A 56,550-nucleotide genomic window follows, 5' to 3' on the forward strand; every position below is an offset into this window, starting at 1 on the left:
CGTTGCGCTTGGTCGACAGGGCGCCCATGGCATCGAACAGGAACGACTGGCTCCAGTGCTCTTCTTCACCGCCACCGGCGAAGACGATGTCCTGCTTGCCCCACTGGATCTGCTCCAGGGCGGTACCGATGCAGTGTGCCGAGGTGGCGCAAGCCGACGAGATCGAGTAGTTGATGCCCTTGATCTTGAACGGGGTGGCCAGGCATGCCGAAACGGTGCTGCCCATGGTGCGGGTAACGCGGTATGGGCCGACGCGTTTGACGCCTTTCTCGCGCAGGGTGTCCAGCGCTTCCATCTGGTTCAGGGTCGAGGCGCCGCCGGAGCCAGCCACCAGGCCGGTACGCGGGCTGGAAACCTGCTCTTCGGTCAGGCCGGCGTCCTTGATCGCGTCCTGCATTGCCAGGTAGGCGTAGGCAGCGGCATGGCCGACGAAGCGGTAGACCTTGCGGTCGATCAGTTCTTCGAGGTTGAGGTCGATCGACCCGGAAACCTGGCTACGCAGCCCCATTTCCTTGTAATCCGGGTTGAAACGGATACCCGGACGGCTGTTGCGCAGGTTTTCGGTGACGGTAGCTTTGTCATTGCCCAGGCACGATACGATGCCCAGACCAGTGATAACGACGCGGCGCATGCGAATAACCCTTAGAAATTGTCAGTGGAAGTGAACACGCCGACCCGCAGGCCTTCGGCAGTGTAGATCTCACGGCCGTCGACGCTGACCGAGCCATCGGCGATGGCCATGTTCAGCTTGCCCTTCAGGACACGCTTGATCTGAATGTTGTAGGTGACTTTCTTGGCTTCGGGCAGTACCTGACCGAAGAACTTCACCTCGCCCGAGCCCAGGGCGCGGCCGCGGCCCGGCAGGCCTTGCCAACCGAGGAAGAAGCCAACCAGCTGCCACATGGCGTCGAGGCCCAGGCAGCCCGGCATGACCGGATCGCCTTCGAAGTGGCAGGCGAAGAACCACAGGTCCGGGGTGATATCCAGCTCGGCGACCAATTCACCTTTGCCGTACTTGCCGCCTTCTTCGCTGATATGGGTGATGCGATCGACCATCAGCATGTTCGGCGCGGGCAGTTGCGCATTACCTGGGCCGAACAGCTCACCGCGACTGCAGCGCAGCAGGTCTTCCCGAGTAAAGGCGTGTTGTTTGGTCATGCGAGCTCCTCAATAACCCCCTGTGGCAGGGGATGAATCTTCCCGGCCGGCCCGAAAACCAACGGCTTCGAGACGGCAGCCTACAGGTAGACTATTGCGTTGTGGTGAAAGTCACAGCGCACCTGCCGAAAGAAGTACAGGTGTGCACTGAAACGTCTATTTTCAGGTCCGATGAAGGTCCTGTCCAGTGTTTAAGACTGCCGCACTTTAGCATTTATCGCCAGTCGCGGTTGTCTGACCGGGCAACCAGCGTTGCAGCACCCGCTGCAGTTCGGTGCGACGCAAGGGTTTGCTCAGGTAGTCGTCCATGCCGGCGGCCATGCAACGCTCGCGGTCGCCCTGCAAGGCATTGGCGGTCAAGGCGATGATCGGTAGGCCGGCGCCGTTGGGCAGCTGGCGTATGCGCCGGGTAGCTTCGTAGCCATCCAGGTGCGGCAGGCGGCAGTCCATCAGCACAGCGGCAAAGCGCTGCCGGCCAACCAGGTCGACCGCCTCCAGGCCGTCTTCGGCCGTGCATACCGCCAGGCCCAGACTGCGCAGCATGGCTTCGATGACACTTTGGTTGACCGGATTGTCCTCTACCAGCAGTACCTGATCGTTGTCAGACACCGTGGTTGGCGCAGCTGCTGGCGTCGTCAGCGCGACGGGGGCAGGGCTGGCGAGGGCCAGCGGCATCTCCAGGGTAAAGGTGGAACCCAGGCCTTCACGGCTTTCACCGCGCAGCTTGCCGCCCATGCGCTCGGCAAGGGTGCGGGCGATGGACAGCCCTAGCCCGGTACCGCCATACCGGCGGGAAATCGAGCTGTCAGCCTGCTGGAACGCAACGAACATCATCTCCAGGCGGGCGCTGTCAATGCCGATACCGGTGTCGCGCACGCTGCAGGTCAGCCAGATCAGCTGCCGGTCGAGTACCTGCCAGCGCGCCTCCACCTGCACTTGCCCGCGTTCGGTGAATTTCAGGGCGTTGCCGATCAGGTTCAGCAGGATCTGGCGGATGCGCGTGGGGTCGCCGTTCACCTGCAGTTGCCCGATACCGGGCGGCAGTTGCAGGTGCAGGCCCAGGCCGCGCTGCTGGGCGCTGTGCTGGAACGACTGGACGCTGCTGGTGATCAGCTCGGCGAGGTTGAAGTCGATGTGTTCCAGTTGCAGCGCGGCGCGCTCGATGCGCGAGAAGTCGAGGATGTCATTGATGACTTTCAGCAAATGCCCGGTGGATTCGCTGGCCACTGCGGTGTAGTCGGCCTGTTCGTTGCTCAGTGGCGTGGTTTCCAGCAATTGCAGCATGCCCAGCACGCCATTCATCGGGGTGCGCAGCTCATGGCTCATCATCGCCAGGAAGTCCGATTTGGCACGGTTGGCCTGTTCGGCCTCCTCACGGGCCTGGATCAGCTCGGCAATGGCCTGCTTCTGTTCGTCACTGGCCTGCTCCAAGGCGCTGGCCAGGTTGTTGATGTGGCGCGCCAGGTGGCCCAGTTCGCTGTCGTCGACCACTGGCAAGGGGGTGTTGTACTCGCCTTGCTGGATTGCCTTGACCGCATGCCCCATGTCGCTGATCGGCTTGGCCAGGCTCAAGGCCAGGCGACGCGCCAATATAAAGGTGAACAGCAGGGCGAACAGCGCCAGGATGCCGGCCTTGATCACGATTTCCTGTTGGCGTTGGCTGAAGGCGTCATCAGACATGCCGACGATCACCCGGCCCAGATAATCATCGCCAATGGCGGGTGAGGCGGCCTTGCCCTGCTGCAGGAAGTCGCTGTCCAGGCGGATTTGCTGCAGGCGTATGGGCGCCTGGAACACCTCGACACGTTGCGCGCGGTTAGCGCTCTCGTCGGACTGCTCGACGTACACAAGGATGTGGTTGCGGCTGTCCTGCACCTCGAGAAAGCGCACGTGCGGGATACTGAGGGTGGCACGCATCAGGCCTTCGAGCACTTCGTTGTTGCCTGAGATCACCCCGTACTCCGAGGCTGGGGCCAGCTGGTTGGCGATCAGTTGCCCGGTGTGGTTAAGCTCCTGGCGCAGGTCCTGGATCCGCACGAAGGTGAAGAAGCTGATCAGCAGCAAGGTCAGCAGCAGGGCAGGGCCCAGGCTGATGATTTGCGTGCGGGTGTGGATGTCCCAGCTCAGGCCTTTGCTCATGGGGTGGGCTCTCCTTCTGCCAGGGCCTTGGCGGCGGCGTTCGGATCGATCGGTTGCAGGCCCAGGGCGCGCGCCACCTGCTGGTTGCCGCTGACGCCGAAGCGTGCCGGGTACAGGCTGCGCGGCCAGCGCCCTGGCGGCTGGTCGAGCAACTGGTCAAGTACTGCCAGCCAGTCCTCCTGGTCGCTGTAGGTGCTGGCCAAGGCGCCGGCGCGAACAAAGCCGGCGTTCGGGCCGATCAGCGCCATCTGACGGCCATAACTGCTCAACAGCAGGTTCTTTGCAGTCTTGGAGTTGTACAGGTCCGGGTCATCCAGGCCCAGCAATACATCACTGTTACCCAGCAGGTGCTGCAGGGGGCGGCTGTCACGCAGGTCGGGCCAGGCCTGGGCAATGATCTCCAGGCCTAACGGTCGAGCCGCATGGCGCAGCTCTTCAAGCAGGAACCCACTGTGCTCGCCGTACAGCACTCCAATGCGCTGTGCCTGCGGCAGCAGGTAGCGCGCAAGGCGCAGTTGCCGGCCCAACGGCGGGTCACTCCACAGCAGGGTGAGGAACGCTGGGCGCGACTTTCCCAGGCGCTGCTCAGCCTGTACCCGGCTTATGCGCATGGCCAGCGCTGGCGGGCCGGCGTTTTCACCCAGCCGCCATTCCAGGGCGGCATTGTCCATCAGAATCAGGCGCTGGCCAGTTTTGAGCTTGCCAGGGCTTGGCAGGTCGGCTGTGGTCTGGAAATGCACATGATCGCCCGGCCGACGGCTTTCGAGTGCGGCGACGAAACTGCGGATGCCAGGCTGATCTTGCGCGCCTACCAGCAGAATTTCGCTGGCGGACAACGGCCCCAAGGGCCACAGGCACAGCAGCAACAGGCGCAGCACCAAGGCCATCAGAACGCCAGCTCCGCGCTGAAGCTGAGGCGGTGGCGGCTGTCGTAGCGGTTCTGCACGGTCGTGGTCGGTTCGTCGTCCAGGCGCTGCTGCCATAGCGCCGCCAGTTCCAGGTTGCTGCCCTGCACCCGAAAGCGTTTGGCCACGCGCAGGTCCAGGCGCTCGTAGCGGTACTGGTTGAGCGCATCGTCACCGTAGTAGAACAGCGCACTCGACCAGCCATCGCCCCATTCGCGCATCCAGCCGACCGAGCCGCTGTTGCGGGCGGTGAGGCGGCGGTCGTCGGGGTTGCTGGCCCAGGCATCGACATAGGCATAGGTCAGGCGCAGGCGGTCACGCAGGGTGGGGCGCCAGTCCAGTTGCGTCTCGCTGCCGCTGAACCGGGCCTTGTTGGCGTTGCTGGCGATGTACTGGTTGTTCTTCAGGGGCTCGCTGATCATGCCGGTGATCTCGTCATAGAACAGCTTCACATCCATGCTCAGGTCGATGTCGCTGAAGTAGCCGTTGTAGCCCAGTTCGCGCGAGCGCATGCGCTCCTGGTCGAGGTCGCCCGGGCCGCGGGTCTTGACGAAATACTCGCCGTGCTGCTGGCCGAACACGTCGCGGCTGAGGTTTTTGACCGTGTAGCTCCAGTTGATGTTGTTCTCGAACATGTCGGGCGAGCGCACCGCCTCGGAATACACTGCGCGCAGGCCGTGGCGCGGGGTGATCAGGTAGTTGACCGCTACGCGCGGCGTCAGCGAACTGCCCGACAGACGCGAATCTTCGAGCATGGCCCCGCCCTGCAAGATCCAGTGCTCGTCGGCGCGCCATTCCAGCTGGCCGAACAGGCGCCAGGTCTGGTCATCGATGCTGCCGTTGAAGTAAGTCTGCGAGTCGGCACGATCATAGCGGTAATTCACCCCACTGAGCAGGCGCAGGCTGTCGGTGAGGCTGAGGGTGTCCTGGATTTCCAGGTCATAGCGGGTTTCGCGCGTGCTCTGGTCGACATCGCCGCACACCGCACTGCTGCCGCCCTGGTTGTTCCACTGATCCTTGATGGCATCGACCAGCGCTTGTTCAGCAGGGTTGTTGCTGGGCGGCGGGTTGTTGGCACCGCGTGCCACCAGCTCGGCGTAGTTGGGGTTCATCTGCCACAGCCGGGTCAGTTCGGGGCTGAACGACAACGCGGCATCACAGGCCCGCCAGACCTGTTGGCGGTCAAAGTGTTGGGCAGAACCCTGCACATACAGGCTGTGATCGGGGTTGAAATCGATGTTCCAGCGTACCGACCCTGCGTAGTCCTTGGCATTGACGTCGGCATTGTCGCCGCGCTGGGTGACGTAGGGGAAGACAGGTTGGTAGGTGTAAGGCCGCTGGTTGCTGCCTTCTTTTGCCGCCAGTTGCCATTCCAGGGTCTGGTTCAGCGACAGATTGTGGCTGGCACTGAGGTTGAAACGGGTCAGCCGGCGGCTGTCCCGGTAATCCTGGCCGAACGGGTCGTGGTCGAAACCGTCGTCCTGCTGGCCCGACAGTGACAGGCGCATGTCGCCGCCCTCCCAGCCGAAGCCGTGGCTGGCATAGAAGTCATTGATGCCGTCCTCACCTCGGGTCACCTTCAGCCGTGTGCCGTGGCTGTCGGCAGGGTTGCGGGTGAGAATGTTGACCACCGCCATCAGCGCGTTGGCGCCGTAGCTGACCGTGTTGGGGCCGCGGAACACCTCGATGCGCTCGATGTCTTCCATGGCCAGGGGGATGTCGCTCCAGTCCACCGTGGCCAGGCCTGCACGGTACACCGAGCGGCCATCGATCAGCACCTGCATGCGCCGTGCTTCGCTGGCGTTGCTGCCGTGGTAGTTGACCGTCGGCTGGTTGCCGGCACCGTAGCCGATCATCATGCCCGGTACCAGGCGCAGCAGTTCGGGGATGTCACGTGCGCCGCTGGCGCGGATCAGTTCGCTGTCGAGCACGGTCATGCTGCCCGGGACTGCCGCCGGGGATTGTTTCAGGCGCGTGGCGGTCAGAACCTGCGGCAGGTCACTGTTGTCGATGAACAGGTCGTCGCCCATGGCCGGGCCACCGAGCAAGGCAGTCAGTATCAGCAGGCGCGGGAACGGGGGCGTGCCAGGGAACACGGGGGGGCCTTGTATCAGGAATGGAACAGGCATGGTAACTGACCTTGGCGTATTTTCCAGTGATCTGCGGCGGTTTTGCAGCGTGTCTGTCCTGACGCTTTTATGGGGGCGAAAATCGAGCGCCGCCCGGGCGGCGCATCGTGAGCCAGCTCGCGCCTACAGGGGTTGCAACGTGGCCATGACAGTGTCATCTGCGTTGCTGGCCTTGGCGCAAGGCAGGCGAGCCGTATAATGACGGGGTCGCCACTTAACTTTTGGCTTTAACGGATTGGATATGACTGAACAGCAACCTGTTGCAGTTCTGGGAGGCGGCAGCTTCGGCACCGCCGTGGCGAACCTGCTGGCGCAAAACGGTGTGCCGGTGCGCCAATGGATGCGCGACCCGGCGCAGGCCGAGGCCATGCGCGTCAACCGCGAAAACCCGCGCTACCTCAAGGGCATCCGCCTGCATGATGGCGTGGAGCCGGTCAACGACCTGCTGGGCACCTTGCAGGCCAGCGCGTTGATTTTTGTCGCCCTGCCATCCAGCGCCTTGCGCAGTGTGCTGGCGCCCCACGCCGAGCTGTTGCGGGGCAAGGGCCTGGTCAGCCTGACCAAGGGGATCGAGGCGCAAAGCTTCAAACTGATGAGCCAGATCCTTGAAGAGATCGCCCCCGATGCCCGCATCGGCGTGCTGTCGGGCCCCAACCTGGCCCGCGAGATCGCCGAACATGCGCTGACTGCCACGGTGGTCGCCAGTGAGGACGAACAGCTCTGCCAGCAAGTGCAGGCCGTACTGCATGGGCGCACCTTCCGTGTCTACGCCAGCGCCGACCGCTTCGGCGTCGAGCTGGGCGGGGCGCTGAAAAACGTCTATGCCATTATCGCGGGCATGGCCGTGGCCTTGGGCATGGGCGAGAACACCAAGAGCATGCTGATTACCCGGGCCTTGGCCGAGATGACCCGCTTTGCCGTCAGCCAGGGTGCCAACCCCATGACCTTCCTTGGCCTGGCCGGTGTGGGTGACCTGATCGTCACCTGCTCCTCGCCCAAGAGCCGCAACTACCAGGTGGGCCATGCGCTGGGTCAGGGCCTGAGCCTGGAGCAGGCGGTCAACCGCCTGGGCGAAGTGGCCGAAGGCGTCAACACCCTCAAGGTGCTCAAGGCCAAGGCGCAGGAGGTGCAGGTGTACATGCCGCTGGTGGCCGGCCTGCATGCCATCCTGTTCGAAGGCCGCACGTTGAACCAGGTGATCGAGCACCTGATGCGCGCCGAGCCCAAGACCGATGTCGATTTCATTTCCATCAGCGGTTTCAACTGAGCCCTTGGCGGCTCTGACACGAGCAAGGAGCAACACATGAACGATACGCCCGAACGCGCCCAGCGTGAGTCGATCATCCTGCGGGTCCTGTGGATGCTGGTGTTCCTGGTAGTCTGGCAACTGGCCGAATTGCTGCTCGGCGGCCTGGTGCTGGTGCAACTGATCTACCGCCTGGTGTATGGCGCGCCCAGCGCCAGCCTGATGAACTTCGGCGACAGCCTGAGCCAATACCTGGCGCAGATCGGCCGCTATGGCAGCTTCCACACTGAGCAGAAGCCCTGGCCGTTTGCCGACTGGCCAGCACCGCGTGCTCCGGAAGGCGAGGCGCCGCATGCCGTGGCCCCGGCCCCGCACCCGGTGCGGGACGAGGAACCCAAGCTGTGAAGCTGTGGGTGCTGCGCCACGGTGAGGCAGAGCCGCGGGCCAATACCGATGCCGAGCGCCGCCTGACCGCCCATGGCCGCGAGCAGGTGCTGCACAGCGCTGCTCGCCTGTTGGGGCAGCCGTTGCAGGCGATCATCGCCAGCCCCTACGTGCGCGCCCAGCAAACGGCCGCGCTGGTGCATGACACGCTGGGTTTCAGGGAGCCGGTGCGCACCGTGCCCTGGCTGACGCCAGAGCATGATGTGCAGCAGGTGATCGGCGAAATCGAACGGCTGGGCCTGGAGCATGTACTGCTGGTCAGCCACCAGCCGCTGGTAGGCACCTTGGTTGGCGCGCTGGAGCATGGTCATCAGCAGCAACCGGCGGCCATGAGCACTGCCAGCCTGGCGGAGCTGGAAGGGGATTGGCCACTGGCCGGGCTGATGACCCTCCGGGCGATCAACCCACCGGTGTGATGCCCCCGCAGATCGACAAGGCAACTGGCATTTTTGTCAGTTGTCGCACTTGATGGCCTCTTGCTAGCGTTGCCTCAAAGCAATCAGGCAGGGAGCAACGGATGAGCGGTGACATGCGGGAGCTGTTGAGTTCCCTTGACCTGCAACCCACCGTAGACAAAGTGGGGCAAGGTATTGCGCTGGACTTTGCCCAGTACAGCCTGCTGCGCGATTCGGCCGACGCCAAGCTCTACCAACTGCTGCACAAGGTCAACGGCAACGGCAAGCTGGAACCTGCTACCAGGCAGCAAAGCGAGCAAGACCTGCGCACGCTTCAGGACGCCTGCCTGCGAGTCTCCCACCTGCTGCAAACCAGTTGTCTGGCGTTGCGCCGCCTGCAGCTGGACTTTCAGGACCAGCGCCTGGCCCGTGAGGCGTTGGAAAGCCAGTTGGCCTACATGCAGGCCTGCTTGCGCCGGTCTCTGGCCAGCTTTGACCGCTCGGCGTGACCTGATAGCCCTCGTCGATGACCTTTCCGGATGTTGCTCAATGGCGTCCCGATGCCGACAATGAGCCATCATCTTCCGTCTGGACCAGGCGCCATGTCGCAGCAGATCTTCTTCGCTCATGCCAACGGTTTCCCTTCGGCCACGTATGGCAAGCTGTTCGCTGCCCTGGCGCCGGACTACCAGGTGCAGCACCTGGCCCAGCATGGGCACGATCCGCGCTTTCCGGTAGACGACAACTGGCAGAGCCTGGTCGATGAACTGCTGCATCACCTGGCACAGCAGGACCAGCCCATCTGGGGGGTCGGGCACTCGCTGGGCGGGGTGTTGCACCTGCACGCTGCATTGCGTCGTCCTGAGTACTACCGCGGGGTGGTAATGCTCGACTCGCCGGTGCTTACCCGTGCTGACCAGTGGCTGCTGCGCACCGCCAAGCGTTTTGGCTTCATTGACCGCATCACGCCCGCCGGGCGCACGCTGGGGCGACGCGAAGTCTTTAGTGACCGCGACAGTGCCCGGGACTACTTTGCCGGCAAATCACTGTTTCGCCATTTTGACCCAGACTGCCTTGAAGCCTATGTCGAACATGGCTTGCAGGCGATGGAGCAGGGACTGCAATTGCGCTTCGATCCCGCCACCGAAATCAGTATCTACCGCAGCATCCCGCACACCAGCCCCGCGCCTGCCCGGCAGTTGCAGGTGCCGCTGGCCATGGTGCGCGGCCAGCGCAGCAACGTCATTCGCCGTCACCACACCCTGGCGGTGCGCGGCATGCCCAAAGGCGAATATCACAGTGTGCCCGGCGGGCACATGTTCCCGTTGGAGCGCCCGACCGACACCGCCAGCCTGATCAAGGGCCTGTTCGACCGCTGGAGCCAGGTATGAGCGCGCAGGTGGAGGAAGTCCGTCTGAGCCTGGGCCATATCGAACTGGCGGCTCACCTGTTCGGCCCCGAAGACGGGCTGCCGGTGATTGCCCTGCATGGCTGGCTGGATAACGCCAATAGCTTCGCCCGCCTGGCGCCGCAACTGAAGGGCCTGCGGATCGTCGCCCTGGACCTGGCCGGGCACGGTTACTCGGAACATCGCCCGCCTGGCGCCGGCTATGCCTTGGCCGACTATGCCCACGACGTGCTGCGGGTTGCCGAGCAGCTGGGTTGGCAGCGTTTCGGCCTGCTAGGCCATTCGCTGGGCGCAATCATTTCGGTACAACTGGCCGGCGCCTTGCCCGACCGGGTCAGCCAGCTGGCGCTGATCGACGGGGTCATCCCGCCAACCGGTGCCGAGCAGGACGCTGGCGAACGGTTAGGGATGGCCCTGCAAGCCCAGCTGCGGCTGGATGGCAAACGCAAGTCGGTGTACGCCACCCTGGAAGAAGGCGTGCATGCCCGGATGAAAGGCATGGTCGCGGTCAGCCGTGAGGCTGCCGAATTGCTGGCGCAACGTGGCCTGATGCCAGTGCCCGGGGGTTACAGCTGGCGCAGTGACAGCCGCCTCACCCTGCCATCGCCGGTGCGCCTGAGTGAAGCCCAGGCCATGGCCCATGTGCGCCGGGTGTGTTGCCCGGCGCTGTTGGTGGTGGCCGCCGAAGGTATGCTGGCGCGCCACGCCGCGTTGCTGGAGCAGCTACCCTTTGAGCAGGCGACGCTGCCCGGTGGCCATCACCTGCACCTGAATGACGAGCAGGGCGCGGCCCTTGTCGCAGACTGTATCAATCGCTTCTTTGGCTTTGCTTGACTTGCACCGGACAAGTGTCGAGGCTTGGCGGGTTGAACAGGGAGACAACCATGCAACTGCCAGACATCCTGGAGCTTCATTTCGGCGCCGCGCGCCGCCTGGTTCGCCAATGAGCGCGCCTGTTGCCATCCGTAATGCTGTCGTCGCCTGCCTGGCGCTTGCCAGCCCGGTATTGTGGGCCGGCAGCCTGCCGGTGCCGGTGGACGCAAAGGTTGTTGACCAGCGCCCGGCCGTGGAGCAGGAACGCGTCTACCCCATGGGCCCGCTGCGCAAGATCAGCGGTCGTCTGCGGGTCGATAACAAAGTCGAGAGCCGGGGGCAGGTCAGCTCGGTCACCTACGAACTGCCGGTCGAACGCACAGCCCGTGAAGCCTTCACCAGTGCCCGCGAAGCACTGCAGCGTGATGGGGGTTACCCATTGTTCTGGTGCCAGGGTCGCGATTGCGGCGAGGCCAGCCTGTGGGGCAACGATGTGTTCGCCAATGCCCGCCTCAACGGTGGTGACGAGCAGCAGGCGTTCATCCTGCTACGCCGCTCGGCAGCCGAGGCCGACACGCTGGTCGCGCTGTACAGCGTTACCCGCGGCAACCGCCGCGCCTACCTGCATGTGGAGGAGTTCGTCGCCGCCAGCCCGCTGGGCGAGCTTCTGCCAACCGCCGCCACGGTGCTGCGCGAAATGCGCGACACCGGCAAACTCGACTACCCTGACCTTGCGGCGCCGCAAGACGCCTGGGTGAACCTGCTGGCCCGCAGCCTGAACCTCGACAGCACCTTGCGCGCCAGCCTCAGCGGCGCCCAGGCTGAAGCCTGGCGTGAGGCGCTGGTCAAGGCAGGCGTACGCAATGGCCGCCTTGAAGTCGGCAGCGCACCCACCGATGGCCTGCACCTTGAATTGATCCGTTGAACGAGCGCCACCATGGTTAACAATGACCGCCTGCTGATCCAGATTCTGCTGCTGGCCTTGCTGGGTGCCGGCCTTTGGGTGATGGCACCGTTCATTTCTGCATTGCTGTGGGGGGCTATCCTGGCTTTTGCCAGCTGGCCGTTGATGCGCTTGCTGACGCGTGTGCTGGGCGGCCGTGAAACCCTGGCGGCCAGCCTGCTGACCACGGCCTGGATACTGATCGTGGCACTGCCGCTGGTGTGGCTGGGGTTCAACCTGGCCGATCATATTCGCGATGCTACGGCGTTTGTGCGTGACGTGCAGGTCGACGGGCTGCCCGATGCGCCGGCCTGGCTGGGTGGCATTCCATTTGTGGGCGAGCGCCTGGTCAACGGGTGGCAATCCCTGGACCAGCAGGGCGCAGCCCTGCTGGCCTCGGCCAAGCCCTACTTCGGGCAAGTGGGCAACTGGTTGCTGGCGCGCAGTGCGCAGATTGGCAGCGGCGTGCTGGAACTGACCCTGAGCCTGGTGTTCGTGTTCTTCTTCTACCGCGACGGGCCGCGCCTGGCAGCATTCGTGCTGCGCTTGCTGCACCGCCTGGTGGGCGAGCGCGCCGAGTATTACCTGGAACTGGTAGCCGGTACCGTTCAGCGGGTGGTCAACGGGGTAATCGGCACGGCGGCTGCGCAGGCCGCGCTGGCGCTGATCGGCTTTCTGATCGCGGGGGTACCCGGCGCGATCGTGCTGGGCCTGGTGACCTTCATGCTCAGCCTGATCCCCATGGGCCCGCCACTGGCCTGGATCCCGGCCACTGCCTGGCTGGTGTGGAAGGGCGAATACGGCATGGCGGTGTTCCTGGGTATCTGGGGCACCTTCGTCATCAGCGGCGTGGACAACGTGCTCAAGCCCTACCTGATCAGCCGTGGCGGCAACCTGCCGCTGGTGATCGTGCTGCTGGGCGTATTCGGAGGCTTGCTTGCCTTTGGTTTCATTGGCCTGTTCATCGGCCCGACCTTGCTGGCGGTAGGTTACAGCCTGCTGCTGGACTGGAGCCGTAACGCGGCGCAACAGCCGCCACAACAGTAAGTCCGCGCCGGCCTCTTTGCGAGCGTGCCCGCGAAGAGGCCGTTACAGGCAGACCCAGCGCTGATCTTTACGCATTCTTTATCCCCACGCCCATCCCCCGATCTCGCCCCTTTACGCCCCTCCCTCGGACAATTTCCCCAAAGCGGCCCAAGCCGTACCACGGGGAGATCCACACATGAACATGCTCGACGGGCTGTCACTGCTGCTGGCAGTGGCCTTGGCGTTTTATCTGCTGGTGGCGCTGCTGCGCGCCGATCGCAGCTAGGGAGCGGCCATGCACAGTTACGATTTCGCCTTGCTCCTGGCGTTCTTTGCCATCGTGCTGCTACCCGCACCCTGGCTTGGGCGGTTCTACTTCAAGGTCATGGAAGGCCAGCGCACCTGGCTGTCGCCGCTACTCGGCCCGGTCGAGCAAGCCTGCTACCGGCTGGCGGGCGTGAACGCCATCCAGGAGCAGAACTGGCGGCAGTACACCCTGGCCCTGCTGGCCTTCAACCTGGTCGGGTTCCTGCTGCTGTTCGCCGTGCTGCTGTTGCAGGGGTACCTGCCGCTCAACCCGCAGCACCTGCCAGGCCAGGAATGGTCGCTGGCGTTCAACACCGCCGTCAGTTTCGTGACCAACACCAACTGGCAGGCCTACAGCGGTGAAGCGTCGGTCAGCTACCTGAGCCAGATGCTCGGCCTGACCGTGCAGAACTTTGTCAGTGCTGCCACCGGCCTGGCCGTGCTGGTGGCGCTGTGCCGTGGCATTGCCCGGCGCAGCGCGTCGACGCTGGGCAACTTCTGGGTCGACATGACCCGTGCCACCCTCTACGGCTTGCTGCCGCTGTGCGTGCTGCTGGCGCTGTTGCTGGTCTGGCAGGGCGTACCGCAGACCTTTGCCGACTATGCCCATGCGCTGACCTTGCAAGGTACTGACCAGACCATTCCACTGGGCCCGGCCGCCAGCCAGATCGCTATCAAGCAATTGGGTACCAATGGCGGCGGCTTCTTCGGCGTCAACTCGGCGCATCCGTTCGAAAACCCTACGGCCTGGAGCAACCTGTTCGAGGTGGCTTCGATCATTCTCATTCCGGTGGCCCTGGTGTTCACCTTCGGCCACTACGTGAAGGACTTGCGCCAGAGCCGCGCCATCCTGGCCTGCATGCTTGCCCTGTTCCTGATCGGTGGCAGCACGGCGTTGTGGTCCGAGCATCAACCCAACCCGGCGCTGCAGAGCCCACAGGTGCAGCAGACTGCACCCCTGGAGGGCAAGGAAAGCCGCTTCGGCACCACCGGTTCGGTGCTGTGGACGGTCACTACCACCGCGGCCTCCAACGGTTCGGTCAATGCCATGCACGACAGCCTGAACCCGCTGACCGGCATGGTGGCGATGGTCAACATGATGGTCGGCGAGGTGATATTCGGCGGCGTCGGCGCGGGTCTCTACGGGATGCTGCTGTTCGTCCTGATCGCGGTATTCCTGGCCGGGCTGATGATTGGCCGCACCCCGGAGTACCTGGGTAAAAAGCTGCAGGCCCGTGAGGTGCAGTTGCTGGTGGCGACCCTGCTGGTGATGCCGGTCGGCGTCCTGATACTCGGCGCCATTGCCGCCAGCCTGCCAGGCCCGGCGGCGGCGGTCAGCAACCCGGGGGCGCACGGTTTCAGCCAACTGCTGTACGCCTACACCTCGGGCACTGCCAACAATGGCTCGGCCTTCGCCGGTTTCGGTGCCAACACGGTGTACCACAACCTGATGATCGGCCTGGCCATGCTCATTGGCCGCTTCGGCTACATCCTGCCAATCCTGGCCCTGGCCGGCAGCCTGGCGGCCAAGAAGAGTGCGCCACAGGGGCAAAACAGCTTCCCCACCCACGGCCCGCTGTTCACCGGCCTGCTGCTGGTGACCATCTTGCTGGTCGGCGGCCTGACCTTCCTGCCGACCCTGGCCCTTGGGCCAATCGCCGAACACCTGAGCCTGGGTTTTTGAGGACCGATCATGAACATGCCCATTCCTGAAGTGAATACCCGGCACACTGCCAAGGACCAGACGCGCTTTGCCGCGCTGTGGCGCCCGGCGCTGGTGCAGGCGTTTGTCAAACTCGACCCGCGCCAGCTCAAGCGCTCGCCGGTGATGCTGGTGGTGGCCCTGACCGCAGTGCTCACCACCGTACTGTGCTTCGCCCCTGGCAATGGCGTGAGCACGGGTGTTGCCGTGCAGATCGCACTGTGGCTGTGGTTTACCGTGCTGTTCGCCAACTTCGCCGAGGCCCTGGCCGAAGGCCGTGGCAAGGCCCGCGCCGACAGCCTCAAGGCCGGTAGCCAAGGCCTGACTGCCCAGCGTCGCCAGCGGGATGGCAGTTACGAGACGGTTGCTGCCAGCGCGCTGCGCAAGGACGACGTTGTGCGCGTGGTCGCCGGCGAGATGATCCCCGGTGACGGCGAGGTGCTTGAAGGCATCGCGGCCGTCAACGAGGCCGCCATTACCGGCGAGTCCGCCCCCGTGATCCGCGAGTCCGGCGGCGACCGCTCGGCGGTGACCGGCAATACGCGGCTGGTCTCCGACTGGCTGCTGATCCGCATTACCAGCAACCCGGGCGAGTCGACCCTGGACCGCATGATTGCCCTGGTCGAAGGTGCCAAGCGGCAAAAGACCCCCAACGAGATCGCCCTCGACATCCTGCTGATCGGCCTGACGCTGATCTTCCTGATCGTGGTGGTGACTTTGCAGCCGTTCGCCCACTTTGCGGGTGGCAGCCTGCCGTTGATCTTCCTGGCCGCGCTGCTGGTGACGCTGATTCCCACCACCATCGGCGGCCTGCTGTCGGCCATCGGCATTGCCGGTATGGACCGGCTGGTGCGGCTGAACGTCATCGCCCGCTCGGGTCGCGCGGTCGAGGCCGCCGGTGACGTGCATACACTGATGCTCGACAAGACCGGCACCATCACCTTCGGCAACCGCCGCTGCAGCGCGCTGCATGCTGCGCCAGGTATCACCGCTCGCGAATTGGGTGAGGGCGCCTTGCTGGCCTCTCTGGCCGACGACACCGCCGAAGGCAAGTCGATTGTCGAATACCTGCGCCAGCTCCATGAGTTTGTCGAACCGGCGGCCGGGCAGTTCGACGCTGTGGCCTTCAGTGCCGAGACACGCCTGTCAGGCATCGACTATCAGCAGCACCGCTACCGCAAGGGTGCCGTCGATGCCGTGCTGGCATTTGTCGGCATGCAACGCCTGGAAATGCCCCCGGCGTTGGCCCGCGAAGTGGAGCGGATTGCCCAGAGCGGTGGTACGCCGCTGCTGGTGTGTATCGACAAGCGCCTGCTTGGCGTGATCCACCTCAAGGATGTGGTAAAGCCCGGCATCCGCGAGCGCTTCGCCGAGCTGCGCAAGCTGGGCATCCGCACGGTGATGGTGACCGGCGACAACCCGTTGACTGCCGCCGCCATCGCCGCAGAAGCGGGCGTGGATGACGTATTGGCAGAGGCCACCCCCGAGAAGAAGCTGGCGCGTATCCGCCAGGAGCAGAACGACGGCCGCCTGGTGGCCATGTGCGGCGACGGCGCCAACGACGCCCCGGCACTGGCCCAGGCCGATGTGGGTATGGCCATGAACGACGGCACCCAGGCCGCGCGCGAGGCGGCCAACATGGTCGACCTGGACAGCGACCCGACCAAACTGCTGGATGTGGTGCAGGTGGGCAAGGAATTGCTGGTGACCCGTGGTGCGCTGACCACGTTCTCCATTGCCAACGACGTGGCCAAGTACTTCGCCATCCTGCCAGCGCTGTTCGCCGCCATCTACCCACAGTTGGGCGTGCTCAACCTGATGCAGCTGGCCAGTCCGCAGAGCGCGATCCTGTCGGCCATCGTGTTCAATGCACTGATCATCATCGTGCTGATCCCGCTGGCGTTGCGTGGCGTACGCGTGCAGGCGGCCAGTGCCGCGCACCTGTTGCGGCGCAACCTGCTGATCTACGGGCTGGGCGGCATTGTGGTGCCGTTTGCCGGGATCAAGCTGATCGACCTGCTGCTCAATGCCCTGAACCTGGTCTGAGGAGGCCGCCATGAATGCTTATGTACGCCCGGCTTTAAGCCTGGCCCTGTTGATGACGCTGGTGACCGGCGCACTGTATCCGCTGGCAGTAACCGGCATCGCCCAGGTTGTTTTTCCGGAACAGGCCAATGGCAGCCTGGTGCGGGATGACCAGGGCCAGGTGCGCGGTTCGGCGTTGATCGCGCAGGATTTCAAGGGGGATGGCTGGTTCCATGCGCGGCCTTCGGCAGGCGCTTTTGCCACGGTGGCCAGCAGTGCCAGCAACCTTTCGCCTAGCAACCCGGCGCTGGCCGAGCGGGTCAAAGGGGAGGCGGCTAGCCTGTACCAGGCGCAGCAGGGGCCGGTGCCGCAGGCGTTGTTGACCACCTCGGGCAGCGGCCTCGACCCGCACCTGCCACCGGAGGCCGTGGCCTATCAGATCCCACGGGTGGCGGCGGCGCGTCAACTGCCGGTGGAACGCTTGCAAGCCTTGCAGGAAGAGGCCACCCTCCACCCATTGATCGGCCCACCGGTGGTCAATGTGCTGGCGTTGAACCAGGCCTTGGAAAAGCTCGCAATTACCAAATGAATTGAAGCGGTAGCAGGGACCCTGTGGGAGCGGGTTCACCCGCGAATGCGATGGTGCTGCCAGCAACGCATTCGCGGGTGAACCCGCTCCCACAGGTACGGTGCTTGCCCCTGAAATAGCAAAGGATGAAACATGAGTGATTCCGCCCGCGCAGATGCGCTGTTGGCTAACCTCCCGCGCACCGGCCGGGGCCGGCTGAAGGTGTTTCTTGGCGCCGCGCCCGGCGTGGGCAAGACCTTCGCCATGCTCCAGGCCGCCCACGCCCAGCAACGCCAGGGCGTGCAGGTACTGGCAGGCGTTGTCGAAACCCACGGCCGCGCGGAAACCGAAGCGCTGCTTGCAGGTCTCCAGCAGCAACCTCTGCTGCGCAGCCAGTACCGCGACGTCACCCTTGAAGAAATGGACCTCGACGGCCTGCTCAAGGCCGCGCCAAAACTGGCCCTGGTGGACGAACTGGCCCACACCAATGCCCCCGGCAGCCGCCACGCCAAGCGCTGGCAGGACGTACAGGAACTGCTGGCCGCTGGCATCGACGTGTACACCACGGTCAACGTCCAGCATCTGGAAAGCCTCAACGACAAGGTGCGTGACATCACTGGCGTACAGGTGCGTGAAACCCTGCCGGACTGGGTGCTGCAGGAAGCCTTCGAACTGGTGCTGATCGACCTGCCACCCCGCGAACTGCTCGAACGCCTGCGTGAAGGCAAGGTTTACGTGCCCGAGCAAGCGCGGGCGGCCATCGATGCGTACTTCTCGCAAACCAACCTCACCGCCTTGCGCGAACTGGCCATGCAAACTGCCGCCGCACAGGTCGATGCCGACCTCGCCGACGGCTATCGCCAGCGTGGCCAAGAGGCCCCGGCCTTGCGCGGGCGGCTTCTGGTAGGCGTGGACGGCGACGACCAGGCCGAACGCCTGGTGCGACATGCCAGCCGCGTGGCGCAACGCCGTCACCTGCCCTGGAGCCTGGTGCATGTGGACAACGGCCGCTTGCGCGACGAAACCGCGCGTCACCGCTTGCAGGCCGCGCAGCAGCTGGCCGAGCGCCTGGGCGGCGAGGTGGTGCTGCTAAGGGCTGGCGAAGTGGCGCGCACGTTGATCCAGCATGCCGCCGAACGGCGGGCCAGCCTGGTGCTGGTGGGGCAGTCCCGTGACCGCCTGCGTCGTCGCCTGTTCGGTGCCGGTGTGGCTGCGCGGCTGCTGCGCGAAAGCCATGGGCTGGAAATCAACGTGCTGGACCGCGACGTGCAGCCGCAAGCACCGCGGTCGGCGGTGCGGCGGGTGTGGGTGTGGCGCCACTACCTGCTGGCGCTGCTGGCCACGGTCATGGCGGCGGGGCTGGCCTGGGCGGTGTCGAGTGTGTTGGCGCTGCCCAACATCTCGCTGGTGTTTCTGGCTGCGGTGTTGCTGGTGGCGGTGCGCAGCAGCCTGGGGCCTGCGCTGGCGTGCGCCGCGCTATCGTTCCTGACATACGATTTTTTGTTCATTCCACCCAATTTCTCGTTCAGCATCCAGCGCGAAGAAGACGTGCTGACCCTGGTGTTCTTCCTGCTGATGGCCGCGCTTACCGGCAATCTGGCTGCACGCCAGCGCCGCCAGTTGCAGGCGCTACGCGAAACCCAGGCGCAGACCAGCCAGCTGCTCGACTTGTCGCGCCGACTGACCGTGGCCACCGACCGCCAGGCCGTGTTCAGCGCTGCGGGCCAGCACCTGGACGGCTGGCAGGACATGCAGGTGTGCCTGCTGGAGCGCAACCCCGAAGGCCAGCTGCAGGTGGCCAGCGGCGAAGCCCACGCCTTCAGCGACACCGAACGGGCTGCCGCCGATTGGGCCTGGCAGCACGGCCAGGCCGCTGGCCATGGCAGCGACACCTTACCCAATGGCCGCTGGTGGTGGTGGCCGCTGGCGGTGGACGAACAGCCTTTGGCACTGCTGGGGGTGCGCCCGCGCAACGGGCAGCCGCTCAACGACCCACGCCGGCGCCTGCTGACGGCCCTTGGCCAGCCACTGGCTCAGGCCCTGGCCCGCGCCCGCCTGGCCGAGCAGTTGGAGGCTGCGCGCCTGCATGGCGAAACCGAGCAGCTGCGCAGCGCCTTGCTGGCGTCTGTCTCCCACGACCTGCGCACGCCGTTGACCGCCATGCGCGGCAGTATCGACAGCCTGCTGGCGTTGGGCGAAGCGATCCCGCCTGAAGACCGCCGCGAGCTGTTGGAGGGCACACGCAACGAGGCCGAACGCCTCGACCGCTATATCCAGAACCTGCTGGACATGACCCGCCTGGGCCATGGTGGCCTCAAGCTTGCACGCGACTGGGTAGCCCCGGCCGACATCGTTGGCAGTGCGCTCAACCGCTTGCGCGTGGTGCTGGCGCCGCTGCGGGTGCACACCGACGTGCCGGCCGAGCTGCCCTTGCTGTTCGTGCATGCGGCGCTGATCGAACAGGCGCTGGTCAACGTGCTGGAAAACGCCGCACGCTTCTCCCCGGGCAATGGTCGGCTTGAGCTGCAAGTGGCCGTGCATGAAGACCAGTTGCGCTTTACCGTCAGCGACCAGGGCCCTGGCATTCCGGTCGCCGACCGCGAGAAGATCTTCGACATGTTCTATACCGCTGCCCGTGGTGACCGCGGCGGGCAGGGCACAGGCCTGGGCCTGGCAATCTGCCAGGGCATGATCGGCGCCCATGGCGGGCAGATTCTGGTGGGCGAAGGCATCGATGGCCAGGGCACCGGCATCACTTTATGCTTGCCGCTACCCCCTCAACCTGAAGCTGAAAGCGAAACCCCATGAGCCAGTCCGCCACGCTGTTGGTCATCGACGATGAACCGCAGATCCGCAAGTTCCTGCGCATCAGCCTGGCCTCGCAGGGCTACAAGGTGCTCGAAGCTGCTACCGGCCAGGAAGGGCTGGCCCAGGCTGCTCTGGGCAAGCCGGACCTGGTGGTGCTCGACCTGGGCCTGCCGGACATGGACGGCCAGCAGGTGCTGCGAGAGCTGCGCGAATGGAGCGCGGTGCCGGTGATGGTGCTGTCGGTGCGCGCCAGTGAGGTGCAGAAGGTGGATGCGCTGGACGGCGGGGCCAACGATTACGTGACCAAGCCGTTTGGCATCCAGGAATTTTTGGCGCGGGTGCGGGCCTTGCTACGCCAGGTGCCACAGGCCGGGGGCTCGGAAGTGGCAGCCAGCTTTGGGCCGTTGACCGTGGATTTTGCCTTTCGCCGGGTAACCCTCGACGGTGTGGAGGTGGCGTTGACGCGCAAGGAGTATGCCTTGCTGGCGCTATTGGCCGGGCACCCAGGGCGGGTGATTACCCAGCAGCAACTGCTCAAGGATGTCTGGGGGCCTACGCATGTGGAGAATACCCACTACCTTCGGATCGTGGTCGGGCATCTGCGGCAGAAGCTGGGCGATGACCCCACGGCGCCACGGTTTATCATCACCGAGGCAGGGGTGGGGTACAGGTTGGTGGCGCCGCCCATCTAACTCCCCCTTGCGGCAGCATACTGGCTGTGCCGTTGATCGCGGGCAGTTACGTCCGCAAGGGGCGTCAGGCTCTGGGTGGCTCCTTCTCGAAGAGCTGGCGCGTGACCTCCAGGTAACGCCTGGCACCGAGGCCCAGCGGCCGTGACTTGATCCAGATGATGTCCACCCATAAGCGCAGGCGGCTGGCCATGTTGTCGAACCTCACTTCTGCCAGTGCACCCGAAGCAATCAGCGGTTCAACCAACGGCTGCGGCAGGTAGGCCCAGCCCAGCCCGGACTGCACCAGGTCCAGCGTGGCCAGGTAGCTGTCGGTCAGCCAGATGCGCCGCGACAGCACCATGCGTGGGTCCGAGCCGGTGGCCTTGCCTGAGGCCACGATGATCTGCCGTTGTTCGGCAAAGGCCTCCTCAGGCAATGGCGTGCCGCTGTTCTGCCCGGCCGGATGGCGTGGTGAAGCGACGGCCACCAGCAGTTGGCTACCGGCTTCGAGGAACGACTCACGTTCGTCGATGCCAGGCCGCTCGAACACCAGTGCCAGTTGCACACTGCCGTCATGCAAAAGGCGAATGGCTTCGGTCTGGGTGGCCGAACGTACCTCGATTTCCAGGCTGGGAAACGCTTGGGCGAGGGTCTCCAGTGGCTGGCTCCAGCGGCCGGTCTGCAGCTCGGGCGCCATGGCGATGGTCAGGCGCTTTTCCAGGCCTTGGTGCAATTGCAGGGCTTGGGCATCCAGCAGGTTGAGCTGGCAGATCACCTGCCTGGCCTGGGGCTCCAGCGCCAGGGCGGCGCTGGTGGGCAAGGCTTTGCGTGTGGCCCGGTCGAACAGCGGCAGGTCCAGCTCGGCTTCCAGTTGGGCGATTGCCATGCTCACGGCCGAAGGCACACGGCCCAGCTTGCGCGCTGCGGCGGAGAACGAGCCGGCATCCAGCACCGCGAGGAAAGTTGCCAGGGAGTCGCTGGTAAAGGCCATTGTCAGTAAACCTGATGATGATCAGCTTTTGTTGCTGAAAATTATGAACATTAATGCGCGTACAGGACAGCCCTCAATGGAGATGAGCATGCAGAGACCAACCGCGTGGCATGTCACTCACTGGCGTACAGACCCGTTCAGCCTCGGTGCCTACAGCGCGCTGCTGGCAGGAGGAACGCCGCAGCATCGAAGTGCCCTGGGCCACGTACTGCAAGAGCGCCTGGTCATTGCCGGAGAAGCCTGTAACACCCGCGCGCCAGCCATGGCACATGGTGCCTGGAATGATGGCCTGCGTGCCGCCGAGGCAGCCTTGAGTGCTGGCGCGCGCAAGGTGATCGTGATCGGGGCGGGATGTGCAGGCCTGGCTGCCGCACAACGCCTACGGGCGCAGGCCATCGATTGCACTGTGCTGGAGGCACGGGGGCGAACAGGTGGGCGTACGCATTCTGTCGATCTGGGTGGTGTGAAGGCGGATGAAGGTGCTGCATGGCTTCAGCATTTCGCTGAAAACCCGTTGGCCGCTTTTGCGCAGCAACATGGGTTGGCTTGTGTCGAGACCGACTTCAGCCGCCCGCTTGCAGCCGCAAGAGGCGGGGTACTGCCCGATGTCGACGCTGCCTGGATTGCCTTGACCCAAAGTATTGATCGGCGGCTGCCCTTGTCTGAAGCGATCACCGGCTACATGGCCACACTCGACCCTGCGCGCACGCGCGCCACGCAGTTCGCCATCGACGCCAACCTTGTACTGGAGGCGTGTTTGCCAGTGGAGCAGCTGTCGGTCAGTGCGCTGGACGAAGAGGGGGTCGGGCATGGCGATCGCATGCTGCCAGGTGGTTACAGCGAGCTTGTCGACTTGCTGGCAAAAAATCTGGATATCCGCCTGAACACGCCGGTAACCCACATCGACTGGTCGAGCGCGCGCGTCAAAGTGAATGGAGAGGTGTGCGACTTCTGCATTTGCACAGTCCCTGTGGGGGTGTTGAAAGCATTGCACTTCACCCCTGCATTACCTGAAACACAGCAGCAAGCCCTGGTACATCTGGGCATGGGCAAGCTGGAGAAGGTGATTCTGCAGTTCGATGAGCGTTGGTGGCCTTGTTCACCCTCTGGCTACCTGCGCTGGTATGACGTACCTGCCAGTTGGGGGGAGTGGCTGGACCTGACCGATGCCGTAGGCAAGCCCACCATTGCCGGGCTGATCGCCGCCGACGCGATCGAGCGGCAGTTCAGCGGGCGCACGGACGAACAGATCGCCATGGCAGCCACTGAGGCATTGCAGGCGTGGGCCGCAGCCATCGGGCCCACGCCGTGATAGTTACAGGCCTTCGCCCAGCACCCGGTCAATGCTGTCGACAAAGTAGTCCACGCTCGCCCGGGTGGTGCACATTGGTGGCTTGATCTTGAGGATGTTCAGGTAGTCGCCGGTCGGCTGCATGAAGATGCCCAGGTCACGCAGGCGATTGCACAGCGTCATGGTTTCTGCGGTGGCCGGCTCCAGGGTTGTGCGATCGCGCACCAGCTCCAGCCCCAGGTAGAAGCCCGAGCCATGTGCCGCGCCAGCCAGCGGGTGCTTGTCGACCAGCGCCTGCAGGCGGGCCTTGAAGTAGCGGCCGGTGTCGCGGGCGTTGTCCCACAGGCCTTCTTCCTGCATCACATCCAGCACCGCCATGCCAATGCGGCAGCTGACGGGGCTGCCACCGGCCGAGGAGAAGAAGTAGCCCTCGGCTTCCAGCGCCTCGGCGATTTCACGGCGGGTGATGACCACGCCCAGTGGCTGGCCGTTGCCCATGCCCTTGGCCATGGTGATGATGTCGGGCACCACACCCTGTTCCTCGAAACCCCAGAAGTATTCGCCCAGGCGACCATAACCCACCTGTACTTCGTCGGCGATGCATACCCCGCCACGGGCGCGGACCTTGGCGTAGGCATCGCGCAAGTAGCCGGCCGGTAACGAGATGCCCCCGGCATTGCCGTACACCGGCTCGCAGATGATACCCGCCAGCTGGCGGTTACGGGCATCGAGGTCAGCCAGTTTGGCGTCGACGTCCTGCAGGTAGTCGGCGGCGCTATCGGGCCCGCGGAAGCGGCCGCGGAAGGTGTTCGGCGCTTCGACCGGGTGTACCCAGTCCGGGCGGGTTTCCAGGGCTTGCGGGTTGTCGGCGATCGACGTGGAGATGGCATCGGTGGCCACCGACCAGCCGTGGTAGGCCTCCAGCACACTGAGCAGGTCACGCCCGCCGCTGTAGGCCCAGGCCAGGCGGATGGCCAGGTCGTTGGCTTCGGTACCGCTGTTGACCATGAACACCCGGTCGAAACCTTCGGGGGCCAAGTCCAGCAGCCGTTCGGAGAACTCGGTGATGGCTGCGTAGTGAAACCGCGAGTTGGTGTTCAGCAGTGACCACTGTCGTGCCGACTCGGCGACCATGCGGGGGTGGCCATGGCCCAGTACCGCGACGTTGTTCAGCATGTCGAGGTAAGAGCGGCCCTGCATGTCGATGAGGTAGTTGCGCCAGCCGCGTTCGATGTGGGGTGGCTGCGCGTAGTAGTGCTTCTGCGAACGGGCGAAGCTGGCATCGCGGCGTGCCAGCAGGGCCTGCGGATCAGGCAGCGGATCGGCATCGCAATCGAAGCCCAGCAGTGCGGCTGGTGACGGGCACAGCGCCAGCCAGGCGGCAGCCTGGGACGGGGTGGCGAAGAATGGCGGCTGAATGCAGTTGTCCAGGCACAGCTGCACGCTGAGGAAACCGCAGCTGATGCCCAGCGACTGGCCTTGTTCAACGGCCAGGCCATTTGCCGGGGCATTTTCCAGACCCTGCAGCCACAAGGCCCAGTGCGCGGTGCGCAGGCAGCCACGGCCATCCCCATGGCGATGCCAGGTGCCCGCTGCCGGCGCTTGCACCGCGCTACCGTTGGCTACATGCAGCTCTACGCCAAGGGCGCAGGTGGCTGGCTCCTCGGGGCGGTCGATATGGGTTTGCGACAGGCGATACTGCCCGTGCAGGCTGCAGGCCGGGGCAGGGTGCAGGGTTAGCAGGCGTTGGTCGAAGCCGGGTTGCTCCCAGTTGCCCGCTTCACAATGCTTGCTGAGCACACCGAGGTCAATGCGCGTCACAGGGTGCCCCGCCAGTTCGGGCAGCAGGGGCGTGCAGCCGTTCAGGTCTGGCGTGGCGGGTTGCACGCCGGCAGCCTGCAGGATGGCCGCTTGCATGAGTGCGAAAGGCACGGCGGTAGCGGTGTCGAAAATTTCCCACTCATGGGCCACGTTGTCGCGGGTGTACTGGTTACCCGGGTCCACGGCCAGTTGCTGCGCGCTACTCAGCACCAACACTGCCGCGCGGTTTAGTACCAGAGGCCACAGGGCACGCAGCTCGGCGTCGGTCAGCGGGTTGAGCGCCTGGTAGGCGCTGACCGCCGGCAGGACCCGCAGCGGGTCGCCTTCGGCGTGGTGCAGCAGTGCTGCACAGGTCACTGACAGGTCGGCGATGCGCCAGGTGCGCAGCAGGTCGCCGAAGTCGATCACCCCTTGCAACTGCCACTGGCGCTCGCCGTCAAGGGCCCACACGGTGTTGTCGTCGGTGATGTCCAGATGCACGGCCTGGCTTGGCAGTTGCTCGGCAAGCGGGGCGAGGTGTTGGGCGGCGACGCCGGTGGCGTGTTCGATGCGGGCGCGTTGCTCGCTGTTGTCCAGTACGGGCAGCAGGTGCTGGATCAACGCCTGGGCGTGTTGCGGGTCCCATTGCAGGGTGCGCGCAAGGCCGGGGTGGTCGAAGTCGGCCAGGGTGCTGTCGAGCCGCGCACACAGCCTGCCCATTTCGGCCATCAGCTGCGCCGGCATGTGCTTGAGGCGCGTCAACGGTTGACCTTCGATGTAGTCGAGCAGGCGCACGCGCAGTGGTTGGCCATCAATCTCCACGGCCAGCAAGTTTTCGCCGCTGTGCGCCGCACGTACGGCAGGCACCGACAGGCCGTGCTCACGCAAATAGGCGAGGGCGGCATGCTGCGCCTCCAGCTCCAGCTTTGCGTAGCTGCCATGGCAGGCCTTGAGTACGAACTGCCCTTGGGCCGTATCGACCCGGAAGTTCAGGTCCTGCTGGCTGCCCAGTGCCGACAACCCACCGGCAACGCCGTAGTGCATCTGCAACAAGGCATGTGCCTGGGTTTCGCTGAGCGTGGGGCCGGGCAGGCTGGCGCGCTGGATCATCTGCTCAAGGGCAGGGGAGACGTTCTTTTGTGGATAACTGGGCATGGGCTCTACCGTTGAAGCAGGAGTGACAGCAGCGACTGTATGCCCGATCTGACTGATGATGAAAGACGATCGTGATCAGAAATCCTGATAAGTGGCGGCCCTTTGCCACAGCCGCAGGTTGATGTTTGTGTTTGGTAAGCATTACCATTTGCGTTCTGTTTCACATCCTCCGCGCTGTCAGGAATTATCCCATGCCTTCCCGTGTCCCCTCGCGTCCCGCATTACTGGCGATCTGCTGTTCCGTAACCCTGATGGCGCAGGCTGCAGAACCGATCCAGCTGGAGGCGACCGATGTCAGCGCCGATGCCCTGAAAGCGCGCCCCGACGCATTGCCCGACGAGTTTGCCGGCGGCCAGGTGGCCCGTGGCGGGCGAATGGGCGTGCTGGGTAACCAGGACTACATGGATGTGCCCTTTACCATGACCAGCTATACCGCCAAGGTGATCGAAGACCAGCAGGCGGAAGACATCGGTGACGTCCTGGCCAACGACCCCTCGGTGCGTGAATCATTCGGCTTCGGTAACCAGTCCAAGGTCTTCGTGATCCGGGGGTTGCCGCTGGCCGGCGATGATATTTCCTTCAATGGCCTGTACGGCATCTTGCCGCGGCAGATCATGTCCACCGACGGCGTCGAGCGGGTCGAAGTGTTCAAGGGGCCCAATGCTTTCCTCAATGGCGTGAGCCCGACCGGCACGGGCCTGGGCGGCAACGTCAACCTGCAGCCCAAGCGCGCCGGTGATGAGCCGACCCGCCGCTACACCCAGGACATCAGCGCCGATGGCCGTATTGGCGAGCACCTGGATATCGGCCAACGCTTCGGTGAGGACAACCGTTTCGGCGCGCGCCTGAACCTCAGCCAACGCGAAGGTGAAACTGCCGTGGATGACCAGGACCAGCGCACCAAGCTGTTCACCGCTGGCCTGGACTACCGTGGCGACAACTTCCGCGTGGCGACTGACATCGGCTACCAGAAACAGCGCATCAACCATTTGCGCAATTCCGTGCGCCTGGGCAGTACCACGACCAAGGCCCCGACCGCGCCGGACGCCAGCCACAACTATGGCCAGAGCTGGAGCTACAGCGAGTCGGAAGATACCTTCGGCATGGTCCGTGGCGAATGGGACCTGAGCGACAACTGGACCGCCTACCTCGCCGGCGGCGCCCGGCACACGCGCGAGCAGGGCACCTACGGTACCCCGGTACTGGTCGGCAACAGCGGTGCAGCGACGATGACCCCTTCGGACATCGTGCACGGTGAAGACAACACCAGCTTCAGTACTGGCCTGAATGGGCGCCTGCAGACCGGGCCGATCAGCCACCAGATCGCCTTGGGGGCCAATACCATGTGGACCCAGGCGGAAAACGCCTACACCTTCTATTCGCCGGTCAGCACCAACATCTACGACGGCGTGCAAAAGGCCAAGCCGGGCACTGTCACCAGCACGGGTGGCGAAATGGGTGACCCCGGTGTTACCGGCAAGACCCGCGCGCGGAGCATCGCCATTTCCGACACCATTGGCGTCTTCGATGATCGCCTGTTGCTGACTTACGGCTTGCGACGGCAGCAGCTGCGGGTGGAAAGCTATACTTACGATGGCACGACCTCTCAAGGGCAGGCCAACCTGGCGAATGACGGCAGCCGCAAAGGCGACCCGTATGAGGAGTCGATCACCACACCGGTGTATGGCATCGTGTTCAAGGCCACCGACAGCATTTCCTTGTATGCCAACCGCATCGAAGGCCTGGCTCAGGGGCCAACGGCGCCAGCCAATGTGTCCAATGCCAACGAGATGTTCCCGCCAGGCCGCACCAAGCAGCTTGAGGCTGGTATCAAGTTCGACCGACAGACCTTTGGTGCGAACCTGGGCGTATTCCGTATCGAGAAGCCTTCAGACGGCTATACGTTGAACAATGTCTTCATTCGCGACGGTGAACAGGTCAACAAAGGCCTGGAGTTGAGCCTGTTCGGCGAGCCGGTCCAGGGTCTGCGCCTGATGGCTGGCGGCACGCGCATGACCTCGGAGCAGAAAAAAACTGCCAACGGCAGCAACGATGGCAACCATGCCATTGGCGTGCCGACGTTCCAACTCAATGCCAGCGTCGACTGGGACGTGCCTGGTGTACCTGGGCTGGCGCTGAATGCGAGGATGCTGCGCACCGGTGGCCAGTTCGTCGATGCGGCGAACAACGTCAGTTTGCCGACCTGGAACCGTTTCGATGCCGGTGCCCGTTACAAGTTGAAGGTAGCGGAGAAAGACCTGACCCTGCGGGTGAATGTGGAAAACCTGACAGACAAGAACTACTGGGCCTCGGCTAACGGTGGTTACCTGACCCAGGGCGATCCGCGACTGCTGAAGTTCTCCGGCACCATTGACTTCTGATAATCCGGGCGGTGGTGGTGCGGTGTCGCGTAAATCGAGCGCCGCCCGCGCGGCGCTGGATCTGCAACGTGCAACAAGGAGCGAGGCAAACACGCACCCCTACGAAACTTCAACCTCTAAAAACGCCGCCTCCAACAACTGTCGCGTGTACGGGTGCTGCGGCGCATGGAAGATCGCCTGCGCATCCCCTTGTTCAACCACCTGCCCATGCTTGATCACCATCAACTGGTGGCTCAGCGCCTTGACCACCGCCAGGTCATGGCTGATGAACAGGTAGGTCAGGTTGTACTTCTGCTGCAGACTGCGCAGCAACTCGACCACCTGCCGCTGCACGGTACGGTCCAGCGCTGACGTGGGTTCATCCAGCAGAATCAGTGCTGGTTTCAACACCAGCGCCCGGGCAATGGCGATGCGCTGGCGCTGGCCGCCGGAAAACTCATGGGGGTAGCGGTGGCGTGTGCGGGGGTCCAGGCCTACCTCCTCCAGGGCCGCGATAATCGCTGCTTCCTGTTCCTGCGCGGTGCCAATGCCGTGAATGCGCAGCCCTTCGCCCACAATGTCCGCCACGCACATACGCGGGCTCAGGCTGCCAAACGGATCCTGGAACACCACCTGCATTTCCCGCCGCAGCGGCCGCACGGCCTTCTGGTTCAGCCCTTGCAAGTCCTGCCCATGGAAACGGATGCCTCCCTGGCTGGAAATCAGCCGCAGGATCGCCAGACCGAGCGTTGACTTGCCCGACCCGGACTCCCCGACAATCCCCAGCGTTTGCCCTTGGGGCAAGCTGAAGTTGACCCCGTCCACGGCCTTTACATGGTCAACCGTGCGCCGCAGCAGCCCCTTCTTGATCGGGAACCACACCTTGAGATCATCCACCTCCAGCAGTGGCGCGCCGACCGGGTTGTGGGCCGGCAGCCCGCTGGGCTCAGCATTGATCAGCATCTGTGTGTAGTGGTGCTGTGGCGCGCTGAACAGCGTGGCACATTCGGCTTGCTCGACAATTTGCCCGCGCTGCATCACGCACACGCGGTGGGCGATGCGACGCACCAGGTTCAGGTCATGGCTGATCAGCAGCAGCGCCATGCCCAGGCGCGCCTGCAGTTCCTTGAGCAGGTCGAGAATTTTCAACTGCACGGTCACGTCGAGCGCCGTGGTCGGCTCATCTGCAATCAGCAGTTCCGGCTCGTTGGCCAGTGCCATGGCGATCATCACCCGTTGGCGTTGCCCGCCCGACAGCTCATGGGGCAGGGCCTTCAAGCGCTTGTGCGGCTCGGGAATGCCGACCAGATCCAGTAGCTCCAGGGTGCGAGCGGTCGCTTCCTTGCCGCTCAGGCCCTTGTGCAGCAAAAGGATTTCGTTGATCTGCTTCTCGATGCAGTGCAGCGGGTTGAGCGAGGTCATCGGCTCCTGGAAGATCATCGCGATGCGGTTGCCTCGGATTCGCTGCAAGGTCTTCTCGTTCTGCTGCAGCAGGTCCTTGTCCTGGTAACGGATGCTGCCGCTGGGGTGGCGGGCCAAGGGGTAGGGCAGCAGGCGCAGGATCGAGTGCGCGGTGACCGATTTGCCCGAGCCGCTTTCGCCCACCAGCGCCAGTGTCTCGCCTTTGCGGATATCGAAGCTGATGCCGTCTACCACCCGGTTGATCTGGTCCCCGGTCACGAACTCCACTGCCAGGTCCCGCACTTCGATCAGGTTCTGTTCACTCATGTCACTTCCTCGGGTCGAAGGCATCGCGGGCGGATTCGCCGATGAACACCAGCAGGCTCAGCATCAGCGCCAGCACCGCAAAGGCGCTGATGCCCAGCCATGGCGCTTGCAGGTTGGACTTGCCCTGGGCTACCAGTTCGCCCAGCGATGGCGAACCGGCGGGCAGGCCGAAGCCGAGGAAGTCCAGGGCAGTGAGGGTGCCGATAGCGCCGGTGAGAATGAACGGCATGAAGGTCATCGTCGAGATCATGGCGTTGGGCAGGATATGGCGGTACATGATTGCGCCGTTGCGCATGCCCAGGGCACGGGCGGCGCGCACGTATTCCAGGTTGCGCCCGCGCAGGAACTCGGCGCGGACCACATCCACCAGGCTCATCCACGAGAACAGCAGCATGATACCCAGCAGCCACCAGAAGTTAGGCTGCACGAAGCTGGCCAGGATGATCAGCAGGTACAGCACCGGCAGGCCCGACCAGATTTCCAGGAAGCGCTGCCCGGCCAGGTCGACCCAGCCGCCATAGAAGCCCTGCAAGGCGCCGGCGATGACGCCGACGATGGAGCTGGCCACCGTCAAGGTGAGGGCGAACAGTACCGAAATGCGAAAGCCGTAGATTACCCGCGCCAGCACGTCTCGGCCCTGGTCGTCGGTACCCAGCCAGTTATCGGTCGAGGGCGGAGCGGGGGCGGGCACGCGCAGGTCGTAGTTGATGCTTTGATAGCTGAACGGGATTGGCGCCCACAGCACGAAGCTGTCTTTCTTCGCCAGCAGTTCGCGGATGTACGGGCTTTTGTAGTTGGCCTCCAGCGGGAATTCGCCGCCGAAGGTGGTTTCCGGGTAGCGCTTGAACGCCGGGAAGTACCATTCACCGTCGTAACGCACGGCAACGGGCTTGTCATTGGCGATCAGCTCAGCGCCCAGGCTCAGGCCGAACAGGATCAGGAACAGCCACAGCGACCACCAGCCACGGCGGTTTGCCTTGAAACGCTCGAAGCGCCGGCGGTTGAGGGGGGACAAGGCCATGTCAGTGCTCCCGGCTGGCGAAGTCGATGCGTGGATCGACCAGGGTGTAGGTCAGGTCGCCGATCAGTTTCACCACCAGCCCTAACAGGGTGAAGATGAACAGGGTGCCGAAGACCACCGGGTAGTCGCGGTTGATGGCCGCTTCGAAACTCATCAGGCCCAGGCCGTCGAGGCTGAAGATGACCTCGATCAGCAACGACCCGGTGAAGAAGATGCCGATGAACGCCGACGGGAACCCGGCAATCACCAGCAGCATGGCGTTACGGAATACGTGGCCGTACAGCACCCTTGGCCGGCTGAGGCCCTTGGCCTTGGCGGTGACCACATATTGCTTGTTGATCTCGTCGAGGAAGCTGTTTTTGGTCAGCAGGGTCATGGTGGCGAAGTTGCCGATGACCAGTGCGGTGATCGGCAGCACCAGGTGCCAGAAGTAGTCCAGCACCTTGCCGGTGGTGCTCAGTTCGTCGAAGTTGTTGGAGGTGAGGCCACGCAGCGGGAACCAGTCGAAGTAGCTGCCACCGGCGAACAGCACGATCAGCAGGATGGCGAACAGGAACGCCGGGATGGCATAGCCGACGATGATCGCCGAGCTGGTCCACACGTCGAAGTGGCTGCCGTGGCGCACGGCTTTGGCGATGCCCAGCGGGATTGACACCAGGTACATGATCAGCGTGCTCCACAGCCCCAGCGAGATCGACACCGGCATCTTCTCCACGATCAGGTCGATTACCTTGGCATCGCGGAAGAAACTGTCGCCGAAGTCCAGCCGGGCGTAGTTCTTGATCATGATCCACAGGCGCTCGGGCGGCGACTTGTCGAAGCCGTACATGCGCTCGATTTCGGCGATCAGCGCCGGGTCCAGGCCCTGGGCGCCACGGTAGTTGGAGCCGGCCACGGAAACCTCGGCGCCACCACCGGCAATGCGGCTGGTGGCGCCTTCGAAGCCTTCGAGCTTGGCGATCATCTGCTCGACCGGGCCACCGGGGGCGGCCTGGACGATGATGAAGTTGATGATGAGGATACCGAACAGGGTCGGGATGATCAGCAGCAGGCGGCGCAGGATGTAGGCCAGCATCTTAGTTGGCCTCGTCCGCAGGGGCTTCGCTGACCGCCGGGGTTACCCCGGGCTTGATCCACCAGGTGTCGATGCCGATGTCGTATTTGGGCGACACTTTCGGGTGGCCGATGTGGTTCCAGTAGGCCACGCGCCAGGTCTTGATGTGCCAGTTGGGGATCACGTAGTAGCCCCATAGCAACACGCGGTCGAGGGCACGGCAGTGGTCGATCAGGCTCTGGCGAGAGTCGGCGTTGATCAGTTGTTCCACCAACTGGTCGATGGCCGGATCGCGCAGGCCGATGAAGTTGCGGCTGCCGGGGTTGTCGGCGGCGGCACTGGACCAGAACTCGCGCTGTTCGTTACCCGGCGAGTTGGACTGTGGGTAGCCGCCGACGATCATGTCGTAGTCACGTGAACGCAGGCGGGTGATGTACTGGGAAACGTCGACCCGGCGGATGCTCAGGTCAATGCCGAGGTCGGCGAGGTTCCGCTTGAACGGCAGCAGAATGCGTTCGAACTCGGTCTGCGCCAGCAAGAACTCGATGGTTACCGGCTTGCCTTGGGCGTCGACCATCTTGTCATCGACGATTTTCCAGCCGGCGTCCTGCAGCAGCTTGTAGGCCTGGCGCTGCTGCTCGCGGATCATGCCGCTGCCGTCGCTGACCGGGTTCTTGTAAGCCTCGGTGAATACCTGATCGGGGATTTTGCCCCGCAGCGGCTCGAGGATGTTCAGCTCGTTGGGGCCAGGCAAGCCATGGGCGGCCATTTCCGAATTCTCGAAGTAGCTGCCGGTGCGGGTGTAGGCGCCGTTGAACAGCTGCTTGTTGGTCCACTCGTAGTCCAGCAGAAGGCTCAGTGCCTTTCGCACGCGAATGTCCTGGAACACCGGGCGGCGGATGTTGAAGACGAAACCTTGCATGCCGGTGGGGTTGCCATTGGGCAGCTCTTCCTTGATCAGGCGGCCTTCGCGCACGGCGGGCACGTTGTAGGCGGTGGCCCAGTTCTTCGCGCTGACTTCCAGTGCATAGTCGAACGCCCCGGCCTTGAGCGCTTCCAGGGCGACGGTGGTGTCGCGGTAGGAATCGAAGGTCATGACGTCGAAGTTGTAGAAGCCACGGTTGATCGGCAGGTCCTTCGCCCAGTAGTCCTTGACCCGCTCGTAGCGCACCGAGCGGCCGGCCTTGACCTCGGCGACCTTGTACGGGCCGCTGCCCAGAGGGATTTCCAGGTTGCCACGGTTGAAGTCGCGGTTTTCATACCAGTGCTTGGGCAGCACGGGCAGTTGGCCGAGAATCAGCGGCAGCTCGCGGTTGCCCTTGTGCTTGAACCTGAACAGCACCTTCAGCGGGTCTTCGGCGACCACCTCAGCGACGTCGGCGTAGTACTGGCGGTACAGCGGTGCACCGTCCTTGATCAGGGCGTTGAAAGTGAACACCACGTCCTCGGCGCGCATCGGGTGGCCGTCGTGGAAGCGGGCTTCGGGGCGCAGGTAGAAGCGCACCCAGCTGTTGTCCGGGGCTTTCTCGATTTTGCCGGCCACCAGGCCGTATTCGGTGAACGGCTCGTCCTGGCTCTGGCGCATCAGCGTGTCGTAGATGCTGGCGATGTTCTCGGCCGATACGCCTTTGTTGATGAACGGGTTGAGGCTGTCGAAGCCGCCGAAGCTGGACTGGCGGAAGGTGCCGCCCTTGGGCGCGTCGGGGTTGACGTAGTCGAAGTGCTTGAAGTCGGCAGGGTACTTGGGTGGCTCGTCGTACAGGGTGAGCGCGTGCTGCGGTGCGGCCAGGGTGGGAAGGCTCAGGCAGGCGAGCAACAGGCTGCATGCCAGCCGGCGCAGGCGGTGCGTTGGCGTCATTGGGCTTTCTCCGAAGTCTTGATCCACCAGCTGTTCAGCCCGAGGGTATAGGGCGGCGTGGTGACGAAGGCGAACCGGTTGCGGTAGGCCAGGCGATGGTTGTCGAGGTACCAGTTGGGGATCATGTAGTACTGCCATGAGAGCACGCGGTCCAGGGCGCGGGCGGCGGCGACCTGGTCGTCGCGGGTGCGTGCGGCCAGCAGGGTGTCGAGCAGGTGATCGACCACCGGGTCCTTGACCCCAGCATAGTTCTTGCTGCCCTTGGTCGCGGCCTGGCTGGAATGAAAGTACAGCCACTGCTCCAGGCCGGGGCTCAGGGTCTGGTTCAAGGTCATCAGAATCATGTCGAAATCGAACTGGTCCAGACGTTGTTTGTACTGGGCACGGTCCACGGTGCGCAAGCGTGCATCGATGCCGATGCTGGCCAGGTTTTCGACATAAGGTTGCAGGATGCGTTCAAGGTTGGGGTTAACCAGCAGCAGTTCCATGCGCAGTTGCTGGCCCTTGCTGTCGAGCAGGCGCTGGCCGTTCAGCTTCCAGCCAGCCTCGGCAAGCAGGCCCAAGGCCTGGCGCAGGGTCTGGCGGTTGATGCCGCGGCCATCGGTCTGGCTGACCTTGTAGGGTTCGCTGAACAGCTTGGCCGGCAACTGGTCGCGGAACGGCGCCAGCAACAGCCATTCCTTACCGGTAGGCACGCCGCTGGCGGCGAACTCGCTGTTGGGGTAGTAACTGGTCGAGCGGCGGTAGGCGCTGCTGAACAGGGCGCGGTTGGTCCACTCGAAGTCCAGCATCAGGCCCAGCGCCTGGCGTACCCGTGGGTCGCTGAAGGTGGCCCGACGGCTGTTCATGAACAGGCCCTGGGTTTGCGTGGGGATGCGGTGCGGGATCTGCGCCTTGATCACCTCGCCGCGGCGCACGGCCGGGAAGTTGTAGCCGTTGGCCCAGTTCTTCGCCTGGTGCTCGATGTAGATGTCGAATTCGCCAGCCTTGAACGCTTCGAACGCGACCGTGGCGTCGCGGTAGAACTCGTATTCCACGCGCTTGAAGTTGTACTTGCCACGGTTGACCGCGAGGTCCTTGCCCCAATAGTTCTTCACCCGTTCGAACACCAGCCGGCGCCCGGGTTGTACCTGGGTGATGCGGTAGGGGCCGCTGCCCAAGGGTGGCTCGAAGGTAGTGGCTTTGAAGTCGCGCTTTTGCCAGTAGTGCTTGGGCAGCACCGGCATTTCGCCCAGGCGCAGGATCAGCAGCGGGTTGCCGGCGCGCTTGAACACGAAACGGATGCGCAGCGGGCCGAGGATGTCTACCCGCTGCACTTCCTGCAGGTTGGTGCGGTAGATCGGGTGGCCGTCCTTGAGCAACGTGCGGTAGGAAAAGGCCACGTCTGCCGAAGTGATCGGCTGGCCGTCATGCCAGCGGGCTTCCGGGCGCAGGTTGAACACCACCCAGCTGCGGTCCTCGCTGTATTCGACCGAACGGGCGATCAGGCCGTAGCTGGAGGTCGGCTCGTCACCCGACGGGTCGTACTGGCCGGTGCCGACCATCAGCGGCTCGTTCAGCTCGCTGATGCCGTACTGCTGGAAATTGGGCGTGGTGATCGGGCTCGACCCCTTGAAGGTGTAGGGGTTGAGGGTATCGAAGGTGCCAAAAGCCATGGCGCGCAAGGTACCGCCCTTGGGCGCTTGCGGGTTGACCCAGTCGAAATGGGTGAATGTGGCTGGGTACTTGAGCGTGCCGAACTGCGCGTATCCGTGGCTTTCGCTCACCATCGCGGCTACGGGAAAGCTCAAGGCCAGGCTGAGTGACAGCAGGAGGGGACGTATCAAGTCGGCATCCGATCCAGAGGCGTTGGGCTTTGATCGGGTACAGTAACAGCTTGGTGAGATTGGAAAAAGAGCGTCCGAATGGACGCTCCATCTTGATCTCAACCTGGATAACGGGCGATGCCGATCAAGTTGGCGTTATCTTCTGAAGTGAATTGGATTTTGTATTCGGTGCCGTGCTGGTCGGTCAGAACCCAGTACGTGTTCGCAACCCAATTGTCCGGCACATCCCGCTCTTGGCGAAAGCGCAGCGCGTTCATCTGCCCAGGTACCTGATTGACGGTTATGTCGGTGTTGAGCACTTTGTGCGTCAGCTGCTTTCCAGCAGGATATACAAAATGAAGATACGAAATGTGAGAGGAGAAAGTACCCCTCATGAAATGGTCTGAATAGGCTACCAGGATAGGCGCCACGGCCGGCTTCAAGCGCCTATGGTCGCCTCTGTCATGTTGCGCAGATTTGGTGATCTGGTACTGGGGATCGATAAAACGCAAGGTATAGAGGTCGAAGTCGCCATCATCGTTGATCAGGTACTCCGCCCGGGTAAAGCTGAAGACATCATGAATGTTGGCTTCGAAGCGTTGGAGCTGGCTGTTTTGAGACGGTGCCATGGGTGCAGCCTCTTTGATGGAGTGGAGGCTGCAGCTTCAGCTGTTGGAGGTTGCGCGAGGTATTAGCCGATTACCACACCATGGCAGGTGTACCCGGAGCTTCAGATCAATGCGACAAGTAAACGGTCAGTGTCTGCCCGGGCTTCAATGCATGCCCGCTGCGCGGGTTCCAGCGCTTGAGGTGCTGCATCTCAACGTTGAAACGCTTGGCCACCAGGTACAGCGAGTCGCCCTTGCGTACTTTGTACTGGGTAGAGCGCTTGCCGGAAGCAGCAACCCGATTGCCGGCGGCGCTCGGCCCATTGCCACCGCGCAGGGCCAGCACCTGGCCGGCACGCAGGCTGTTGCCGGACAGGCGGTTCCAGCGCTTGATGTCACTGACCGAAACGCGGTTGGCCTTGGCGATGGCGCCCAGGTTGTCGCCACGCTTGACCCGGTAGCTGCGTGCCGCTACCGGCGCCTTGGCTTCGGCCACAGCGCGGGCGAACACGGCCTTGTTTGGTTGCAGGCTGACCAGTTGCTCGGGCTTGAGGTTGGACAGGCTGTCGCTCAGCAACTGCGCTTTGGCGGTTGGTACCAACAGCTGCTGCGGGCCGTCCACGGTCATGCGCTTCTTGAAGGCCGGGTTGAGCTGGATCAGCTCGTCTTCGTCGATATTGGCAAAGGCCGCTACCCGCGACAGGTCCAGGCGATCATTGATGGCTACCGCTTCAAAGTAAGGCTCGTTGGCGATCGGGTTCAGGTTGACGCCATAGGCTTCAGGCGTGAGTACCACCTGCGACAAGGCCAGCAGCTTGGGCACATAGTCGCGGGTTTCCTGCGGCAGCGGCAGGTTCCAGTAGTCGGTTGGCAGGCCGAGCCTTTCGTTGCGTTCCATGGCGCGGCTGACCGTGCCTTCTCCGGCGTTGTAAGCGGCCAGGGCCAGCAGCCAGTCGCCGTTGAACATGTCGTGCAGGCGGGTCAGGTAATCCAGTGCTGCGTTGGTCGACGCGGTGATATCGCGGCGGCCATCGTAGAAGTTGGTCTGGCGCAGGTTGAAGTGGCGACCTGTCGCTGGCATGAACTGCCACATGCCGGCAGCGCTGGCACGTGAATAGGCCATCGGGTTGTAGGCGCTCTCGATGGCGGGCAGCAGCGCCAGCTCCAGCGGCATGTCGCGCTCTTCAAGACGCTCGACAATGTAGTGCAGGTAGAGGCTGCCGCGCTCACCGGCGCTTTCGATGAAGGTGGGGTTGCTGGCGAACCACAGGCGCTGCTGCTCGATGCGCGGGTTGACGTCGATGCTGTCCTGCAGGGCGAAGCCCTGGCGCATGCGCTCCCAAACGTCCTGCGGCGTTTTCTCAACCGGCTTGACCAGCAGCGGTGCAGGCTTGTGCTTGATCCGCGCCTGGTAATTGTGCGCGCGAACGCTTTCGGAGTCGTCAAGCTGACGGGTGCTCTGGCAGCCCACCAGGGTGGCGGCCAGCGCCAGCGCACTGATTTGGGCCAGGCGCGTCAAGGCGACTGAATGAGCGGTTCTGCGGCTACGGGAAGACATCGGCTGGGACAGGTATCCGGGCAAAAAATTTCGGCGATTCTAGAAACCGCTCCCGGCCGGGTCAACCGTTGTCAGCGCTTTGCGATATATCTTGAGGTTATCAGAAGGTGTCCTTCCAAGACCTCAAGGCAGCAAAAACAGTGACCTGCGAGTCGTTTGAATGTCCCTTCCATTCGTCTGCTTTTTGTTTAACTAATGTTTCAGAGGTGCGCAGGAAGGGGTTGGTGAGGCGTTCCAGGCCAATCGTTGATGGCAAGGTGATGCGATTGTCGGCGCGCAAACGGGTAACGTCCTCGAACCGCTCAAGAACGTGCGGGTTGGTGGGTTCCACCGCCTTGGCAAAGCGCAGGTTGCTGAGGGTGTATTCGTGGGCGCAGTACACTTCAGTTTGTGGCGGCAGCGCCGCCAGGCGGGCGAGGGCCGGTTGCATCTGTTCGGGTGTACCCTCGAACATTCGCCCGCACCCGGCGGCGAACAGGGTGTCGCCACTGAACAATACTGGCGTCGGCGGCTGATCGCTGAAGAACGCGATATGCCCCAAGGTGTGGCCAGGCACCGCCAGGACCTGAAACGTCACGCCAAGCACCGTCACTGGGTCGCCGTCGTCCAGCGCCAGGTCGCGGCAGGGAATGTGCTCGTTGGCCGGGCCGCAGACCCGTGCGTCGGTCAGTTGCTTGAGCCGTTGCACGCCGCCGACATGGTCGTTGTGGTGGTGGGTAATCAGGATGTCGCTGAGCACCCAGTCTGGGTTGGCCGACAGCCAGCGTTCCACTGGGCCGGCATCTCCGGGGTCGACCACCGCGCAGCGGCGTTTGGCAGTATCCTGTAACAACCAGATGTAGTTGTCGGAGAAAGCGGGGAGAGCATCGATCTGTATCATGGTGCGGATCCGATTCGCCAAGCGTGGCACATGAAGGCATCTTAGCCGCGATGGCGCGGTGGGAGAACCTTCGAGGGAGAGCGCAATGACCGACCAAGCCTTTGCCCAGGCCGACCCGGACTGGGTCAAGCTGATCAGCCTGGCCCGTGAGTGGTTCAATGGCCCGCTCGGCCAGCTGATGCTCAAGGAAGAGGAAAAACTGCTGGAAGAAGAGCTCGGGCGCTTCTTCGGGGGTTACCTCGTGCACTACGGCCCCTGCGCGGAGCCGCCGCCCAGCGCTCCCCAGGTGCAGCGCAACGTGCGCCTTGGGGCGCCGCTACCGGGGGTGGAGATTGCCTGTGAAGAACAGGCCTGGCCATTGAGCGAGCACGCCGCCGATGTGGTGGTGCTGCAACATGGCCTGGATTTCAGCCTGTCGCCTCACGGTTTGCTGCGCGAGGCCGCCAGCGCCGTACGCCCGGGCGGGCACCTGCTGATCGTCGGGATCAACCCGTGGAGCAGTTGGGGCATGCGCCACTTCTTCAGCCATGATGCCCTGCGCAAGGCCCGCTGTATCTCGCCGTCGCGGGTAGGCGACTGGCTCAACCTGCTGGGCTTCGCGCTGGAGAAACGCCGCTTCGGGTGCTATCGTCCGCCGCTTGCCTCACCGGTCTGGCAGCAGCGCCTGGCGGGCTGGGAACGGGTGGCTGGCGGCTGGCAGACCTCTGGTGGCGGGGTGTACCTGCTGGTGGCGCGCAAGATGGTGGTGGGCCTGCGGCCGTTGCGCCCGGAGCGCCGCGAGCCGATGGGCAAGTTGCTGCCGCTGCCGCTGGCCAAGGTGAACCGCACGGCGGCCAACCCTGAAACTGACAAGCACTGAATTCAAGAGTGGTACATGAGCGATAGCGTCGAAATGTTTACCGATGGTGCCTGCAAAGGCAATCCTGGCCCGGGTGGCTGGGGCGTCCTGATGATCTACAAGGGCGTCGAGAAGGAACTGTGGGGCGGCGAACGTGAAACCACCAACAATCGCATGGAATTGATGGCGGCCATCCAGGGGCTGATGTCGCTCAAGCGTGAGTGCGACGTGGTGCTGACCACTGACTCGCAGTACGTGATGAAGGGTATCAACGAGTGGATGGTCAACTGGAAGAAGCGCGGCTGGAAAACCGCAGCCAAAGAGCCGGTGAAAAATGCCGACCTGTGGCAGCAGCTCGATGAACAGGTCAACCGCCACAAGGTGAGCTGGAAGTGGGTGCGCGGCCACATTGGTCACCCCGGGAACGAGCGCGCCGACCAACTGGCCAACCGTGGGGTCGATGAGGTGCGCGCCCAGCGTTGAGCTGGGGTACAATTGCGGCCTTTGTAACTGATGCAAGTTGGAGCGCCCCGCGTGGAGCAGCAGCAAGATAAACGCTTCGTCATTCTCGATACCGAAACCACGGGTATGCCGGTCAGCGAAGGCCACCGCATCATCGAGATTGGCTGTGTCGAGGTCATCGGCCGGCGCCTCACCGGGCGGCACTTCCACGTCTACCTGCAGCCGGACCGCGAGAGTGACGAGGGCGCTATCAACGTCCACGGCATCACCGATACCTTCCTGGTCGGCAAGCCACGCTTTGGCGATGTAGCCGAGGAATTCTTCGAATTCATCCAGGGCGCCACGCTGGTCATCCATAACGCGGCGTTTGACGTTGGCTTCATCAACAACGAATTCGCCTTGCTGGGCCAGCAGCATCGCGCTGACATTTCGCAACATTGCACCATCCTCGACACCCTGTTGCTGGCGCGCTCGCGCCACCCGGGGCAGCGCAACAGCCTCGATGCGCTCTGTAAACGCTACGACATCGACAACTCGGGCCGTGAGTTGCACGGCGCATTGCTCGACTCGGAACTGCTGGCTGACGTCTACCTGGCGATGACCGGTGGCCAGACCAGCCTGTCGCTGGCTGGCCATGGGGCGGATGCCGAAGATGACGGGCAGGGCGCTGGCGGCAGCGAGATCCGCCGCATTGTCGGGCGTACGCCGGGGCGGGTGATCATGGCCAGTACCGAGGAACTGGAGGCGCATGCCGAGCGGCTGGCCGCCGTTGCCAAGTCGGCGGGTGGGCCCTCCATGTGGCAGGTCCTTACCGAGACGCCAACAGGGTAATTTTTTCTGCTTGCCGTGGGTTGTGTGGCGCCTTTGAGATCGAGCGCCGCCCGCGCGGCGCTCGATCTACGCGTCACCTCAACGCTCAAGACCGGCCCGTCAACTACCCTGAAGTGGACGCCATGTCCTTCGGAGGTAGCCACCTGATGTACAAGGACCTCAAGTTCCCGATCCTCATCGTCCACCGCGCCATCAAGGCCGACAGTGTCGCTGGCGAGCGCGTGCGGGGTATCGCCGAGGAACTGCGCCAGGATGGCTTCGCCATTCTCGCCGCCGCTGACCACGCCGAAGCCCGTCTGGTCGCCGCCACTCACCACGGCCTGGCCTGCATGCTGATCGCTGCCGAAGGCGTTGGGGAGAATACCCACCTGCTGCAGAACATGGCCGAACTGATCCGCCTGGCCCGCCTGCGCGCACCCGATCTGCCGATTTTCGCCCTGGGTGAGCAGGTAACCCTGGAAAACGCCCCCGCCGAAGCCATGAGCGAGCTTAACCAGCTGCGTGGCATTCTTTACCTGTTCGAAGACACCGTGCCGTTCCTCGCCCGCCAGGTGGCGCGTGCCGCACATACCTACCTTGACGGCTTGCTGCCGCCGTTTTTCAAAGCCTTGGTGCAGCATACCGCGCAGTCCAACTATTCCTGGCACACCCCGGGCCACGGCGGTGGCGTGGCCTACCACAAAAGCCCGGTGGGCCAGGCGTTTCATCAGTTCTTCGGGGAAAACACCCTGCGCTCGGACCTCTCCGTATCCGTGCCGGAACTCGGCTCGCTGCTCGACCACACCGGCCCCTTGGCCGAGGCTGAAGCCAGGGCGGCGCGTAACTTCGGTGCTGACCACACCTTCTTCGTCATCAATGGTACTTCCACGGCCAACAAGATCGTCTGGCACGCCATGGTCGGCCGTGACGACCTGGTGCTGGTGGACCGCAACTGCCACAAGTCGGTGGTTCACGCAATTATCATGACTGGCGCCGTTCCGCTGTACCTGTGCCCGGAGCGCAACGAGCTGGGTATCATCGGCCCGATCCCGCTCAGCGAATTCAGCCCCGAGGCTATCGAGGCGAAGATCCAGGCCAACCCCCTTGCCCGTGATCGCGGGCGGCGCATCAAGCTGGCGGTGGTGACCAACTCCACCTACGACGGGCTGTGTTACCACGCCGGGATGATCAAGCAGTGCTTGGGTGCGAGTGTGGAGGTGCTGCATTTCGACGAAGCCTGGTTTGCCTATGCGGCGTTTCATGATTTCTTTACCGGGCGCTATGCCATGGGCACGGCCTGCACGGCGGGCAGCCCGCTGGTGTTCAGTACCCATTCCACCCACAAATTGCTGGCCGCGTTCAGCCAGGCCTCGATGATCCATGTGCAGGACGGGGCCAGGCGGCAACTGGACCGAGACCGCTTCAACGAAGCGTTCATGATGCATATCTCGACCTCGCCGCAGTACAGCATCCTTGCCTCGCTGGATGTGGCCTCGAGCATGATGGAAGGGCCGGCGGGGCATTCACTGCTGCAAGAGATGTTCGACGAAGCGTTGAGTTTTCGTCGTGCCCTGGCCAACTTGCGGGAGCACATTGCTGCGGATGACTGGTGGTTCAGTATCTGGCAACCGCCGGGCACCGAAGGTATCCAGCGCCTGGCCGCGCAGGACTGGTTGCTGCAACCGGGTGCCGAGTGGCATGGCTTTGGCGAAGTGGTGGACGACTACGTGCTGCTCGACCCGCTCAAGGTCACATTGGTAATGCCGGGCCTGAGTGCGGGTGGTGTGCTGGGCGAGCATGGCATCCCGGCGGCGGTGGTCAGCAAATTTCTCTGGGAGCGGGGGCTGGTGGTGGAGAAAACCGGCCTGTACAGCTTCCTGGTGCTGTTTTCCATGGGCATTACCAAAGGCAAGTGGAGCACTTTGCTGACGGAGTTGCTGGAATTCAAACGCCACTATGATGGCAACACAGCCCTGAGCAGTTGCCTGCCGAGCGTGGTGGCAGCTGATGCTTCACGCTACCAGAGGATGGGGTTGCGCGACCTGTGTGACCAGTTGCATGACTGCTACCGCGCCAATGCCACGGCCAAGCAACTGAAGCGGCTGTTCACGCGTTTGCCGGAGGTGGCCGTGAGCCCGGCCCGTGCCTATGACCAGATGGTGCGTGGGGACGTGGAGGCGGTGCCGATCGAGGCGCTGCTGGGGCGTGTGGCAGCGGTGATGCTGGTGCCGTATCCGCCCGGTATTCCATTGATCATGCCGGGCGAGCGGTTCACCGAGGCGACCCGCTCGATACTCGACTACCTGGCCTTCGCCCGGGCATTCAACCAGGGCTTCCCCGGTTTTGTCGCCGACGTGCATGGCCTGCAGAACGAGAGCGGCCGTTACACCGTGGACTGCATCACGGAATGCGAATGATCTCGACGCCGCTGCGCGCCAGTTCGAAGCGGTTTTCACCGAGGTGGTTGACCTTGTCGCCGATGGCCAGGCGGTAAGTGGTGATGGGGGCGCCCAGCGTGCTGCCGTCAAGTTGCAAGGTGGACTCCTGGAACTCGTGCACGGGGTAGATACGGCCTTCGGCGTCACGGGCGTGGAATTGGCCGACCATTACTGCTGCCATTTGGGTGGAAACCTCTGAATTACGTAGAAAATGTCTGAAGGCATAGACCGTGCAACAGCCTCGGAAGTTTTCACCCTGAGGAAAAAAAACCAAAGCGCCGAGCAACGGTCATCTATAACTACAACGTCCCTTTACCCAGCAAAGGTTGGAAATTGCCATGAGCCAGGTGTATTCGGTAGCGGTTGTCGTGGGTAGCTTGCGCAAGGAGTCGTACAACCGCAAGGTCGCCCGCGCACTTTCGGAGCTGGCGCCGTCCAGCCTTGCCCTGAAGATCGTCGAAATTGGCGATTTGCCGTTGTACAACGAGGACGTCGAGGCCGAAGCGCCGCCAGAGGCGTGGAAGCGTTTTCGCGAGGAGATCCGCCGCAGTGATGCGGTGCTGTTCGTTACCCCGGAATACAACCGCTCGGTGCCTGGTTGCCTGAAAAATGCCATCGACGTGGGTTCGCGGCCCTACGGGCAAAGTGCCTGGGGTGGCAAGCCGACGGCGGTGGTGAGTGTATCGCCCGGGGCCATTGGAGGCTTTGGCGCCAACCATGCCGTGCGCCAGTCGCTGGTGTTTCTGGACATGCCATGCATGCAAATGCCCGAGGCCTACATTGGCGGGGCAGCAAGCCTGTTCGAGGACTCGGGCAAGCTCAACGACAAGACCCGGCCATTCTTGCAGGCGTTTGTCGACAAGTTTGCTTCGTGGGTGAAGTTGAACAGGGCGGTTTGATCCGCAATCATTGGGTGAGCGCGGTCTTTGCAGGAGCAGCACAAGGCTGCTCCTGCAGAAACACTGCGCTGCATGTTCTAGCGGAAGCTGTAGGAAACACCGGCGTAAACGCCAAACCCTTCGCCCGGCGTCGAACGGGCGTTGTCCTGGCCGGCATCGTTGTAGGTGGGTGTCACTGTCGCCGCATAGCGCTTGTTGGTCAGGTTGCGCAGGTCCAGCCACGTCTGCCAGTCCTGTTTGGGTGAATTCCAGCCCAGGCGCGCGCCTAGCAAGGCATATGCATCGGCGTGATAGCTGTTGGCATAGTCCACCTGCACTTTCGACGCCATTTGCGTGTTGACCCCGGCGTAGAAGCCGCTCGGCCAGTCATAGCGCAGTTCGGCCTGGTAGTAGTGCATGGGGATGCCGGGCAGGCGGTTGTCGCCAAACTTGTCGTCATCACGGTAGTGGAAGTCGCTGAAGGTGTAGGCTTGGCGTACGCTCAGCTTGCCGGTACCGGCGCGTTCCCACAGGGTGCTGTCGAGGCCGGCTTCCACGCCTTGATGCACGGTGGCGCTGGCGTTGAACTCCGAGGTGAAGTTCGGCACCACTTCCACGGCCAGCAGTTCGTGGCGCACTTGCGAGTAGTACCAGGCAAGGTCCCAGTGGCCAAACGCCGAGTCGCCACGCGCCCCCAGCTCAAGGGTAGTGGCGGTCTGGTTCTGCATCTCGATCGGCTGGATCTGCTTGCCGCCTGTGCTGGGGGCGCTCCAGATCAGCGACCACGGGTGTGGCGGCTCTACCGAGCGGCTGAGATTGCCATACACCTGCAGGTCCGGGCGGATGTCGTAGCGCAACCCCAGGCGCGGTGCAAAGTCCCAGTCATGCATGCTCACCTTGCCGCCTTCGGCCGGGTAGGTCACGTCACTTTCGCGGCGCGTGTAGATCATGGCCAGGCCGGTGGTCAGCCAGAGGTTGGGCACCAGCTCCAGGTCATTACCTGCATGCACAACGGTGTCCGACCCCTGGTAAGTGAAATCGCGGGTACGTGCGCCGAACACATCGCCATTGCGCGCGAACTGCGAGGCTCCGCTGTTGGGCAGGTGCTTGGTGGTGCGCCAGCCGATGGTGGTCTTGCTCTCATGACCGAACAGGGTGTCGCGGCGGAAATAGTTCAGCGTACCGCTGACATCGGTGTAGGCCACTTTCAGGCGCATCGGGCCTTCGCGCAGGTCCATCGGGTAGTCGTGGTAGACCAGGCCGGCTTCCAGGCGCGTATCGTCGTCGAGGTAGAAGGTGGTCTTGTTGCCCACCCAGGTGCTGCCTGGCTGCGGGCGGCTGTCGTCGCGCGCCAGATAGGCGGGGTTGGCCGCGCGGGGGTGGTGCTTGATCTGGTCTTTGGTCAGGCGCCCGGCCAGTTCGTTTTCGGTCTCCCGGTAACGCAGGTAGAAGCGGGTTTCAAGGTTCGGGTTGAAGCGGTAGCCGACATTGGCGGCAATGCCCTTGGCGCTGCCGCTGCTGTGAGCCTGATAACCGTCATATTCCGAATCGGTCAGGGCCACGTAGTAGTCGAGATTGCCCAGCACTTGACCTGAGCTGATGTGCCGGTGCTGGTAACCGCGGCTGCCGACCTCGTAGCGCACCTGTAGCGGTGCGGCGTCGTAGCCGGTGTGGGTGACATAGTTGATCGCACCGCCCAGCGCAAGGGCTCCCTGGTCGAAACCGTTGGCGCCGCGCAGCACTTCGGCACGGCTCAGCCACAGCGGCTCGAACAGCTCGTAGGGGGTACCGCCCGGGCCCGTCAGGGGCAGGCCGTCGAACATCGTGTAAACCCCGGAGCCGTGGGCCCCTGGAGCGCGGTTGATGCCCGAGCCGCGGATCGACAGTTTGATGCCATCGTTGCCCGCCGATTGGGCATAAACGCCGGGCTGGTAGGCCAGCACATCCTGGTTGCTGGCAACCCGGCCTTGCCCTGCGCGTTGCATGTCTACCAGATTACTGGCGCCTGGCACCTCGCGCAGGCGTTCGCTGGCAGCTGACAGGTCGTTCTGCTCCTCATCGGTGATCAGCACCTGGCCTAATTCGACCGAGGTTGCTGCCAGGGCCGGCTGGGTGGCAGCAAAGGCAGCCAGCAGGCCAAGGCAGTGCGATGGGGGGAAAACGGAACGCATTGTACGACTCCAGGCGAAAAACGGATGGATAACGGCGTTGAGACGAGCGAAATGCCGCTTGGAGCACGCAGGAACTCAGCAAATTTCGTGAAGCCTTCATCAGATGGTTTTGTACGAAAGTTCTTTACAAGCCGCATCGGTGGAGAGGGGTGGCGTGCGCTTCGTAAGGTGGCTGCAAATTGGCAGCGATGCCTCGCTCAACCAGCTGCGGAGTTCAAACATGACTGACAATGCCCGACATTTGCTGCAACACCCCGCTGACGCTCCGGTTCGCTTGACGCCACGTGAACAGCAGGTGCTGTTGTGGTGTGCCTATGGCAAAAGTTCCTGGGAGATAGGCCAGATCCTGGCGTGCAAGGAGTCGACCGTGAACTTTCATGTGTCCAACATCCTGCGCAAGTTCGATGTGCCTACACGGGTGGCGGCAGTGATCAAAGCCATCCGCTACGGCATGCTGGCCGGGCAGTGAGGGGGTGATGCATGGATAACGATCCTCGGCTGCCGCGCTTTGCCGATAGCCACGACCCGTTCTGGCCGCGGGTGGACCTGGGCAGGCTGCGTGAGCGCCTGCAACTGCAAGCGCCTGTCAGTGAGGTTGCACTTGAAGTAGCTGCCCGCTGTGCGGCCATCGACGCGGCACGCGAATTCGCTCGCTGGCGGGCAGTATTGCGAGAGCGCGGCTACAAGCGCCTCGAAGATGTCGCCGGGCATGACCATGGGTGTGCCTTGCGGGTGTGCTACATCCGGTTCGTCGAAGCGGCCGTCATGTACAGCCTGCGTTCGACGGCCTGCCTTTCTGTGCCGCGACGAGGGCAGTCCCATGCCTGAGCAATCTGTGCTGGATAACCTGGCATCGGCCTTCTTGGCGCTGCTCGGTGTGGATGGCAATGTACTGTTCGCTGCGCTGCTGGGGGCATTGCTGGTCAGTGCGGCGCGCGATCGGTTGATTACCAATACAGCCAGGCGCCTGACGCTGAGCAAGAAATTGCTGTTGGTATTCATCACCGTGGGTGTGGGCCATTTATTCGAACCACTGGTTTCGTCACTGGTGCCACTGTTGACCCGTGGCATGGCGGCATTCGTGGCTGCCGTGGTGGTGATCCCCATCAGCCTCAAGGTCATGGTGCTGGTGGACACGCTTGACCCGCGTGAGCTGATCCAGCGCTGGCGCCGGCGGGGTTAGCCACCAAGCTCACTCAACTGCCGCTCCAGTTGCTGGATACGCTGCTTGTCCTTGATGAACAGCAGGATGGCCTGGCGATCACTGGGCGATAGCGTACGCAGGCGCTCAAGCATGTCGCATTCCCAGCCTGCTTCATCAGGGCCTGCGGGGTGCTGATCGGCCTGGCCCAGCAACAGCCAGTCCAGTGAGCAGTCATACTGCCTGGCGATATCTATGCAAAGTGAGTATGGAATGCTGTCGCGCGTCTTCCAGCTGCTCAGCGTTTGTGGGCTCACCGAAAGTGCCCGGGACAGCTCGGCATCGGACTCTGAGCCGGTCAGCAGTTTAAGGCGCGTGAGCACCGCAGCAAGTACGTGAGTACTCATAACAAATATCCATGACTGGTTTAATGATATTCCATGGGCTTAAACTACTCGTTATGAATACAGCCCTGCGTTTTAAGGAGCACTTCTGCAATGAGAACCACCCAATTGAAGAATACACCCACAGTTGCAGCCAATACTTACACACAGGCTGGCTTGGGCAATGCTAGCAGGTACTTGCCGTGAGTACTTACAAGCTGGTTTGCCCGCATTGCCACAGCCGGATGCGCATTCGTACTAGCGAGGGGCGCCATATTTTCCTGCGTATCGCTTATTTGCAATGCACCACCGAGGTGTGTGGCTGGTCAGTACGTGCCGAATTCGAAATGACCCATGAACTGTCCCCTAGCGGGATGCCCAATCCGGAAGTGTACCTGCCTTCGGCCAATGGTGATTTGCGCCAGGCCGCCCTGCCTGGAGCAGGCCAGCCCAGCCGGGTTGAGTGAGGCGTCACTGGGGGCAGGCCAAAAATACGCCGATAAAAAAACACCCCGCATAGGCGGGGTGTTTTGTGTTGCCGGGGCAATCAGCCTATCAGTTGCAGGCCGGCTTGCTGGACCAGCTCCAGCAGCGGTTGCGGGTAGACGCCGAGTACGAAGGCAAGAATGGCGATGGCCAGCAGCATGACGCCACCGGTGCGCTGTTCCCACTTCAGCGGGGCGTCGTGGCGACGCAGGTTCGGCTCGACCAGGTACAGGGTGACCATGACGCGCAAGTAGTAGTAAACGCCGATGGCGCTACCGATCACCAGGGCACCGACCAGCCACCACAGGTGCGACTCTACGCCAGTGGCGATGATGTAGAACTTGCCGATGAAGCCAGCGGTCAGCGGGATGCCCGCCAGCGACAGCATCATCACGGTCAGTACGGCCGTCAGGTACGGACGGCGCCAGAACAGGCCGCGGTACTCATACAGTGCATCGGCGTCACGGCCGCCGTAAGGCGAGGACATCAGGGTGATGACACCGAAGGCACCCAGGCTGGTGATCACGTAGGTGACCAGATAAACGCCCATGGCTTCCAGGGCCAGGCCCTTGCTGGCAACCAGGGCAATGACCAGGTAGCCGAAGTGGGCGATGGACGAGTAACCCAGCAGGCGCTTGAGGTTGCTCTGGGTCAGCGCCAGCAGGTTGCCAATAAGGATCGAGGCCACGGCAATCACCGCCAGTACGGTGCTCAGCGCGCCGCTGCTGGCAGCAGGGGAGAGCATGAACAGGCGCACGACCACGGCGAACACCGCGACCTTGCTGGCGGTGGCCAGGAACGCGGCGACCGGCGCCGGGGCGCCTTCGTACACGTCCGGGGTCCACAGGTGGAACGGTACCAGCGACAGCTTGAAGGCCAGGCCGACCAGCATCATGCCCAGGCCCAGTTGGGCCACCAGGCTTGGCATGCTGGTGGTCGCCAGGGCTTTGCCGATCTGGTCAAAGCTCAGGCTACCTGCATCCGCGTACAGCAGGGCCATGCCGAACAGCAGGAAAGCCGAGCCTGCAGCCGACAGCACCATGTACTTGATGCCGGCTTCCAGTGAACGCTTGTTGAAGAACGCATACGCCACCAGGCCGTAGACCGGTACCGACAGCAGCTCCAGGCCAATGAACAGGCCGGCCAGGTGGTTGGCGCTGACCAGTACCAGGCCACCGAGTGCCGACATCAGCAGCAGCAGGTACAGTTCTTCACGGTTGCCCGGGAAGCCCTTGGAGCCTTCGCCAAGGTAGGCGTGGGCCAAGGTGACGCACGCCAGCGTCGCCACCAGGATGATCGCCATGTACAGGCAGGCGAACTTGTCGATGGTGATCAGCGCGGTGACGGCCAGCGGCGCTACCTTCAGCGCCGGCAGGATCGACAGCAGGGCCAGGTTCAGGCCCACGGTGGACAGCAGGAAGGTCTGCGAGTGGTTGCGCTTCCAGGCGATCGCCAGCATCACCACCACCGTGGTGATGGTGGTGATCAGCATCGGCGCCAATGCGATGAAGTGTTGAGTGGTGAATTCCATAGCGCTCTTACCGGGCCGAAGCGAGTTGAGTGAAAGCGGAACCGAGCCACTGCTGCACACCACTCATGGTGGCGGCAGAGGTGTCGAGGAACGGCTGCGGATACACGCCCAGCAGAATCAGCAGTCCCGCCAGGCCCAGCACCATGATCAGCTCGCGACCATCCATGCCAGCCAGCACGGTGTCGGCCTTGGCCGGGCCGAAGTAGGCGCGGTGGATCATGATCAGCGAGTAGACCGAACCGAATACCAGGCCGGTGGTGGCGATCACGGTGATCCATGGTACATGCGCGAAGCTGCCGATCAGGATCAGGAACTCGCCGACGAAGTTGCCGGTACCTGGCAGGCCCAGGGAGGCAGCGGCGAAGAACAGGCTGATCGCCGGGAGGTAGGCGATGCGGTGCCACAGGCCACCCATCTGACGCATGTCACGGGTGTGCAGGCGCTCGTACAGCTGGCCGGACAGGATGAACAGCGCCGCAGCCGACAGGCCGTGGGCCAGCATCTGGATCACCGCGCCTTGCAGGGCCTGCTGGCTGCCGGAGTAGATGCCGATCAGCACGAAGCCCATGTGCGAGACGCTGGAGAAGGCGATCAGGCGTTTGATGTCGGTTTGCGCAAAGGCCAGGAAGGCACCGTAGAAGATACCGATCAGGCCCAGGGTCATGGCGATGGGCGCGAACTCGGCCGAGGCGTTCGGGAACAGCGGCAGGGCGAAGCGCAGCAGGCCGTAGGCCGCGGTCTTCAGCAAGATACCCGCCAGGTCCACGGAACCTGCGGTCGGTGCCTGGGCGTGGGCATCAGGCAGCCAGGAGTGGAACGGTACCACTGGCAGCTTCACCGCGAAGGCGATGAAGAAGCCCAGCATCAGCAGGTACTCGACACCGGCTGGCAGCTCGGCCTTGAGCAGGTCGCTGTAGTTGAAGGTGAGCACGCCGGTGGTGTTGTAGTTGACCAGCACCAGGCCCAGGATCGCCACCAGCATGATCAGGCCGCTGGCCTGGGTGAAGATGAAGAACTTGGTCGCCGCGTAGATCCGGGTCTTCTTGCCGTCTGCCGAGCTATGACCCCAGAGCGCGATGAGGAAGTACATCGGCACCAGCATCATTTCCCAGAAGAAGAAGAACAGGAACAGGTCCAGGGCCAGGAACACACCGACCACGCCGCCGAGAATCCACATCAGGTTGAGGTGGAAGAAGCCGACGTGGCGCTGGATCTCTTTCCAGGAGCACAGTACCGACAGCACACCGAGCAGGCCGGTGAGCAGGATCATCAGCAGCGACAGGCCGTCGAGGGCCAGGTGGATGCTGATGCCGAAGCGCTGGATCCACTGGAGTTTGTATTCCAGGGCCCAGGCAGGTTCGGCGCCCGGAGCGGGGGCGAGGGTGTAGTCGCCGGTCGCCCACAGCCACAGGCCGATGCCGAGCAGCAGGGACATGGTCAGCAGCGCGATCCAGCGCGGCAAGGTGGCGCCGAAGCGCTCACCCAGCCAGCACAGGAAGCCGCCGATGAAGGGGATCAGGATCAGCCAAGGCAAAATCATGACGGGTTGGTTTCCTTTGGCAAAGTCGCAAGATTCATTGTCATACCGCAGCCACTAACACGGCACCGAGCACCAGCACGGCACCCACGGCGATAGAGGCGGTGTACCAGCGCAGTTGGCCAGTCTCGGTCTTGCTCATGGCGACATGACCGCCACGCGCCATCCGAGGAATCAGGCCGATGCTGCGGTCTACCGGGTCCTTGCGCAGGATGTGGCAGATCAACAGGTACGGTTTGACGAAAAGCTTGTCGTAGATCCAGTCGAAGCCCCAGGCGGCGAACCACCAGGCCGAGAGGACGCGGCCGATGCCGCTGTTGGCGACTGCGCTGACGAAGCTGCGCTTGCCCAGGAACAGCAGGGCCGACAGCAGGATACCAGCGATGGCGATGGCACCCGAGGTGATCTCCAGCGCATGCTTGGCTTCACCACCGGCGTGGCCGGCGCTCTCAGGCAGCACGCCTGCCAGCGGCGGGGTGATCCAGGCACCCACGAAGGTCGACAGCACGATCAGCACACCCAGCGGCAGCCAGTGGCTGATGCCGTGACCCGCGTGAGCTTCGGTCTTGGCTTCGCCGTGGAAGGCGATGAAGATCAGGCGGAAGGTGTACAGCGAGGTCATGAACGCACCGACCAGGCCGGCGTACAGCAGGCCGGTGTTACCGCTGGCAAACGCTTCCCAGAGGATTTCGTCCTTGGAGTAGAAGCCCACGGTCACGATCGGCAGGGCGGCCAGGGCAGCACCACCGACCACGAAGCTGGCGTAGGCCAGGGGCAGTTTCTTCCACAGGCCGCCCATCTTGAAGATGTTCTGCTCGTGGTGGCAGGCAACGATCACCGCACCGGAGGCAAGGAACAGCAGGGCCTTGAAGAAGGCGTGGGTCATCAGGTGGAAGATCGCCGCATCCCAGGCGCCAACGCCCAAGGCCAGGAACATGTAGCCGATCTGGCTCATGGTCGAGTAGGCGAGGATACGCTTGATGTCGGTCTGTACCAGCGCGGCGAAGCCGGCCAGTACCAGGGTCACGCCACCGACAACACCTACCAGGTGCAGGATGTCCGGTGCCAGCAGGAACAGGCCGTTGGTACGGGCGATCAGGTACACGCCCGCAGTCACCATGGTTGCCGCGTGGATCAGTGCCGAAACCGGGGTTGGGCCCGCCATTGCGTCGGCCAGCCAGGTCTGCAGTGGCAGCTGGGCCGATTTACCGACCGCACCGCCCAGCAGCATCAGCGTTGCCAGCACCATCCAGGTGTCGCCCGCCTGGAACTTCTGCGGTGCCAGCACCAGCAGTTCCTGCACGTTCAGGGTACCCAGCTGGGCGAACAGGATGAACAGGCCGATGGCCAGGAACACGTCGCCGATGCGGGTGACGATGAACGCCTTGAGTGCCGCGTTACCGTTGTTGCGGTTGCTGTAGTAGAAACCGATCAGCAGGTACGAGCACAGGCCTACACCTTCCCAGCCGAAGTAGATGAACAGCAGGTTATCGCCGAGGATCAGGAACAGCATGCTGGCGATGAACAGGTTGGTGTACGAGAAGAAACGCGAGTAGCCGGCTTCGCCACGCATGTACCAGGACGCGAACAGGTGGATCAGGAAGCCGACACCGGTGACCACGCCGAGCATGGTGACCGACAGGCCGTCCAGATACAGGGTGAAGTTCGGCGCAAAGCCGTCCACCGACATCCACTGCCACAGCAGTTGGCTGTACGCGCCACCTTCAGGTGGTGCGACATTGAACTGCCAGATGACATAGGCGGCGGTGGCGGCCGAAAGGCCCACCGAGCCGACGCCGATCAGGGCGGACAGGTTCTCCGAGAACCGCCCGCGCGAGAACGACAGCAGCAGGAAGCCGACGAGGGGGAAGACGAAAGTCAGGAAGAGAAGGTTCATCCGCGCATCTCACTGGCAGCATCGATGTCGAGAGTGTGGAAGCGGCGATACAGCTGCAGCAGGATGGCCAGGCCAATACTGGCCTCGGCGGCTGCCAGGCTGATCACCAGAATGAACATCACCTGGCCGTCGGGCTGGACCCAACGGGCCCCGGCGACGACGAACGCCAGGGCAGAGGCGTTCATCATGACTTCCAGGCTCATGAGCACGAAGAGGATGTTGCGGCGGACCATCAGGCCAACCAGACCTAAGCAGAACAGGATACCGGCGACCGCCAGGCCATGCTCGAGAGGGATAGCACCCATGATTTACTCCTTCGCCTCGTTGCGGCCCAGGTGGAAGGCGGTGACGGCTGCAGCCAGCAGCAGCATCGAGGCCAGTTCGACCACCAGCAGGTACGGCCCGAACAGGCTGATGCCCACTTCTTTCGGGCCCACGGTGGTGCCGCTGATGCCAGCGCCGCTCGGGGCGACGAACAGCACGTACAGCAGTTCCAGCAGCAGCAGGGTGCCGAGGATCACCGGCCCTGCCCAGATGCCGGGCTTGAGCCAGCCCCGTTCCTGGGCGACCGAAGCCGGCCCCAGGTTGAGCATCATCACCACGAACACGAACAGCACCATGATGGCGCCGGCGTAGGCGATCACTTCCAGGGCGCCGGCGAACGGCGCACCCAGTGAGAAGAAGATCATGGCCACGGAGATCAGTGAAATGATCAGGTAAAGCAAGGCGTGCACGGGGTTTGTGCCGGTCACCACCCGAAGGGTGGAGACCACGGCGATCCCGGATGCGAAGTAGAAAGCGAATTCCATCTTTCTGTCCTTATGGGAGCAAGCTCTTCACGTTGATCGGCTCGGCTTCGTTCTGCGCAGCGCCTTTCGGCTTGCCAGCGATCGCCATACCCGCAACACGGTAGAAGTTGTAGTCAGGGTTTTTGCCGGGGCCGGAGATCAGCAGATCTTCTTTCTCGTACACCAGGTACTGACGCTTGAACTCGGCCATTTCGAAATCCGGGGTCAGCTGGATTGCGGTGGTCGGGCACGCTTCTTCACACAGGCCGCAGAAAATGCAACGCGAGAAGTTGATGCGGAAGAACTCCGGGTACCAGCGACCATCCTCGGTCTCGGCCTTCTGCAACGAGATGCAGCCAACCGGGCAGGCCACCGCGCAGAGGTTGCACGCTACGCAGCGCTCCTCGCCATCGGGGTCGCGGGTGAGGACGATGCGGCCGCGGTAGCGCGGCGGCAGGTACACGGGTTCTTCGGGGTATTGCAGGGTGTCGCGCTTGCGGAACCCGTGGGAGAACACCATGGCCAGGCTGCGCAGCTGTGTGCCGGTGCCCTTAACGATGTCGCCGATATACTTGAACATGGGTCAAATCCTCACTGGGCCGCGACGGCTGGCGTGTTGTAGAGCACGATCGCAGCGGTCACCAGCAAATTGATCAGGGTCAGCGGCAGGCAGAACTTCCAGCTGAAGTCCATCACCTGGTCATAACGTGGGCGCGGAATCGAGGCGCGCAGCAGAATGAACAGCATGATGAAGAACGCGGTCTTCAGGGCGAACCACAGGAACGGCAGTTGCGGCAGGATGCCGAACGGGCCGTGCCAGCCACCGAAGAACAGGGTTACCAGCAGCGCCGAGATGAGGATGATGCCGATGTACTCACCGACAAAGAACATGCCCCATTTCATGCCGGCATACTCGATGTGGTAGCCGTCGGCCAGTTCCTGTTCTGCTTCTGGCTGGTCGAACGGGTGACGGTGAGTCACGGCGACGCCAGCGATGAAGAAGGTGCAGAAGCCGAAGAACTGCGGAATGATGAACCACAGGTTCTGCGCCTGGTACTCAACGATGTCGCGCATGTTGAACGAGCCCACCTGCACCACAACGCCCATCAGCGCCAAGCCCAGGAACACTTCGTACGACACCGTCTGTGCCGAAGCACGCAAGCTGCCCAGCAGGGCGTACTTGTTGTTCGACGACCAGCCGGCGAACAGCACCGCGTAGACTGACAGGCCAGCCATGGCGAAGAAGAACAGCAGACCGATGTTCAGGTCGGCAACGCCCCAGCCCGGTGTGATCGGGATGATCGAGAAGCCGATCAGCAGGGCGCTCATGGCCACGACCGGCGCCAGGGTGAAGATCATCTTGTCGACGAAGGGTGGGTTCCAGTCTTCCTTGAAGAACATCTTCAGCATGTCGGCGGCGATCTGGAACATGCCGAACGGGCCGACACGGTTAGGACCGTAGCGGTCCTGCCACCAGCCCAGCAGGCGGCGCTCGACGAAGCTGAGCAGGGCGCCGCAGACCACTACGGCCAGCAGCACCACGATAGCCTTGACGACCTGGATGATCACATCGATCACTTCGGGGGTGAACCAGCTCATTGTGCTGCCTCCTGCAGACCTTCGACGGATGCACCGAAGATGGCAGGCGGGATGCCGGCCAGGCCTTTCGGCAGCGCGACCAGGCCAGCGCCCAGCTCTTCATTGATGCGCAGCGGCAGGCGCAGGGCCACACCGGCCACGTTCAGGCTCAGCAGGGCGCCCTCGTTGACACCCAGGCGGTCGGCTTCGGACTTGGCCAGGGCCACGTAGGCAGCCGGGATACGTTCTTGTACCGGCGCGGCCCGCGAGGAGCTTTCTTCGCTGCCGAAGAGGTGGAAGAACGGTACCGCGGTCCAGGTGCCACGGGCCGGGTTGAAGGCGCCCGGAATGGCGTTGAACCAGTTCAGGCGATCGCCTTGCGACTCGATCAGGCGTACGCCAGGGTCACCGGCACGCAGGTGGCCACCGACCTCGTCCTGGAACTTGTTCCAGGCTTGCGGCGAGTTCCAGCCCGGCGACCAGGCGAACGGCACCTGCTGGCGCGGTTCGGCGGAGCCCGAGTAACCTTCCATGGAGAAGGCGAACGCGGTGTCCTTGTCTTGCGGGGTGCGCGGTTCGTGCACGCTGATGTTGGCGCGCATGGCAGTACGGCCAGAGTAGCGCAGCGGCTCACGGGCCAGCTTCATGCCCTTGATGCGGAAGGCGGCGCTTGGTGCAGCGTTGACGATGCCGGCCAGTTGCGGGGCGGCTTCGGCGCAGGCGCTGGTAACGTGGTCCAGCTGGGTCCAGTCGACCGGCTTGTTCAGCAGGGTGGCACGCAGGGCGTGCATCCAGCGCCAGCCTTCGTGGATCTGGA

At 63.4% G+C, this 56,550-nt stretch carries 51 protein-coding genes (2 of these 51 running past the window's edge); 25 read left to right on the plus strand and 26 right to left on the minus strand.

Annotated features, from left to right (window positions below):
* The 5 genes from fabB to J3A71_RS09840 form a co-directional block, all read right to left on the minus strand.
* Window positions 1-631: the 5' portion of a beta-ketoacyl-ACP synthase I gene (gene fabB / locus J3A71_RS09820; RefSeq protein ID WP_016488268.1), read on the minus strand. Its footprint begins 590 nt before the window's first position; only the first 631 of its 1,221 coding nucleotides appear in the window; it begins with the start codon at window positions 629-631; its stop codon lies beyond the left edge, outside the window.
* Between the two features lie 11 nt (window positions 632-642).
* Window positions 643-1,158 carry a 3-hydroxyacyl-[acyl-carrier-protein] dehydratase FabA gene (gene fabA / locus J3A71_RS09825; protein ID WP_016488267.1) on the minus strand — a complete coding sequence of 172 codons (516 nt, stop codon included), beginning with the start codon at window positions 1,156-1,158 and terminating at the stop codon, window positions 643-645.
* A 207-nt stretch (window positions 1,159-1,365) separates the two neighbouring features.
* Window positions 1,366-3,297, minus strand: coding sequence for an ATP-binding protein (locus J3A71_RS09830; RefSeq protein WP_016488266.1), 1,932 nt, complete (start codon window positions 3,295-3,297; stop codon window positions 1,366-1,368).
* Window positions 3,294-4,184, minus strand: a complete 891-nt coding sequence (locus J3A71_RS09835) for an ABC transporter substrate-binding protein (protein WP_016488265.1) — start codon at window positions 4,182-4,184, stop codon at window positions 3,294-3,296. The genes J3A71_RS09830 and J3A71_RS09835 overlap by 4 nt, the downstream gene beginning before the upstream one ends.
* Window positions 4,184-6,331, minus strand: coding sequence for a TonB-dependent receptor (locus J3A71_RS09840; protein WP_023048241.1), 2,148 nt, complete (start codon window positions 6,329-6,331; stop codon window positions 4,184-4,186). The genes J3A71_RS09835 and J3A71_RS09840 overlap by 1 nt, the downstream gene beginning before the upstream one ends.
* 241 nt (window positions 6,332-6,572) lie before the next feature.
* Between J3A71_RS09840 and J3A71_RS09845 the strand changes: the two genes are divergently transcribed.
* From J3A71_RS09845 to J3A71_RS09910, 14 genes are all read left to right on the plus strand, one after another.
* Entirely contained in the window at window positions 6,573-7,598 is a 1,026-nt protein-coding gene (locus J3A71_RS09845; RefSeq protein WP_096426560.1) for an NAD(P)H-dependent glycerol-3-phosphate dehydrogenase, read from the plus strand.
* A 36-nt stretch (window positions 7,599-7,634) separates the two neighbouring features.
* Window positions 7,635-7,982 (plus strand): DUF4389 domain-containing protein, encoded by a 348-nt coding sequence (locus J3A71_RS09850; RefSeq protein ID WP_016498711.1) that lies wholly within the window; start codon window positions 7,635-7,637, stop codon window positions 7,980-7,982.
* The gene (sixA, locus tag J3A71_RS09855) at window positions 7,979-8,437 is read left to right on the plus strand and encodes a phosphohistidine phosphatase SixA (protein WP_016488262.1); all 459 of its coding nucleotides are present in this window, start codon (window positions 7,979-7,981) and stop codon (window positions 8,435-8,437) included. The genes J3A71_RS09850 and sixA overlap by 4 nt, the downstream gene beginning before the upstream one ends.
* A 101-nt stretch (window positions 8,438-8,538) precedes the next feature.
* A complete protein-coding gene (locus J3A71_RS09860; RefSeq protein ID WP_023048239.1) occupies window positions 8,539-8,925 on the plus strand; it encodes a hypothetical protein in 387 nt (128 codons plus the stop codon).
* Between the two features lie 93 nt (window positions 8,926-9,018).
* A complete protein-coding gene (locus tag J3A71_RS09865; protein WP_016488260.1) occupies window positions 9,019-9,807 on the plus strand; it encodes an alpha/beta hydrolase in 789 nt (262 codons plus the stop codon).
* On the plus strand, window positions 9,804-10,658 hold the full coding sequence (locus J3A71_RS09870) for an alpha/beta hydrolase (protein WP_096426559.1): 855 nt from the start codon (window positions 9,804-9,806) through the stop codon (window positions 10,656-10,658). The genes J3A71_RS09865 and J3A71_RS09870 overlap by 4 nt, the downstream gene beginning before the upstream one ends.
* 109 nt (window positions 10,659-10,767) lie before the next feature.
* On the plus strand, window positions 10,768-11,562 hold the full coding sequence (locus J3A71_RS09875; protein WP_016488258.1) for a DUF4892 domain-containing protein: 795 nt from the start codon (window positions 10,768-10,770) through the stop codon (window positions 11,560-11,562).
* Window positions 11,563-11,574: 12 nt separating this feature from the next.
* Window positions 11,575-12,627 (plus strand): AI-2E family transporter, encoded by a 1,053-nt coding sequence (locus J3A71_RS09880; RefSeq protein ID WP_016488257.1) that lies wholly within the window; start codon window positions 11,575-11,577, stop codon window positions 12,625-12,627.
* A gap of 175 nt (window positions 12,628-12,802) precedes the next feature.
* A complete protein-coding gene (gene kdpF, locus J3A71_RS09885) occupies window positions 12,803-12,892 on the plus strand; it encodes a K(+)-transporting ATPase subunit F (protein ID WP_003251485.1) in 90 nt (29 codons plus the stop codon).
* A gap of 9 nt (window positions 12,893-12,901) precedes the next feature.
* Window positions 12,902-14,596 (plus strand): potassium-transporting ATPase subunit KdpA, encoded by a 1,695-nt coding sequence (gene kdpA, locus J3A71_RS09890; protein WP_096426558.1) that lies wholly within the window; start codon window positions 12,902-12,904, stop codon window positions 14,594-14,596.
* Between the two features lie 9 nt (window positions 14,597-14,605).
* A complete protein-coding gene (kdpB, locus tag J3A71_RS09895; RefSeq protein ID WP_016488255.1) occupies window positions 14,606-16,660 on the plus strand; it encodes a potassium-transporting ATPase subunit KdpB in 2,055 nt (684 codons plus the stop codon).
* A 10-nt stretch (window positions 16,661-16,670) separates the two neighbouring features.
* A complete protein-coding gene (gene kdpC / locus J3A71_RS09900) occupies window positions 16,671-17,228 on the plus strand; it encodes a potassium-transporting ATPase subunit KdpC (protein WP_095115688.1) in 558 nt (185 codons plus the stop codon).
* A gap of 132 nt (window positions 17,229-17,360) precedes the next feature.
* Window positions 17,361-20,015, plus strand: a complete 2,655-nt coding sequence (locus tag J3A71_RS09905; protein WP_016488253.1) for a sensor histidine kinase KdpD — start codon at window positions 17,361-17,363, stop codon at window positions 20,013-20,015.
* Window positions 20,012-20,707 carry a response regulator gene (locus J3A71_RS09910; RefSeq protein ID WP_016488252.1) on the plus strand — a complete coding sequence of 232 codons (696 nt, stop codon included), beginning with the start codon at window positions 20,012-20,014 and terminating at the stop codon, window positions 20,705-20,707. Before J3A71_RS09905 ends, J3A71_RS09910 begins: the two co-directional genes overlap by 4 nt.
* 64 nt (window positions 20,708-20,771) lie before the next feature.
* On the opposite strand, the gene J3A71_RS09915 is transcribed toward J3A71_RS09910, so the two are convergent.
* Entirely contained in the window at window positions 20,772-21,677 is a 906-nt protein-coding gene (locus tag J3A71_RS09915; RefSeq protein WP_016488251.1) for a LysR family transcriptional regulator, read from the minus strand.
* A gap of 76 nt (window positions 21,678-21,753) precedes the next feature.
* On the opposite strand from J3A71_RS09915, the gene J3A71_RS09920 reads away from it, so the two are divergent.
* Window positions 21,754-22,989 carry an NAD(P)/FAD-dependent oxidoreductase gene (locus J3A71_RS09920; protein ID WP_016488250.1) on the plus strand — a complete coding sequence of 412 codons (1,236 nt, stop codon included), beginning with the start codon at window positions 21,754-21,756 and terminating at the stop codon, window positions 22,987-22,989.
* A gap of 3 nt (window positions 22,990-22,992) precedes the next feature.
* On the opposite strand, the gene J3A71_RS09925 is transcribed toward J3A71_RS09920, so the two are convergent.
* Complete coding sequence (locus tag J3A71_RS09925) at window positions 22,993-25,923, minus strand: aminotransferase (RefSeq protein ID WP_096426557.1); 2,931 nt, start codon at window positions 25,921-25,923, stop codon at window positions 22,993-22,995.
* A 191-nt stretch (window positions 25,924-26,114) separates the two neighbouring features.
* Between J3A71_RS09925 and J3A71_RS09930 the strand changes: the two genes are divergently transcribed.
* Window positions 26,115-28,304 carry a TonB-dependent siderophore receptor gene (locus tag J3A71_RS09930; RefSeq protein WP_031311971.1) on the plus strand — a complete coding sequence of 730 codons (2,190 nt, stop codon included), beginning with the start codon at window positions 26,115-26,117 and terminating at the stop codon, window positions 28,302-28,304.
* A 99-nt stretch (window positions 28,305-28,403) separates the two neighbouring features.
* Here J3A71_RS09930 and J3A71_RS09935 read toward each other — a convergent pair whose 3' ends face one another.
* From J3A71_RS09935 to gloB, 8 genes are all read right to left on the minus strand, one after another.
* Window positions 28,404-30,011, minus strand: coding sequence for an ABC transporter ATP-binding protein (locus tag J3A71_RS09935; RefSeq protein ID WP_016488247.1), 1,608 nt, complete (start codon window positions 30,009-30,011; stop codon window positions 28,404-28,406).
* A 1-nt stretch (window position 30,012) separates the two neighbouring features.
* Entirely contained in the window at window positions 30,013-31,032 is a 1,020-nt protein-coding gene (locus J3A71_RS09940) for an ABC transporter permease (RefSeq protein WP_016488246.1), read from the minus strand.
* A 1-nt stretch (window position 31,033) separates the two neighbouring features.
* A complete protein-coding gene (locus tag J3A71_RS09945; RefSeq protein ID WP_016488245.1) occupies window positions 31,034-32,107 on the minus strand; it encodes a microcin C ABC transporter permease YejB in 1,074 nt (357 codons plus the stop codon).
* A 1-nt stretch (window position 32,108) separates the two neighbouring features.
* Window positions 32,109-33,944, minus strand: a complete 1,836-nt coding sequence (locus tag J3A71_RS09950; protein ID WP_016488244.1) for an extracellular solute-binding protein — start codon at window positions 33,942-33,944, stop codon at window positions 32,109-32,111.
* A complete protein-coding gene (locus tag J3A71_RS09955; RefSeq protein WP_207268618.1) occupies window positions 33,941-35,770 on the minus strand; it encodes an extracellular solute-binding protein in 1,830 nt (609 codons plus the stop codon). Before J3A71_RS09955 ends, J3A71_RS09950 begins: the two co-directional genes overlap by 4 nt.
* Before the next feature lie 98 nt (window positions 35,771-35,868).
* Window positions 35,869-36,378 (minus strand): hypothetical protein, encoded by a 510-nt coding sequence (locus tag J3A71_RS09960; RefSeq protein ID WP_016488242.1) that lies wholly within the window; start codon window positions 36,376-36,378, stop codon window positions 35,869-35,871.
* Between the two features lie 106 nt (window positions 36,379-36,484).
* Entirely contained in the window at window positions 36,485-37,915 is a 1,431-nt protein-coding gene (locus J3A71_RS09965; protein WP_016488241.1) for a lytic transglycosylase domain-containing protein, read from the minus strand.
* A 100-nt stretch (window positions 37,916-38,015) separates the two neighbouring features.
* Entirely contained in the window at window positions 38,016-38,795 is a 780-nt protein-coding gene (gene gloB, locus J3A71_RS09970) for a hydroxyacylglutathione hydrolase (protein WP_016488240.1), read from the minus strand.
* An 85-nt stretch (window positions 38,796-38,880) separates the two neighbouring features.
* Here gloB and J3A71_RS09975 point away from each other — a divergent pair, with 85 nt between their 5' ends.
* The 4 genes from J3A71_RS09975 to J3A71_RS09990 all read left to right on the plus strand — a co-directional run bounded on the left by J3A71_RS09975 (window position 38,881) and on the right by J3A71_RS09990 (window position 43,322).
* Window positions 38,881-39,654 (plus strand): methyltransferase domain-containing protein, encoded by a 774-nt coding sequence (locus tag J3A71_RS09975; RefSeq protein ID WP_209952832.1) that lies wholly within the window; start codon window positions 38,881-38,883, stop codon window positions 39,652-39,654.
* A 15-nt stretch (window positions 39,655-39,669) separates the two neighbouring features.
* The gene (gene rnhA, locus J3A71_RS09980; RefSeq protein ID WP_016488238.1) at window positions 39,670-40,116 is read left to right on the plus strand and encodes a ribonuclease HI; all 447 of its coding nucleotides are present in this window, start codon (window positions 39,670-39,672) and stop codon (window positions 40,114-40,116) included.
* Between the two features lie 51 nt (window positions 40,117-40,167).
* Window positions 40,168-40,926 (plus strand): DNA polymerase III subunit epsilon, encoded by a 759-nt coding sequence (gene dnaQ / locus J3A71_RS09985; RefSeq protein WP_016488237.1) that lies wholly within the window; start codon window positions 40,168-40,170, stop codon window positions 40,924-40,926.
* Window positions 40,927-41,072: 146 nt separating this feature from the next.
* Window positions 41,073-43,322 (plus strand): Orn/Lys/Arg decarboxylase N-terminal domain-containing protein, encoded by a 2,250-nt coding sequence (locus tag J3A71_RS09990; RefSeq protein WP_023047507.1) that lies wholly within the window; start codon window positions 41,073-41,075, stop codon window positions 43,320-43,322.
* Here the strand turns inward: J3A71_RS09990 and J3A71_RS09995 are convergent.
* The gene (locus J3A71_RS09995; RefSeq protein WP_016488235.1) at window positions 43,306-43,524 is read right to left on the minus strand and encodes a hypothetical protein; all 219 of its coding nucleotides are present in this window, start codon (window positions 43,522-43,524) and stop codon (window positions 43,306-43,308) included. The two genes, J3A71_RS09990 and J3A71_RS09995, sit on opposite strands and share 17 nt — an antisense overlap.
* Before the next feature lie 157 nt (window positions 43,525-43,681).
* On the opposite strand from J3A71_RS09995, the gene chrR reads away from it, so the two are divergent.
* Window positions 43,682-44,242, plus strand: coding sequence for a class I chromate reductase ChrR (gene chrR, locus J3A71_RS10000; RefSeq protein ID WP_023047506.1), 561 nt, complete (start codon window positions 43,682-43,684; stop codon window positions 44,240-44,242).
* A gap of 77 nt (window positions 44,243-44,319) precedes the next feature.
* Here the strand turns inward: chrR and J3A71_RS10005 are convergent, their stop codons facing one another.
* Window positions 44,320-46,392 (minus strand): TonB-dependent receptor, encoded by a 2,073-nt coding sequence (locus J3A71_RS10005; RefSeq protein ID WP_096426556.1) that lies wholly within the window; start codon window positions 46,390-46,392, stop codon window positions 44,320-44,322.
* A 220-nt stretch (window positions 46,393-46,612) separates the two neighbouring features.
* Between J3A71_RS10005 and J3A71_RS10010 the strand changes: the two genes are divergently transcribed.
* From J3A71_RS10010 to J3A71_RS10020, 3 genes are read left to right on the plus strand one after another with little or no spacing between them, the layout of a single operon-like run.
* Entirely contained in the window at window positions 46,613-46,861 is a 249-nt protein-coding gene (locus tag J3A71_RS10010) for a helix-turn-helix domain-containing protein (RefSeq protein WP_024717878.1), read from the plus strand.
* Between the two features lie 11 nt (window positions 46,862-46,872).
* Window positions 46,873-47,220 carry a head completion/stabilization protein gene (locus J3A71_RS10015; protein WP_096426555.1) on the plus strand — a complete coding sequence of 116 codons (348 nt, stop codon included), beginning with the start codon at window positions 46,873-46,875 and terminating at the stop codon, window positions 47,218-47,220.
* Entirely contained in the window at window positions 47,213-47,575 is a 363-nt protein-coding gene (locus J3A71_RS10020; protein ID WP_016488230.1) for a hypothetical protein, read from the plus strand. Before J3A71_RS10015 ends, J3A71_RS10020 begins: the two co-directional genes overlap by 8 nt.
* Here the strand turns inward: J3A71_RS10020 and J3A71_RS10025 are convergent.
* Window positions 47,572-47,940: a helix-turn-helix domain-containing protein gene (locus tag J3A71_RS10025; RefSeq protein WP_016488229.1), complete on the minus strand. Its 369-nt coding sequence runs from the start codon at window positions 47,938-47,940 to the stop codon at window positions 47,572-47,574. The genes J3A71_RS10020 and J3A71_RS10025 overlap by 4 nt on opposite strands.
* A 179-nt stretch (window positions 47,941-48,119) precedes the next feature.
* On the opposite strand from J3A71_RS10025, the gene J3A71_RS10030 reads away from it, so the two are divergent.
* Window positions 48,120-48,383 carry an ogr/Delta-like zinc finger family protein gene (locus tag J3A71_RS10030; protein WP_209952834.1) on the plus strand — a complete coding sequence of 88 codons (264 nt, stop codon included), beginning with the start codon at window positions 48,120-48,122 and terminating at the stop codon, window positions 48,381-48,383.
* 80 nt (window positions 48,384-48,463) lie between these two features.
* Here J3A71_RS10030 and nuoN read toward each other — a convergent pair whose 3' ends face one another.
* The 8 genes in view from nuoN to nuoG are tightly spaced (at most 40 nt apart) and all read right to left on the minus strand, a layout consistent with a single transcriptional unit that may run on beyond the window.
* Window positions 48,464-49,933 carry an NADH-quinone oxidoreductase subunit NuoN gene (gene nuoN, locus J3A71_RS10035; RefSeq protein ID WP_016488227.1) on the minus strand — a complete coding sequence of 490 codons (1,470 nt, stop codon included), beginning with the start codon at window positions 49,931-49,933 and terminating at the stop codon, window positions 48,464-48,466.
* Window positions 49,934-49,940: 7 nt separating this feature from the next.
* The gene (nuoM, locus tag J3A71_RS10040; protein ID WP_016488226.1) at window positions 49,941-51,473 is read right to left on the minus strand and encodes an NADH-quinone oxidoreductase subunit M; all 1,533 of its coding nucleotides are present in this window, start codon (window positions 51,471-51,473) and stop codon (window positions 49,941-49,943) included.
* A 40-nt stretch (window positions 51,474-51,513) separates the two neighbouring features.
* Window positions 51,514-53,367, minus strand: a complete 1,854-nt coding sequence (gene nuoL, locus J3A71_RS10045) for an NADH-quinone oxidoreductase subunit L (RefSeq protein WP_016488225.1) — start codon at window positions 53,365-53,367, stop codon at window positions 51,514-51,516.
* A complete protein-coding gene (nuoK, locus tag J3A71_RS10050) occupies window positions 53,364-53,672 on the minus strand; it encodes an NADH-quinone oxidoreductase subunit NuoK (protein WP_003251446.1) in 309 nt (102 codons plus the stop codon). Before nuoK ends, nuoL begins: the two co-directional genes overlap by 4 nt.
* 3 nt (window positions 53,673-53,675) lie before the next feature.
* Window positions 53,676-54,176 (minus strand): NADH-quinone oxidoreductase subunit J, encoded by a 501-nt coding sequence (nuoJ, locus tag J3A71_RS10055; RefSeq protein WP_016488224.1) that lies wholly within the window; start codon window positions 54,174-54,176, stop codon window positions 53,676-53,678.
* 10 nt (window positions 54,177-54,186) lie between these two features.
* A complete protein-coding gene (gene nuoI / locus J3A71_RS10060; protein WP_209952836.1) occupies window positions 54,187-54,735 on the minus strand; it encodes an NADH-quinone oxidoreductase subunit NuoI in 549 nt (182 codons plus the stop codon).
* Between the two features lie 11 nt (window positions 54,736-54,746).
* Window positions 54,747-55,754 (minus strand): NADH-quinone oxidoreductase subunit NuoH, encoded by a 1,008-nt coding sequence (gene nuoH / locus J3A71_RS10065; RefSeq protein WP_016488222.1) that lies wholly within the window; start codon window positions 55,752-55,754, stop codon window positions 54,747-54,749.
* Window positions 55,751-56,550, minus strand: the 3' end of a protein-coding gene (gene nuoG, locus J3A71_RS10070; protein ID WP_060516973.1) for an NADH-quinone oxidoreductase subunit NuoG. It continues 1,915 nt past the right edge of the window; the window shows 800 of its 2,715 coding nt (coding positions 1,916-2,715); its start codon lies off the right edge, out of view — the gene reads right to left on this strand; its stop codon occupies window positions 55,751-55,753. Before nuoG ends, nuoH begins: the two co-directional genes overlap by 4 nt.

Source organism: Pseudomonas sp. PvP089 (assembly GCF_017875165.1).
Taxonomy (GTDB): domain Bacteria; phylum Pseudomonadota; class Gammaproteobacteria; order Pseudomonadales; family Pseudomonadaceae; genus Aquipseudomonas; species Aquipseudomonas fortuita.

Excerpts from the sequence above, each read along its gene's own strand:
- fabA (WP_016488267.1), bottom strand. The coding sequence starts at position 1,158 with ATGACCAAACAACACGCCTTTACTCGGGAAGACCTGCTGCGCTGCAGT.
- J3A71_RS09830 (WP_016488266.1), bottom strand. The coding sequence starts at position 3,297 with ATGAGCAAAGGCCTGAGCTGGGACATCCACACCCGCACGCAAATCATC.
- J3A71_RS09835 (WP_016488265.1), bottom strand. The coding sequence starts at position 4,184 with ATGGCCTTGGTGCTGCGCCTGTTGCTGCTGTGCCTGTGGCCCTTGGGG.
- J3A71_RS09840 (WP_023048241.1), bottom strand. The coding sequence starts at position 6,331 with ATGCCTGTTCCATTCCTGATACAAGGCCCCCCCGTGTTCCCTGGCACG.
- J3A71_RS09845 (WP_096426560.1), top strand. The coding sequence starts at position 6,573 with ATGACTGAACAGCAACCTGTTGCAGTTCTGGGAGGCGGCAGCTTCGGC.
- J3A71_RS09850 (WP_016498711.1), top strand. The coding sequence starts at position 7,635 with ATGAACGATACGCCCGAACGCGCCCAGCGTGAGTCGATCATCCTGCGG.
- J3A71_RS09860 (WP_023048239.1), top strand. The coding sequence starts at position 8,539 with ATGAGCGGTGACATGCGGGAGCTGTTGAGTTCCCTTGACCTGCAACCC.
- J3A71_RS09865 (WP_016488260.1), top strand. The coding sequence starts at position 9,019 with ATGTCGCAGCAGATCTTCTTCGCTCATGCCAACGGTTTCCCTTCGGCC.
- J3A71_RS09870 (WP_096426559.1), top strand. The coding sequence starts at position 9,804 with ATGAGCGCGCAGGTGGAGGAAGTCCGTCTGAGCCTGGGCCATATCGAA.
- J3A71_RS09875 (WP_016488258.1), top strand. The coding sequence starts at position 10,768 with ATGAGCGCGCCTGTTGCCATCCGTAATGCTGTCGTCGCCTGCCTGGCG.
- J3A71_RS09880 (WP_016488257.1), top strand. The coding sequence starts at position 11,575 with ATGGTTAACAATGACCGCCTGCTGATCCAGATTCTGCTGCTGGCCTTG.
- kdpF (WP_003251485.1), top strand. The coding sequence starts at position 12,803 with ATGAACATGCTCGACGGGCTGTCACTGCTGCTGGCAGTGGCCTTGGCG.
- kdpA (WP_096426558.1), top strand. The coding sequence starts at position 12,902 with ATGCACAGTTACGATTTCGCCTTGCTCCTGGCGTTCTTTGCCATCGTG.
- kdpB (WP_016488255.1), top strand. The coding sequence starts at position 14,606 with ATGAACATGCCCATTCCTGAAGTGAATACCCGGCACACTGCCAAGGAC.
- kdpC (WP_095115688.1), top strand. The coding sequence starts at position 16,671 with ATGAATGCTTATGTACGCCCGGCTTTAAGCCTGGCCCTGTTGATGACG.
- J3A71_RS09905 (WP_016488253.1), top strand. The coding sequence starts at position 17,361 with ATGAGTGATTCCGCCCGCGCAGATGCGCTGTTGGCTAACCTCCCGCGC.
- J3A71_RS09910 (WP_016488252.1), top strand. The coding sequence starts at position 20,012 with ATGAGCCAGTCCGCCACGCTGTTGGTCATCGACGATGAACCGCAGATC.
- J3A71_RS09915 (WP_016488251.1), bottom strand. The coding sequence starts at position 21,677 with ATGGCCTTTACCAGCGACTCCCTGGCAACTTTCCTCGCGGTGCTGGAT.
- J3A71_RS09920 (WP_016488250.1), top strand. The coding sequence starts at position 21,754 with ATGGAGATGAGCATGCAGAGACCAACCGCGTGGCATGTCACTCACTGG.
- J3A71_RS09925 (WP_096426557.1), bottom strand. The coding sequence starts at position 25,923 with ATGCCCAGTTATCCACAAAAGAACGTCTCCCCTGCCCTTGAGCAGATG.
- J3A71_RS09930 (WP_031311971.1), top strand. The coding sequence starts at position 26,115 with ATGCCTTCCCGTGTCCCCTCGCGTCCCGCATTACTGGCGATCTGCTGT.
- J3A71_RS09935 (WP_016488247.1), bottom strand. The coding sequence starts at position 30,011 with ATGAGTGAACAGAACCTGATCGAAGTGCGGGACCTGGCAGTGGAGTTC.
- J3A71_RS09940 (WP_016488246.1), bottom strand. The coding sequence starts at position 31,032 with ATGGCCTTGTCCCCCCTCAACCGCCGGCGCTTCGAGCGTTTCAAGGCA.
- J3A71_RS09945 (WP_016488245.1), bottom strand. The coding sequence starts at position 32,107 with ATGCTGGCCTACATCCTGCGCCGCCTGCTGCTGATCATCCCGACCCTG.
- J3A71_RS09950 (WP_016488244.1), bottom strand. The coding sequence starts at position 33,944 with ATGACGCCAACGCACCGCCTGCGCCGGCTGGCATGCAGCCTGTTGCTC.
- J3A71_RS09960 (WP_016488242.1), bottom strand. The coding sequence starts at position 36,378 with ATGGCACCGTCTCAAAACAGCCAGCTCCAACGCTTCGAAGCCAACATT.
- J3A71_RS09965 (WP_016488241.1), bottom strand. The coding sequence starts at position 37,915 with ATGTCTTCCCGTAGCCGCAGAACCGCTCATTCAGTCGCCTTGACGCGC.
- gloB (WP_016488240.1), bottom strand. The coding sequence starts at position 38,795 with ATGATACAGATCGATGCTCTCCCCGCTTTCTCCGACAACTACATCTGG.
- J3A71_RS09975 (WP_209952832.1), top strand. The coding sequence starts at position 38,881 with ATGACCGACCAAGCCTTTGCCCAGGCCGACCCGGACTGGGTCAAGCTG.
- rnhA (WP_016488238.1), top strand. The coding sequence starts at position 39,670 with ATGAGCGATAGCGTCGAAATGTTTACCGATGGTGCCTGCAAAGGCAAT.
- J3A71_RS09990 (WP_023047507.1), top strand. The coding sequence starts at position 41,073 with ATGTACAAGGACCTCAAGTTCCCGATCCTCATCGTCCACCGCGCCATC.
- J3A71_RS09995 (WP_016488235.1), bottom strand. The coding sequence starts at position 43,524 with ATGGCAGCAGTAATGGTCGGCCAATTCCACGCCCGTGACGCCGAAGGC.
- chrR (WP_023047506.1), top strand. The coding sequence starts at position 43,682 with ATGAGCCAGGTGTATTCGGTAGCGGTTGTCGTGGGTAGCTTGCGCAAG.
- J3A71_RS10005 (WP_096426556.1), bottom strand. The coding sequence starts at position 46,392 with ATGCGTTCCGTTTTCCCCCCATCGCACTGCCTTGGCCTGCTGGCTGCC.
- J3A71_RS10010 (WP_024717878.1), top strand. The coding sequence starts at position 46,613 with ATGACTGACAATGCCCGACATTTGCTGCAACACCCCGCTGACGCTCCG.
- J3A71_RS10015 (WP_096426555.1), top strand. The coding sequence starts at position 46,873 with ATGGATAACGATCCTCGGCTGCCGCGCTTTGCCGATAGCCACGACCCG.
- J3A71_RS10020 (WP_016488230.1), top strand. The coding sequence starts at position 47,213 with ATGCCTGAGCAATCTGTGCTGGATAACCTGGCATCGGCCTTCTTGGCG.
- J3A71_RS10025 (WP_016488229.1), bottom strand. The coding sequence starts at position 47,940 with ATGAGTACTCACGTACTTGCTGCGGTGCTCACGCGCCTTAAACTGCTG.
- nuoN (WP_016488227.1), bottom strand. The coding sequence starts at position 49,933 with ATGGAATTCACCACTCAACACTTCATCGCATTGGCGCCGATGCTGATC.
- nuoM (WP_016488226.1), bottom strand. The coding sequence starts at position 51,473 with ATGATTTTGCCTTGGCTGATCCTGATCCCCTTCATCGGCGGCTTCCTG.
- nuoL (WP_016488225.1), bottom strand. The coding sequence starts at position 53,367 with ATGAACCTTCTCTTCCTGACTTTCGTCTTCCCCCTCGTCGGCTTCCTG.
- nuoK (WP_003251446.1), bottom strand. The coding sequence starts at position 53,672 with ATGGGTGCTATCCCTCTCGAGCATGGCCTGGCGGTCGCCGGTATCCTG.
- nuoJ (WP_016488224.1), bottom strand. The coding sequence starts at position 54,176 with ATGGAATTCGCTTTCTACTTCGCATCCGGGATCGCCGTGGTCTCCACC.
- nuoI (WP_209952836.1), bottom strand. The coding sequence starts at position 54,735 with ATGTTCAAGTATATCGGCGACATCGTTAAGGGCACCGGCACACAGCTG.
- nuoH (WP_016488222.1), bottom strand. The coding sequence starts at position 55,754 with ATGAGCTGGTTCACCCCCGAAGTGATCGATGTGATCATCCAGGTCGTC.